Origin of the sequence: Maricaulis sp. (assembly GCF_030149235.1) — a bacterium.
Lineage (GTDB): Bacteria > Pseudomonadota > Alphaproteobacteria > Caulobacterales > Maricaulaceae > Maricaulis.
Genome location: NZ_JASBRW010000024.1, coordinates 53193 through 94452, shown reverse-complemented (window position 1 = coordinate 94452; position 41260 = coordinate 53193). Strand labels below are relative to the sequence as shown.

General features: G+C 62.1%; 38 protein-coding genes and 1 pseudogene (1 of these 39 running past the window's edge). 21 read left to right on the top strand and 18 right to left on the bottom strand.

Going from position 1 to position 41260, the window contains the following annotated elements:
• Nucleotides 1-79 precede the first annotated feature (79 nt).
• Entirely contained in the window at nucleotides 80-2671 is a 2592-nt protein-coding gene (gene infB / locus Q1V51_RS04105; RefSeq protein ID WP_300553235.1) for a translation initiation factor IF-2, read from the top strand.
• 192 nt (nucleotides 2672-2863) lie between these two features.
• Here infB and Q1V51_RS04100 read toward each other — a convergent pair whose 3' ends face one another.
• On the bottom strand, nucleotides 2864-3370 hold the full coding sequence (locus Q1V51_RS04100) for a nuclear transport factor 2 family protein (RefSeq protein ID WP_300553232.1): 507 nt from the start codon (nucleotides 3368-3370) through the stop codon (nucleotides 2864-2866).
• A gap of 186 nt (nucleotides 3371-3556) precedes the next feature.
• Between Q1V51_RS04100 and rbfA the strand changes: the two genes are divergently transcribed.
• The gene (rbfA, locus tag Q1V51_RS04095; RefSeq protein WP_366522697.1) at nucleotides 3557-3961 is read left to right on the top strand and encodes a 30S ribosome-binding factor RbfA; all 405 of its coding nucleotides are present in this window, start codon (nucleotides 3557-3559) and stop codon (nucleotides 3959-3961) included.
• On the opposite strand, the gene Q1V51_RS04090 is transcribed toward rbfA, so the two are convergent.
• A complete protein-coding gene (locus Q1V51_RS04090) occupies nucleotides 3958-5295 on the bottom strand; it encodes a serine hydrolase domain-containing protein (RefSeq protein ID WP_300553228.1) in 1338 nt (445 codons plus the stop codon). The genes rbfA and Q1V51_RS04090 overlap by 4 nt on opposite strands.
• 153 nt (nucleotides 5296-5448) lie before the next feature.
• Here Q1V51_RS04090 and truB point away from each other — a divergent pair, with 153 nt between their 5' ends.
• The 3 genes from truB to pnp are packed head-to-tail and all read left to right on the top strand — an operon-like array spanning nucleotide 5449 to nucleotide 8866.
• Nucleotides 5449-6405 carry a tRNA pseudouridine(55) synthase TruB gene (truB, locus tag Q1V51_RS04085; protein WP_300553226.1) on the top strand — a complete coding sequence of 319 codons (957 nt, stop codon included), beginning with the start codon at nucleotides 5449-5451 and terminating at the stop codon, nucleotides 6403-6405.
• A gap of 29 nt (nucleotides 6406-6434) precedes the next feature.
• The gene (gene rpsO, locus Q1V51_RS04080; protein WP_300530594.1) at nucleotides 6435-6704 is read left to right on the top strand and encodes a 30S ribosomal protein S15; all 270 of its coding nucleotides are present in this window, start codon (nucleotides 6435-6437) and stop codon (nucleotides 6702-6704) included.
• A 29-nt stretch (nucleotides 6705-6733) separates the two neighbouring features.
• Nucleotides 6734-8866: a polyribonucleotide nucleotidyltransferase gene (gene pnp / locus Q1V51_RS04075; protein ID WP_300553224.1), complete on the top strand. Its 2133-nt coding sequence runs from the start codon at nucleotides 6734-6736 to the stop codon at nucleotides 8864-8866.
• 120 nt (nucleotides 8867-8986) lie between these two features.
• Here pnp and Q1V51_RS04070 read toward each other — a convergent pair whose 3' ends face one another.
• Nucleotides 8987-9832 (bottom strand): LytTR family DNA-binding domain-containing protein, encoded by an 846-nt coding sequence (locus Q1V51_RS04070; protein WP_300553221.1) that lies wholly within the window; start codon nucleotides 9830-9832, stop codon nucleotides 8987-8989.
• Nucleotides 9833-10011: 179 nt separating this feature from the next.
• On the opposite strand from Q1V51_RS04070, the gene Q1V51_RS04065 reads away from it, so the two are divergent.
• The 3 genes from Q1V51_RS04065 to Q1V51_RS04055 all read left to right on the top strand — a co-directional run bounded on the left by Q1V51_RS04065 (nucleotide 10012) and on the right by Q1V51_RS04055 (nucleotide 14583).
• Nucleotides 10012-11235, top strand: a complete 1224-nt coding sequence (locus tag Q1V51_RS04065) for an acyltransferase (protein ID WP_300553218.1) — start codon at nucleotides 10012-10014, stop codon at nucleotides 11233-11235.
• Nucleotides 11236-11346: 111 nt separating this feature from the next.
• On the top strand, nucleotides 11347-12060 hold the full coding sequence (locus tag Q1V51_RS04060; RefSeq protein ID WP_300553216.1) for a 2OG-Fe(II) oxygenase family protein: 714 nt from the start codon (nucleotides 11347-11349) through the stop codon (nucleotides 12058-12060).
• 78 nt (nucleotides 12061-12138) lie between these two features.
• The gene (locus tag Q1V51_RS04055) at nucleotides 12139-14583 is read left to right on the top strand and encodes a prolyl oligopeptidase family serine peptidase (protein WP_300553213.1); all 2445 of its coding nucleotides are present in this window, start codon (nucleotides 12139-12141) and stop codon (nucleotides 14581-14583) included.
• 79 nt (nucleotides 14584-14662) lie between these two features.
• Here the strand turns inward: Q1V51_RS04055 and Q1V51_RS04050 are convergent, their stop codons facing one another.
• From Q1V51_RS04050 to Q1V51_RS04030, 5 genes are all read right to left on the bottom strand, one after another.
• Entirely contained in the window at nucleotides 14663-16216 is a 1554-nt protein-coding gene (locus Q1V51_RS04050) for a hypothetical protein (protein ID WP_300553211.1), read from the bottom strand.
• 219 nt (nucleotides 16217-16435) lie between these two features.
• Nucleotides 16436-17251 carry an enoyl-ACP reductase gene (locus Q1V51_RS04045; RefSeq protein WP_300553208.1) on the bottom strand — a complete coding sequence of 272 codons (816 nt, stop codon included), beginning with the start codon at nucleotides 17249-17251 and terminating at the stop codon, nucleotides 16436-16438.
• A gap of 31 nt (nucleotides 17252-17282) precedes the next feature.
• Nucleotides 17283-18497 carry a beta-ketoacyl-ACP synthase I gene (gene fabB, locus Q1V51_RS04040; protein WP_300553205.1) on the bottom strand — a complete coding sequence of 405 codons (1215 nt, stop codon included), beginning with the start codon at nucleotides 18495-18497 and terminating at the stop codon, nucleotides 17283-17285.
• A gap of 15 nt (nucleotides 18498-18512) precedes the next feature.
• Complete coding sequence (fabA, locus tag Q1V51_RS04035; RefSeq protein WP_300553202.1) at nucleotides 18513-19031, bottom strand: bifunctional 3-hydroxydecanoyl-ACP dehydratase/trans-2-decenoyl-ACP isomerase; 519 nt, start codon at nucleotides 19029-19031, stop codon at nucleotides 18513-18515.
• Nucleotides 19032-19117: 86 nt separating this feature from the next.
• Nucleotides 19118-19678, bottom strand: a complete 561-nt coding sequence (locus Q1V51_RS04030; protein ID WP_300553199.1) for an SH3 domain-containing protein — start codon at nucleotides 19676-19678, stop codon at nucleotides 19118-19120.
• Between the two features lie 280 nt (nucleotides 19679-19958).
• On the opposite strand from Q1V51_RS04030, the gene Q1V51_RS04025 reads away from it, so the two are divergent.
• Together Q1V51_RS04025 and Q1V51_RS04020 are read left to right on the top strand one after the other, a co-directional pair.
• Complete coding sequence (locus Q1V51_RS04025) at nucleotides 19959-20858, top strand: MBL fold metallo-hydrolase (RefSeq protein ID WP_300553197.1); 900 nt, start codon at nucleotides 19959-19961, stop codon at nucleotides 20856-20858.
• 73 nt (nucleotides 20859-20931) lie between these two features.
• Nucleotides 20932-21135, top strand: coding sequence for a hypothetical protein (locus tag Q1V51_RS04020; RefSeq protein ID WP_300553194.1), 204 nt, complete (start codon nucleotides 20932-20934; stop codon nucleotides 21133-21135).
• Here the strand turns inward: Q1V51_RS04020 and moeB are convergent.
• Nucleotides 21132-21869 (bottom strand): molybdopterin-synthase adenylyltransferase MoeB, encoded by a 738-nt coding sequence (gene moeB / locus Q1V51_RS04015; protein WP_366522695.1) that lies wholly within the window; start codon nucleotides 21867-21869, stop codon nucleotides 21132-21134. The two genes, Q1V51_RS04020 and moeB, sit on opposite strands and share 4 nt — an antisense overlap.
• Before the next feature lie 95 nt (nucleotides 21870-21964).
• Between moeB and Q1V51_RS04010 the strand changes: the two genes are divergently transcribed.
• Entirely contained in the window at nucleotides 21965-23263 is a 1299-nt protein-coding gene (locus Q1V51_RS04010) for a DEAD/DEAH box helicase (RefSeq protein WP_300553190.1), read from the top strand.
• Here Q1V51_RS04010 and Q1V51_RS04005 read toward each other — a convergent pair.
• From Q1V51_RS04005 to Q1V51_RS03965, 8 genes and pseudogenes are all read right to left on the bottom strand, one after another.
• Nucleotides 23260-24381: a serine hydrolase gene (locus tag Q1V51_RS04005; RefSeq protein ID WP_300553188.1), complete on the bottom strand. Its 1122-nt coding sequence runs from the start codon at nucleotides 24379-24381 to the stop codon at nucleotides 23260-23262. The genes Q1V51_RS04010 and Q1V51_RS04005 overlap by 4 nt on opposite strands.
• 127 nt (nucleotides 24382-24508) lie before the next feature.
• On the bottom strand, nucleotides 24509-25462 hold the full coding sequence (cysK, locus tag Q1V51_RS04000) for a cysteine synthase A (protein WP_300553185.1): 954 nt from the start codon (nucleotides 25460-25462) through the stop codon (nucleotides 24509-24511).
• A 102-nt stretch (nucleotides 25463-25564) separates the two neighbouring features.
• Nucleotides 25565-26020 (bottom strand): dUTP diphosphatase, encoded by a 456-nt coding sequence (gene dut, locus Q1V51_RS03995; RefSeq protein WP_300553183.1) that lies wholly within the window; start codon nucleotides 26018-26020, stop codon nucleotides 25565-25567.
• A gap of 67 nt (nucleotides 26021-26087) precedes the next feature.
• Nucleotides 26088-27282 (bottom strand): annotated as a pseudogene (gene coaBC / locus Q1V51_RS13440) (bifunctional phosphopantothenoylcysteine decarboxylase/phosphopantothenate--cysteine ligase CoaBC).
• A 59-nt stretch (nucleotides 27283-27341) separates the two neighbouring features.
• Complete coding sequence (locus Q1V51_RS03980; protein WP_300553174.1) at nucleotides 27342-27896, bottom strand: protoglobin domain-containing protein; 555 nt, start codon at nucleotides 27894-27896, stop codon at nucleotides 27342-27344.
• Between the two features lie 53 nt (nucleotides 27897-27949).
• Nucleotides 27950-29476 carry a 2-polyprenylphenol 6-hydroxylase gene (ubiB, locus tag Q1V51_RS03975; protein WP_300553172.1) on the bottom strand — a complete coding sequence of 509 codons (1527 nt, stop codon included), beginning with the start codon at nucleotides 29474-29476 and terminating at the stop codon, nucleotides 27950-27952.
• Nucleotides 29477-29592: 116 nt separating this feature from the next.
• Nucleotides 29593-30375, bottom strand: coding sequence for a class I SAM-dependent methyltransferase (locus Q1V51_RS03970; protein WP_300553170.1), 783 nt, complete (start codon nucleotides 30373-30375; stop codon nucleotides 29593-29595).
• A 65-nt stretch (nucleotides 30376-30440) separates the two neighbouring features.
• Nucleotides 30441-31133, bottom strand: a complete 693-nt coding sequence (locus Q1V51_RS03965) for a fatty acid desaturase CarF family protein (protein ID WP_300553168.1) — start codon at nucleotides 31131-31133, stop codon at nucleotides 30441-30443.
• A 91-nt stretch (nucleotides 31134-31224) separates the two neighbouring features.
• On the opposite strand from Q1V51_RS03965, the gene mutM reads away from it, so the two are divergent.
• The 6 genes from mutM to recF all read left to right on the top strand — a co-directional run bounded on the left by mutM (nucleotide 31225) and on the right by recF (nucleotide 37780).
• The gene (gene mutM / locus Q1V51_RS03960; RefSeq protein WP_300553165.1) at nucleotides 31225-32088 is read left to right on the top strand and encodes a bifunctional DNA-formamidopyrimidine glycosylase/DNA-(apurinic or apyrimidinic site) lyase; all 864 of its coding nucleotides are present in this window, start codon (nucleotides 31225-31227) and stop codon (nucleotides 32086-32088) included.
• A gap of 189 nt (nucleotides 32089-32277) precedes the next feature.
• Nucleotides 32278-33054: an enoyl-CoA hydratase gene (locus Q1V51_RS03955; protein ID WP_300553162.1), complete on the top strand. Its 777-nt coding sequence runs from the start codon at nucleotides 32278-32280 to the stop codon at nucleotides 33052-33054.
• 110 nt (nucleotides 33055-33164) lie between these two features.
• Nucleotides 33165-33431 (top strand): 30S ribosomal protein S20, encoded by a 267-nt coding sequence (rpsT, locus tag Q1V51_RS03950; protein ID WP_300553159.1) that lies wholly within the window; start codon nucleotides 33165-33167, stop codon nucleotides 33429-33431.
• A 489-nt stretch (nucleotides 33432-33920) separates the two neighbouring features.
• Nucleotides 33921-35348, top strand: coding sequence for a chromosomal replication initiator protein DnaA (dnaA, locus tag Q1V51_RS03945; protein WP_300553157.1), 1428 nt, complete (start codon nucleotides 33921-33923; stop codon nucleotides 35346-35348).
• A 144-nt stretch (nucleotides 35349-35492) separates the two neighbouring features.
• Nucleotides 35493-36611: a DNA polymerase III subunit beta gene (gene dnaN, locus Q1V51_RS03940; RefSeq protein WP_300553154.1), complete on the top strand. Its 1119-nt coding sequence runs from the start codon at nucleotides 35493-35495 to the stop codon at nucleotides 36609-36611.
• Nucleotides 36612-36628: 17 nt separating this feature from the next.
• On the top strand, nucleotides 36629-37780 hold the full coding sequence (gene recF, locus Q1V51_RS03935) for a DNA replication/repair protein RecF (RefSeq protein WP_300553151.1): 1152 nt from the start codon (nucleotides 36629-36631) through the stop codon (nucleotides 37778-37780).
• Here recF and Q1V51_RS03930 read toward each other — a convergent pair.
• Complete coding sequence (locus Q1V51_RS03930; RefSeq protein ID WP_300553148.1) at nucleotides 37777-38538, bottom strand: CPBP family intramembrane glutamic endopeptidase; 762 nt, start codon at nucleotides 38536-38538, stop codon at nucleotides 37777-37779. The two genes, recF and Q1V51_RS03930, sit on opposite strands and share 4 nt — an antisense overlap.
• A gap of 100 nt (nucleotides 38539-38638) precedes the next feature.
• On the opposite strand from Q1V51_RS03930, the gene Q1V51_RS03925 reads away from it, so the two are divergent.
• The 4 genes from Q1V51_RS03925 to gyrB all read left to right on the top strand — a co-directional run.
• Nucleotides 38639-39277 (top strand): TetR/AcrR family transcriptional regulator, encoded by a 639-nt coding sequence (locus Q1V51_RS03925; protein WP_300553145.1) that lies wholly within the window; start codon nucleotides 38639-38641, stop codon nucleotides 39275-39277.
• A 6-nt stretch (nucleotides 39278-39283) separates the two neighbouring features.
• The gene (locus Q1V51_RS03920) at nucleotides 39284-39907 is read left to right on the top strand and encodes a LysE family translocator (protein WP_300553142.1); all 624 of its coding nucleotides are present in this window, start codon (nucleotides 39284-39286) and stop codon (nucleotides 39905-39907) included.
• A gap of 39 nt (nucleotides 39908-39946) precedes the next feature.
• Nucleotides 39947-40681, top strand: coding sequence for a CPBP family glutamic-type intramembrane protease (locus tag Q1V51_RS03915; protein WP_300553139.1), 735 nt, complete (start codon nucleotides 39947-39949; stop codon nucleotides 40679-40681).
• A gap of 102 nt (nucleotides 40682-40783) precedes the next feature.
• A protein-coding gene (gene gyrB / locus Q1V51_RS03910) for a DNA topoisomerase (ATP-hydrolyzing) subunit B (RefSeq protein WP_300553136.1) crosses the window boundary here: on the top strand, nucleotides 40784-41260 show its beginning. Its footprint extends 1920 nt past the window's final position; only the first 477 of its 2397 coding nucleotides appear in the window; it begins with the start codon at nucleotides 40784-40786; its stop codon lies beyond the right edge, outside the window.

Sequence of the window (41260 nt, the reverse complement as noted above, 5' to 3'; positions counted from 1 at the left end):
CTGCGACTGAAGAGTGCGGCTTCGTGGTGATCGGCTACCGCGGGGAAACGTGAAACGAAAGCCGAATTGGAAGGCTCGTATGAGCGACGCAGACGATAATAAGCCCTCTGGCCGCCGGCCGCTTTCGCTGAACCGTTCCGGCTCTGGAACCGTGCAGCAGAGCTTTGCGCGCGGTCGCTCCAAGGCAGTTGTGGTCGAGACCAAGCGCAAGCGGGTCGCCGCACCTGGCAAGGAGACGGCGCCCGCAGCCAAGGGGAAGGCTCCGGCCGGCAAAGCCAAGGCCGGTGAATCCAGCCTCGCCGCCAAGGCGCGTCAGCTCGGCCTGTCCGAGGAAGAGCTGCTGGCGCGTCAGCGCGCCATCGCACGGGCTCGCGCTGAAGCGGCCGATCGTGATGCGGAAAAGAAAAAGGCGGAAGCCGACCGCGTTCGCCGTGCCGAGGAAGAACAGCGCGCGCTCGAAGAAAAGCGCGAACGCGAGAAGCGTGAAGTTGAAGAGGCTGCGGCCCGCGCTGCTGCTGAGGAAGCGCAGGCGAAGGCTGAAGCTGAAGCGGCTCGCGCTGCCGAAGAAGCGCGCCGTAACAAGCGTGATGACGAGCCGCGCCGCAAATCCTCCGGTGACAAGCCGCAGGCCCGCCGCGACAGCGCGCCGACGCCGCCGGCCGAGCCGGCCAATCCGCTTGAAGCCCTGGGTGGCCGCATCAAGTCGAAGCGCACCGGTGGCGATGCCGCCGGCGCTGCCAAGCAGCCGCAGCGTGCCAAGACCGATACGCGCCGTCGCGGCAAGCTGACGATTCAGAATATTCTCGACGGTGACGAAGAGCGGCAGCGTTCGCTGGCGTCCGTGCGTCGCGCTCGCGAACGCGAGAAGCAGCGCCGCCAGGACACCGGTACGGGCTCTGACAAGATCCAGCGCGAAGTCGTCGTGCCGGAAGCGATTACCGTGTCCGACCTCGCCAACCGTATGGCCGAGCGTGCAATCGACGTGATCAAGCTTTTGATGAAGCAGGGTCAGATGGTGCGCCAGAACGACATGCTCGACGCTGACACGGCCGAGCTGATCGTCGAGGAGTTTGGTCACCTGGTCAAACGCGTCTCCGAGGCTGATGTCGAGGAAGGCTTCATCGCCGAGGATGATGCCGAAGAGAGCAAGGTTTCCCGCGCTCCGGTCGTCGCTGTCATGGGTCATGTCGACCACGGCAAGACCTCGCTGCTTGATGCGCTGCGTTCGACCGACGTTGTGTCCGGCGAGGCGGGCGGCATCACCCAGCATATCGGTGCCTATCAGGTGCAGCTGAAATCCGGCGAGAAGATCACCTTCCTCGATACGCCGGGGCACGCGGCCTTCTCCGCCATGCGTTCGCGCGGTGCGGAAGCGACCGATATCGTTATCCTCGTCGTCGCGGCCGATGACTCCGTCATGCCGCAGACCATTGAGGCGATTAACCACGCCAAGGCGGCCGGTACGCCGATCATTGTTGCGGTGAACAAGTGCGACAAGGAAGACAGCGATCCGAACCGGGTGCTGACCGACCTGCTGCAGCACGAGATCATTGTTGAGGCAATGTCCGGTGAGACCCAGTCCGTCAATGTCTCCGCGCTCAAGCGCATGGGGCTCGACGAGCTGACTGAAGCGATCACGCTGCAGTCTGAACTGCTCGACCTCAAGGCTAATCCGGAACGTGATGCCGAAGGCGTCGTGATCGAGAGCCAGGTCGACAAAGGGCGTGGCCCGGTCGCCACCGTTCTTGTCCGTCGCGGTACGCTGCAGCGGGGCGATATCGTGGTTGCCGGCTCCCAGTGGGGCAAGGTGCGCGCTCTGACCAATGAGCGCGGCCAGCAGCTGACCGAAGCCGGTCCGTCCGTTCCGGCCGAAATTCTCGGCCTTGATGGTGCGCCGGAGCCGGGCGAAGTCTTCGCTGTCGTCGAAAGCGAAGCACGTGCCCGCGAGATCGCCGAATACCGTCAGCGCAAACAGCGTGATGCGAGCGGTGTGGTCTCGGGTCCGGGTGCTTCGCTCGAGCAGATGATGGCGCGCCTGAAGCAGGACCAGGTTCAGGAAATGCCGATCTTGGTGAAATCCGACGTGCAGGGGTCTGCCGAAGCGATCAAGCAGTCGCTTGAGAAGATCGGCAATGACGAAGTCCGTGCTCGTGTCATCCACTCTGCCCCGGGCGGTGTGAATGAGAGTGACGTCCTTCTGGCCCGCTCGTCCGGCGCTCCGATCTTCGCCTTTAACGTCCGTGCCAATAAGCAGGCGCGTGAACTGGCCGAGGCTGAAGGTGTCGAGATCCGCTATTACTCGGTCATCTATGACGTCATTGATGACGTTCGCGGAACGATGGAAGGCATGCTGGCGCCCGAGAAGCGCGAGGACTTCATCGGTTACGCCGAGATCCTCGAGGTCTTCAACATCACCAAGGTGGGCAAGGTCGGCGGTTGCCGCGTCACCGAAGGCGTCGTCAAGCGTGGCTGTGGTGTCCGCCTGCTGCGCGACGATACCGTGATCCACGAAGGCGAGCTGAAAACGCTCAAGCGCTTCAAGGACGAGGTTCCCGAAGTCCGCGCCGGCACCGAATGCGGTATGGCGTTCGAGAACTATGATGACATCCAGAAGGGTGATCTCATCGAGTGCTTCGACGTTGTTGAAGTCGCCCGGAAGCTGGAAGACTAATCCCGGCTCATGATCGAAAAAACAGGGCGGCCCGGTTGACCGGGCCGCCCTTTTTCATGCCTGCGGTATTCTCAAGTCGAAGGCGTCTTGAGGGGGGACACTCCGCGGGCAATGAATGCTTGTGGAAAGGGTTCAGGGCCGCACCCCACCGGAGTGCTCGGGCTGGTATTTGGTCGAATGCGACCCTGTTCCTTATGGAGTGCCGGACGGCAGCTCCAAATCCTCTGATGCGGCGGTCACTTCAATGACATCATTGAGACCGGTGTAATCGCGGTGTTCGATGACCTGTCCGTCCTCGATCGTGATGATGGTGACGATCGGGTAGCGGAAGGTCCGGAAGCCGTCGGGGGTGGCCATACGGGCATCGAATGCGCCATCAAAGATGACCCGCCCGGCGGCTTCGTAGATGCGCTCGATGCGATAGTCCCCGCTATGGATATTCCAGGCCGAGATGCCCGAGATGATCGCATCCGGCCCGGTCCAGTTTGCGGCCTCGCTAACATGCACGAGGTCGAATGAGGTCGGATCAATGAAGACCATCTCATCCGCCATGAAGTCCAGCATGGCGTCGAAGTCCTGAGCCTCGTAGGCATGGATATAGGCTTGAGCCAAGGCAACCGGGTCATCGTCCGCGAGGGTGGGCGGGGTGCTGAGCAGGGTCAGGGCAAGGGTCGCGGATGTCAGAAGTACAGGGCGCATGTCGGGCTCAACCGTTTCAAAGTCTGACCCTCGAATAAGTATCCCAAGCACTGGAAAAAAGAGGTCTCCGGGTGTTTTGTGACGAACGGGATGTGCTGGTGGGACGAAATCGGAGCATGGGGCGGCCTTGCCTCTCGCGCGTGAAGGGCGTACACCCGCGCGCCCTGTTGCATGGAAGGTATCGATATGGGTTCCAAGCGCTTCAATGAGAGCAAAGGTCCCTCGCAGCGGCAATTACGCGCTGGCGAGCTGGTCCGTCATGCCCTGGTCGATATTCTTGCACGGGAGGGGTTCCGCGACCCGGCGCTGGAAAGCGTCATGATCTCGGTAACCGAAGTCCGGCCGAGCCCGGACCTGCGCAGCGCCAAGGTCTATGTCGCCCCGCTCGGCGGCGGTGATGCCAAGGCGCTTGCAGCGGCTTTGAACAAGACGGCAGGCTTTCTGCGAGGGCGTTTGGGTCGCGAGATTGACATGAAGTTCACGCCGGAGCTCCACTTTCATGCCGACAACAGTTTCGACACGGCAAGCCAGGTCGATCAATTGCTGGCCCGGCCCGAGGTCAAGCAGGACCTCGACGGCGAGGACGATTAGTCCGGCGCCGTCGCGTCTGCGGCCTGATCCGGCAGATCGAGGCGCGGAATGTCAAAGCGCTCCTCGCCGCGGGTCAAGGGCCGTCGCGTGGCTGTGAGCCCTGTGACCTGCCCCATTTCATTCTTGTCCAGGGTCAGCTGCGTATTGAACTGACGCCAGAGTAACTGGTCTTCGCCAACCGGTGAAAGGAATTGCCGTTCCCCTGTCGCTTCAATGATAACGGCCATTCCCAGCGTTCCGGCTTCGATCCGTACCGGCCCCAGATCGGGGGAGAGATACTGCCCGGCTGCATCAATCTGGTTGGTCAGGGCTGTTGAGCCTGGCCGCGCGAGCGGTGCAGCTGCCGCTTCGTCGAGCATGGCGGTGGCCAGCAGGGGGAGGATTTCCGCGCTCGGGTAGCTATCGATATTCCCGGCATAGGCGACAACGAGATCCTGGCCCGGAATGATCATGATCAGGTTCAGTCCGGACCCAAGCACATACAGGGGTTCCTCTCCGAAACGCGCCAGGCGGGCGGGCGGACGCAAGGAGCCATCATCATTGAACAGGTCAATCTCGCGCCGGGCCACGGAGCGGCCCAGTGCGAGCATGTCGTCCACGCTGGTCATCAGCCCACCGGAACCCGGCAGCGCCGTGGGTGTCGGGCGACGGACAAGTTCGAGCGGGGCGGGGCCGGGCTGATAGACCGGCGCTGCACCGATGACCTCTCCTCGAGACACAGATGTGCTGGTGAGTCCCGCCGGGCTCAGGACATGAAGCGCTGTGAGTGTCTCGAAGCTGCCGCGTCCGGCGCGCTCGGCGATGGCGACCAGCAAGGCGTGATTGAGGCCGGAGGGCTGCGTGTCATGCGGCCCCGCGGTGAGCGGAGTATGGTCGCGCACCCAGGCGACAATATCGTCCGAGCGCAAGCTTCGCAGCTCTTCCTGGTTGAGCTCTCCGGTCAGCCCTGATTGGTGGCTCAGCAAGGCGCTTATGGGCAGTTCGGCCTGACCATCGAATTCGTGCAGATAGCTCTGGATGGGTGTAGCGGGGTCCAGCACTCCGTCTTCCACCAATTCCTGGATCACCGCGTGCACGAGAAGTCCGGTGACCTCGCCGGCATGGAAGCGAGTGGCCGGGTCAAACGCGACCTGATCCTCCCAGCTGCTGTGGCCGAGCCGCACATAGGCCAGCAATTGATCGCCCCGGCTAACCCCGACAATGCCAGAGAAATCACGACCTTGCGCCAGCGGCCCCAGATGGCGCTCCAGACGGGCTGTGTAGTCCGCGGTCTGGGCGCTGACGGAGGGCGTGAAAACCAGCATCAGGGCCAGAAGGATGTAAGCGTGTCGCATAAGGGCCGGGCTCCGGGGTGGATGGGAATTCAAGTATGGATTCGATGCGCATTCAATAGCGTGTCGAAGCGGACTTGCGCGATCTTCGGCCTTGGCTTAGGACCCCCGCTTTCCCGCGACCGGGTCCGACCCCCGGAGCCAGAGGAGTAGAAAATGGCCCGACGCCGCAAGGGTGAGGACATCCATGGCTGGATAGTTCTCGACAAACCGCTCGACATGACATCAACCCAGGCCGTCTCGGCGGTCCGGCGGGTGTTCAACGCCAAAAAGGCTGGTCATGCCGGCACGCTGGATCCGCTGGCCACGGGTATTCTGCCGATTGCCCTGGGGGAGGCGACCAAGACGGTTCCCTTCGCCATGGACGGGGAGAAGGTCTACCGCTTCACCATCAGCTGGGGCGCGCGGACCGATACGCTGGATCGCGAAGGGGAGGTGGTGGCCACATCCGACCAGCGTCCCAAAGAAGACGAGATCAAGGCCGCACTGGCCGACTTCATCGGAGAAATTGACCAGATTCCGCCAGTTTTCTCGGCGATCAAGGTGGATGGCGAGCGGGCGTATGATCTGGCGCGTGATGGAGAAACCGTCGAGCTGGAAGCCCGTCGCGTCTATGTCGACAGCCTGGAGCTCGTCGGTTGTCCCGATACCGATCATGCGGAGTTTGAGATGCGTTGCGGCAAGGGCGTTTATGTGCGTTCGCTGGCTCGCGATGTCGCTTACGCCTTGGGCACGGAGGGGCATATCGCCGAACTGCGGCGGACCCTCGTTGGTGCGTTTGAGGAATCAGAGTCCACAAAGCTGGACGTCTTGAAAGAAATGGCGCATAAGGGCGCCGCTTCGGAAGCTCTGCTCCCGGTTCAGACCGCACTGGACGACATCCCGGTGCTGGCCGTATCCGAGGAGGAAGCCTTCCAATTGAAGCAGGGTCGCTCGATCGTCCTGCTCCCGCGTCTAGCGCAAGAGCTCAAGGAGCAACGCCGCCCGCTCACCGTAGCGGGTAAGGATTGCACCTTTCTGGTTCTGGCGGAACACAACGGGCAGGCAGTGGCATTGGGCGATGCGAAGGCGGGAAAATTCCAGCCCTCGCGCGTTTTTAACATGACCCCGTAAAGGGGCGATACGACATACAGGAGCATACGATGTCGATTACGCCTGAGCGCAAAAGCGCACTCATTTCCGAGCATGCCCGTGGCAATGCCGATACCGGTTCGCCGGAAGTCCAGGTCGCAATCCTCTCTGAGCGGATTGCCAACCTTACCGAACACTTCAAGACCCACAAGAAGGACAACCACTCCCGTCGCGGCCTTCTTAAAATGGTCTCTCAGCGCCGCCGTCTTCTCGACTATGTGAAGAAGAAGGATGAGGCGCGCTACAAGGCTCTGATCGAGAAACTCGGTCTGCGCCGTTAATCCGCGACACTATCCGTACGAAAGACGATATGTTCGATATCCAGAAAGAAACGATTGAGTGGGCGGGACGCCCGCTTACTCTCGAAACCGGGCGGGTCGCCCGGCAAGCAGACGGCGCGGTCATGGTGACCTATGGCGAGACTACGGTTCTCGCCACCGCCGTCGGCGTCAAGCAGGTCAAGCCGGGTGCTGATTTCTTCCCGCTGACCGTCAACTATCAAGAGAAATACTTCGCCGCCGGTAAGATTCCTGGCGGTTTTTTCAAGCGTGAAGGTCGTCCGACCGAGAAAGAGACGCTGACCTCGCGTCTGATCGACCGTCCGATCCGCCCGCTGTTCGTCAAGGGCTTCAAAAACGAAGTCCAGGTGATGATCACCGTCCTGTCCCACGACATGGAAAATGACCCGGATATCGTCGGCATGGTCGGCGCGTCCGCGGCACTTTGCCTGTCGGGCCTGCCCTTCATGGGCCCGATCGGCGCTGCGCGCGTGGGTTATATCGATGGCGAGTATGTCATCAACCCGCAGGTCGACGAGATGCAGGAAAGCGCTCTGGACCTGGTTGTTGCCGGTACGCAAGACGCCGTGATGATGGTGGAATCGGAAGCCAAAGAGCTGTCCGAGGAGGTCATGCTCGGTGCTGTGGTCGCCGGTCACGAGGCGTTCCAGCCGGTGCTCGACGCCATCATTCGCCTGGCTGAGAAAGCGGCGAAAGAGCCGTGGGACTACCAGCCGGCCGATCATTCTGCTGAAGAAGCCAAGGTTCGCGAGCTCGTCGGTGACGAGATTGCTCAGGCCTACACCATCACCGAGAAGACCGAGCGTTACGCAGCGGTCGGCGCGGCGAAGGAAAAGGCTGTCGCAGCTCTGCTGCAGACCGAGGAAAATCCGGACGGCATCGAAGAGACGGTGCTCAAGGACGTGCTCAAGTCGGTTGAAGCTTCCGTGGTTCGCGGCGGCATCATCAAGACCGGCAAGCGCATTGACGGCCGCTCGCTTGATCAGGTTCGCTCGATCGTCGCCGAGGCTGGCATCCTGCCGCGTACGCACGGTTCGGCCCTGTTCACCCGTGGTGAAACCCAGGGCATGGTCGTGGCCACGCTCGGCACCGGTGAAGACGAGCAGTTCATCGACGATCTGACGGGAACGTACAAGGAGCGCTTCATGCTCCACTACAACTTCCCGCCCTACTCCGTCGGTGAAACCTCCTTCCGCCTGGCTCCGGGCCGCCGCGAAATCGGCCACGGTAAGCTGGCCTGGCGTGCGGTTCGTGCCGTTATCCCGGGTGCGGAAGACTTCCCCTACACCATCCGTCTCGTGTCCGAGATCACCGAGTCCAACGGTTCGTCCTCCATGGCGACGGTTTGCGGTGCATCCCTGGCGATGATGGATGCCGGTGTGCCGATCACCCGCCCGGTGTCCGGTATTGCCATGGGCCTGATCAAGGATCCGGACGGCGTTGCCGTTCTGTCCGACATCCTCGGTGACGAGGATCATCTCGGCGATATGGACTTCAAGGTCGCCGGTACCTCTGAAGGCGTTACCTCGCTGCAGATGGACATCAAGATCGCGGGCATCACCAAGGACATCATGGAAACTGCTCTCGAGCAGGCCAAGGGTGGCCGGATGCACATCCTCGACGAGATGGCCAAGGCGCTCGACACGGCGCGCGATGAACTCGGCGAGTTTGCACCGCGTATCGAGACCATGCAGATCCCGGTCGACAAGATCCGCGACGTGATCGGTTCCGGTGGCAAGGTGATCCGCGAGATCGTTGAAACCACGGGCGCCAAGCTCGACGTCAATGACGATGGCGTGATTAAGATCGCCTCTTCGGATGCCGCGTCGATCAAGGCTGCTCGCGACTGGATCCACGGTCTGACGGCAGAGCCGGAAGAAGGCGTGATCTACAAGGGTAAAGTCGTCAAGGTCATGGACTTCGGTGCCTTCGTGAACTTCTTCGGTCCCAAAGACGGCCTCGTGCACGTCTCTCAGATGAAGAATGAGCGCGTGAAGCATCCGTCTGACGTGGTTGAAGAAGGCCAGGAAGTTTACGTCAAACTCCTCGGCTTCGATGACCGCGGCAAGGTTCGCCTGTCGATGAAAGTCGTCGACCAGGAAACTGGCGAAGAGGTCAAGAAGGAAGAAGAGGCCGAGGCTTAAGTCCCGGGTTCATTCCTGAACGATCAAAGCCCCGCCGGCATGCGCTGGCGGGGCTTTTCTTTGTCCGGAACGGATCGCCTACGACGCGCTATCTGCGAGGGTGAGTATGGGGTATGCCGGTCAGGCCGCCAGCTTCTCACGGTAGCGCCGGCTTCCCGGGATACGGGCGCCCGTCGACAGCGTCAGGGTGACGTCGCCTTCGCCAGTGGGCGTGATCTCGGTAATCAGGCTGCGATTGACCAGCCAGGACCTGTGAACCCGGACCGCATCCACGCCGGCCTCGCGCAATTGCCGTTCCAGTTCCGACAGGGTCATGCGCGCCATTTGCTCGCCGCTGGCAAGGGTCAGCTCGACATAATTGCCGGCGGCCTTGGCGGTCTGGAAGGCGTCGGCCTCCACAAGCAGGGTACGGCCCCCGCATTTGAGCGTGAGGCGGTGGGTCCGGCGGGCTTCCTCGCGGGCCGCCTCCGCATCCATCCGTGCCCATTCCACTATGCGAAAGCCGGACAGGGTGAGGATCTGAACCGAGTAGGTCAGCGCATCCTTGCGCAATTCGTAGAGGAAGACTTCGACCGGGTTGTTGAAGAAGACATAGGGCCGGTCGAACAGGATGGGATGCAGAGTTTCCCGGAGCAACCCCATCATGCCGACATGAAGGATGCTGAAGACCAGCAGCCCGGCCGCGTGGAATGGGAGCGCCGCGGCCCAGTTCCCGGTGACCAGGGGGTAACGCCTTTCCAGCCAGACAAGCGCTGGCATCAACGCCAGGATCAGCGCCATGCTGGTCCCTTCGATGAACCAGGGCTGGAGTGCATCGATCTCGCGTCCCGCTCGCTCGGCTTCCATCTGGATCGAGGTCGAATTGACGATGTAGTTGGCGATCATCAACGTGGCGATCATCACCATTGCACCGCGGGCGATCACGCGTTCGGCCCGGGTTTCTCGATCGATTTGCTGGTGGCTCATGGCCCGATCATGCCCGAGGCTTTTCTGCGCGCAAGTCCCGTCACTGCCGCTCGGCCCCGAGCGCCGCCATTCATCCCTAAAGCGCAGACGGTTATCCCGCCGACCCGCTGGCTAGCCCGTGTCGCTGGGCTCGGTGAAGGCTTCCGTACAGCCTGTGCAGGCCTAGCATGGAGATTGAAATGAGTGGCGGAAGCGAAGTGAATCCCAGCGCTGTTTTTACGCGGCGACATGATCTGGACTGGTTGAGGATCATCGCCTTCGGCCTGCTGATTTTCTATCACATCGGCATGTTCTTCAACACGGAGGACTGGCACGCCAAGAGCATCAACGCCAATGATGCCATGGAGCCGCTGATGTGGCTCTCCAGCCCCTGGCGCCTGCCGCTTCTCTTCTTCGTCTCCGGGGTCGCCATCCGGTTCCTGTCGGACAAGCTGGGTTCTGCCCGCTTCGCCGCTGACCGGAGCTGGCGCCTATTCCCGGTCATCCTGTTCGGCATGTACGTGATCGTGGCGCCGCAAACCTATGTCGAGCTGCGCTCCGGAGGTGAGATCGAAGCCGGTTTAGGCGCCTTCTATCGCAGTTATGCGGGCGAGTGGGGCGGGCCCTGGTCCGTCCATACACCGACCTGGAACCATCTTTGGTATGTGGTCTACCTCTTCGTCTATTCCCTGCTTCTGGCGCCCTTGTTCCCGATCCTGCGCGCCCTGGCTGACAGCCAGTCCATGCTCGGTCTCGGACGCTTCCTGGCGCACAATGCGGCGACGTCCATCGTCTTGCTTCTGCTGCCTTTGGTGCCGTTGCTGGCGATCCGTTTCAGTCTCGTCCCGTCTTTCCCGACCACGCATGACCTGTTCAATGACTGGGCCAATCACGCCCAGTCGCTGAGCATGGTCCTGCTTGGCTATTTCATGGCCAAGAATGAGGGGGTCTGGCGCGCGGTCGACAAGCTCTTGCCTGTCGTCGGAGCGGTGACGCTTGCGTCCTTCGCTTTCCTGCTCTGGTGTTATTCGGATTGGGACCGGATCGCATCGAACGAGGTCCTGGTGTGGATCGCCCGCATCGACCGTATCGTCTACACGTGGGCGATCATCCTGACCCTGGTGGGACTGGCCCGACGCTTTCTCAAGGGCGACGGACCGGTACGCCGTTATCTCACCGAGGCGATCTTCCCGTACTACATCCTGCACCAGACCATTATCGTCGTGGCGGGCTATGCCCTCACCCCTGTCGGTCTGGGTGCGTGGAGCGAGTTCGCCCTGCTGGTCGCCATCACGGTTATTGGCTGTGCCGCCGGATATGAAGGGGTGCGCCGGATACCGGTTCTCAGACCGGTTATGGGATTGAAGCTGGTCAGGACCAGCGTCGGGGCCGCCGCCACGCCTACGAAAGAACCCGCACCGTGAAACCGGACTAGCGAAGCGTCTCAAAGCCCCGCCGGACCTGTCCGCGGGGCTTTATTCTTGCCGGGCTCCAGCCTAGCCTCCCCACAGCATGGCAGCAGGGGGCTCAAGAGCGTGCAGATCGAGATCAATGATGGACTGGATGCCGCCGAGCTGGGTCAGACCCTGGTGGCCAATCGCCGGCTGCAGATCGAGAATATCCTGACCCCAGCCTCGGCTGAGGCCATCCTGGCCGAGATCGCCGCCAATCAGAACTGGTTCCTGGCCTATAATGAAAAAGGGCAGGGCGTCGAGGCGGCCCTGGCGGAAGTCCAGCGCCTGCCGCCCCAGCAACAGCAGGCCCTGTTCGCCCAGATCAATCGCAGCGCCGGAAGCGGGAACTTCCAGTATTGCTTCATGCAATACGCGATCTCGAGCGCCATCAAGCGGGGTGAGAATCCCGGTCATCCGCTGCATGCGTTTCACGAGTTCTGCAATGGGCCGGTCTGGCTCGACTTCATGAAAACATTGACCGGGACGGCGGGACTGACCCATGCGGACGTGTTCTGCACCTCCTACAGCTCCGGGCATTTCCTGACCGAGCATGATGACATTCATGAAAGCCGGCACCGGGTTGCCGCCTATGTGCTCAATCTGAGCAAGGACTGGAAAACCGATTGGGGCGGGCATCTGGCCTTTTTCGATGAGCGGGGCGATGTCGAGCAGGCCTTCCTGCCGCGCTTCAACACGCTCAATGTGTTCCTCGTGCCGCAAGCCCATGCCGTGCAGCAGGTCTCGACCTTCGCCATGGGCCGCCGCCTCAGTCTGACGGGCTGGGTCTATCTTTAACGATTTCTAAGATTTGAACGCTCGACCCGCGTGCCGAAAAAGCTAGTTTGAGCTGATGAGGTACAAGGGGAGTTATTGATGCCGATCCGCAATTCTATCCGGGCTGTGATGCTTGGCGTGACCACAGCTGCTGTCTTCGTGGCAGCGCCGGTCCTGGCGCAGGAAGGCTACCGTCTGCCGCCACAGGATATCGTCGATATTGTGGACGCGGCGCCCTCGCCCTGGACGTCACTCTCTCCGTCGCGGGACACGCTTTTGCTGATGCACCGCGAAAGCCTGCCCCCGGTTGCGGAGATGGCGCGGCCGATGGAACGGCTGGCCGGCATGCGGTTGGATGCGGCCACCAATGGCCGTCACGGCCCCCGGTCGATCATCGGTTTGAGCTTGATGGATCTTGAGAGTGGAGACGAGCGGGACATCCGGTTGCCGGATGGCGGGATTTCCAACGTCTCCTGGTCCGCTAATGGTTCGCATATCGCCTTTGTGATGACGCGTAATGACCAACTCAGCCTTTGGGTGGTCGATGTCGAGCGCGCCCGGGCGCGCGAGCTCGTTGATGAGGGCATCAACGCGGTCTTCACCCCGTTTGAGTGGATGCCGGATGGCGAAAGCCTGCTGGTCACGCTGGTCGACCCGGATCGCGGCTCGATGCCGGAACGCCCGCGCGTACCAGCCGGTCCGGTAATCCAGGAGGCCTCCGGCTATGAGGCTCCGGTGCGGACCTATCAGGACCTACTCAAGGATGAGACCGATGCTGCCCTGTTCAGCTGGCTGGCCAGCTCGCAGTTGGCGGTTGTACCGGTCAATGGCCGCCGCATTCGCGAGATCGGCGGGCCGGGTTTGTATTACTCTGCCGAGCCGGCCCCGGGTGGCGACTACATCCTGATCGGTGAGCTGGTTGAGCCCTTCTCCTATATCGTGCCCTGGTCCCGCTTCCCGGACCGGACGGCTGTACTGGACATGGACGGTAATGAGGTCGCCGAAATCGCGACCCAGCCGCTGGCCGATAATGTACCTATCGGTGGCGTTGTCACCGGCCGCCGCAGTATTGCCTGGCAGGCTTCGCATCCAGCCCGGCTGATCTGGGCTGAGGCGCTTGATGGCGGTGATCCGCGTGCCGAAGCCGATCAGCGCGACAGCGTCTGGTCACTGGACGCGCCGTTCAATGGCGAGCCGGTAGAAGTGCTTCGCACCGAAGATCGCTTTTACGGCGCGGATTTCACCTCCGAGCCGGGTATCGGCATGGCTGTCGAGTATGACCGGGACACCCGTGTCGTGCGCCAGTGGATTGTCGATTTCGATAATCCCGATGCTGAGCCCCGGCTGGCGCAAGAGCGCAATATCCAGAACGCCTATGCCGATCCGGGCACCCCGCTGCGGGTTCGCAACGCGTTCGGGCAATCGGTCATCGGGATTGAGGATGGCCATATCTTTTTCGCGGGCGATGGCGCGACACCCGATGGCGACCGCCCCTTCCTGTCGCGGATGAATTTCGAGACGTTGGAGACGGAAGAGGTCTGGCGCAGTAGTGGCGAGAATTATGAAGAAGTGATCGGCCTGACCTCCTCGGACGGCTCGAGCTTCCTGACTTCCTGGCAGAATCCTGTCACGCCGCCGAATGTGCGCCACCACAGTAATGGCGAGGTCGAGCAGGTCACGGACTTTGCCAATCCACACCCGCAGCTCAATGATATCTCGCGTCAGCTGATTACCTATGAGCGTGAGGACGGGGTGCCGCTTTCTGCTACGCTCTACCTGCCGGCTGATTACGAGGAAGGCGACACACTGCCGGTGCTCGTCTGGGCCTATCCGCGCGAGTTCAACGATGCCGCGACTGCCGGCCAGGTCCGGGGGTCGCCCTACATGTTCACCCGTGTTGCCGGTACCAGCCCGCGCTTCCTGGTGACCCAGGGCTATGCGTTGCTGGAAAACGCCACCATGCCGATTGTCGGTGATGATCCGGAAACGGTGAATGACAGCTTCATCGAACAGCTGGTCCTATCGGCCGAGGCCGCTCGCGATATCTCGGTTGAGATGGGATTTGGTGATGGCGAACGCTTGGCGATTGCCGGCCACTCCTATGGCGCCTTCATGACGGCGCATCTGCTGGCGGCGAGTGATATTTTCCGCGCCGGCATCGCCCGCTCGGGAGCCTATAACCGGACCCTGACCCCGTTTGGCTTCCAGGCCGAACGCCGGACTTTCTGGCAGGCACCCGAAGTGTATTTCGAGCTCTCGCCCTTCATGCATGCTGACAATATCAATGAGCCGATGCTCATGATTCACGGTCAGATCGACAATAATTCGGGGACTTTCCCGATGCAGTCGGAGCGCATGTATGCGGCGGTCAAGGGTAATGCGGGTACCGCTCGGCTGGTCATGCTGCCCTATGAAAGCCACGGTTACCGGGCGCGCGAGAGTGTCCTTCATGTGCTCGCGGAGAGCATTGAATGGCTCGATCGCTGGGTGAAACCGGAAGACGACCCGCGCGTTGATGGAGCAAGTGGAGAGGAGGCAGAGTAGACCTCTCGCCATACTATGAAAAAGAAAACCCCGCCGGAGTTGGCTCCGGCGGGGTTTGTTCTTTGGCTGTGACCGCTTCTTAGAACGCGGCCTGGATGCCGAGGGTAATGACATCGGTCTGGGCATCACGCTCAGACCAGGTCGAACCATCGGGGAAATTGCCGCCGGACAGGAAGTTGAGCGGGGCAAAGCCGTCAGCCCGGATCAGTTCGCCGAAGATATTGACGCTCGGGGTGACGAAATAGGAGCCGCCCAGAACCCACTGATTCTGGCGTTCCCACGGTGCGCCGTCATCACCGGCGACAAAGGTGGAGAACTCTCCGGAGAGGTAGAAGGGCGAGTCCTGCCCAATGTCGAAGGCGTAACGGCCGCCAAAGCCCCAGGACGTGGTTTCGACCGCATCAAAGACGGAAAGCGGGTTGGTTGGGTCCGGAACCGCGGTGCCGGGCCATTCTTCGGTCGTGCGGGCATATTCGCCGATCAAGCGAAGGTTGCCGAGATCGACCCGGCTGTAGACGGAGTATGCCGGGTTGTTGTCGTCGCACGGATTGAAGTGGAAGATCGGGTATTCCTGACAATAGGGGCTGCCGTGCTGATAGCTGGCACCGACCAGGAATTCGCCATCACCGCCGATGTCGCCGGTATAGTTTGCGTCAACGGCGTAATTGTTGACGCGCGATGGAACATTGGTGCCTTCAACCGATGCATTCGCAGCGCGGAACTGAGCCCCACCCTGGATTGCCATGGCCCGGACGTGGAAGCCGTTATCGAAGTATCCAACCGTGCCGCCGTAAGCGAGGCCGGCGAAGGAGTGCCAGACGGTAGAGTTGGTGAACGGGCTGACCGTGTCATTGAGGCCGAACGGCGTATCCATCTTACCGATCGCACCATACCAGGGGCTCTCGTCAAGATTGCCCCAGAGCACATAGGCCCGGCGCACCTGGACCTGATTCCGGTTGAGATCGGTAATCGTTCCGGACCCGAAGCTCTGCTCCGGATTATACAACAGCTCCATGAAGCCGGTGATGTTGTCCGTGAAGCGCGCCGTGGTCTGCAGCTGGGCCGAATGCACGACCAGCTCTGAAACCTCATCTCCGATCTGATTGGCGGAGGTCGGATTGCGTGTCAGCCAGCTGAACTTGGAGTCCGAATTACTGGTCTGATAATTGGCCAGGGCCGTGATCGCACCACCGAAGGTAACGCGGTTGTTGAGCTCGCCGTCCTGAATGGCGCGCAGCTGCGTCAGCTGACGGGTGTTTGAGCCCTCGGCGTGATCGAGAATGGCATAGGTGTACTCCGAATTGAGACCCACCAGGCCGTCAGATCCGGCATTGTCGATGACGTGGACCTGGGTCGCGCCAGACGCGTCACCATCCCGGTCGATCGCGACGACGACATGGCGTTCCTCGCGGACGTGACCATCATGCATTTCCGTCTCGACTTCGTGCTCAACGACAATGCCGTTCTCAGCGGTCAGTGCTTCAAGATAGTGCAGCAGCTGGGCGTTGGTTTGCTCGAGTTGTTCGATGCGGGCTTCCAGTGCCGTGATGCGATCATCATCGGCGAAAGCCGGCATTGCGGCAGCCGCCAGCACCATGGCGCTGGCCGTACTCGCAAGTAGCATATGTTTCATGATTGTGTTCCTGTTCCCAAATTGGTCGCCTGAAGCGACCCCCGACACTTCCACCGCTAGCGAGTTTTCCCGGAAGCGGCAACGCTAAAACCTGAAGAATGTTCTGGTTGGGATTATTCAGAGGCGGTGTGTGCTTTTATGGAGACGAACAGGTCCTAGGGCATAAAAAAGCCCCGCTGGAGCAGACTCCAGCGGGGCTTCTGAAAACTCTTGTATTCGCTAGTCCTCGTCCATCGACGGGACCGCCACCGCGTGGAAGCCCGCGTCGACGTGCAGGGTCTCGCCCGTGCAGGAGTGACCGAGGTCCGACAGAAGGTAGAGCGCAGCGCCGGCAACGCCTTCCATGCGTGTGTCTTCCTTCATCATCGACCAGTCCCGGCCGGTCTTCATCAGCGATTTGCCGCCGGAAATGCCCGCCATGGCCAGGGTCCGCATCGGGCCGGCGGACAACGCGTTGACGCGGATGCCTTGCGGACCGAGGTCGCGGGCCATATAGCGCGTGGAGGCCTCCAGGGCCGCCTTGGCCACGCCCATAACATTGTAGGACGGCACAACACGCTCGGAGCCGAGATAGGTCAGCGTCACCATGGAGCCGCCCTCATTCATCAGATGGCTGGCCCGCTTGCCGGCATCGACAAAGGAGAAGGCCGAGATTTCCATCGCCCGGCGCCAGCCCTCACGGGTGGTGTTCTCGGTGAAGGAGCCGACCAGTTCGTCCTTGCCGGCGAAAGCGATGGCGTGGACGAGGAAGTCCATCTTGCCCCACTTCTCTTCGATCTGCTTGAAGCAGGCGTCCATGGACTCGTCATTGGTCACATCGGCCTGGATCATGAACGTATCGCCGCCCAGTCCCTCGACCAGCGGACGCACCCGGCGCTCCAGCGCCTCGTCCTGGTAGGAGAAGGCCAGCTCAGCGCCCTGCGCCGCCAATTGCTGGGCGATCCCCCAGGCAATGGAATTCTTGTTTGCGACGCCCATGACAAGCCCGCGCTTGCCCTTCATCAGCTCGCCTGCTGGAAATACCGTGTCCGCCATGGGTGTTCCCCCTCGTTTGACGTTTGTGGTGTTAGACTTTCTGGAAAACGACAGTGCCGTTGGTGCCGCCGAAGCCGAAGGAGTTCGACATCGCCGTCTTGATCTCGGCCTCACGCGTTTCGGTAACGATCGGCAAGTTCAGCGCGGCGATATCCGGGTCCATGTCGAAGACGTTGATCGACGGGGCCACGAAGCCGTTCTTCATCATCAACAGCGTGTAGATCGCCTCGTGAACGCCAGCGGCGCCGAGAGCGTGGCCGCTCATAGACTTGGTGCCGGAGATCATCGGGGCCTTGTCGCCGAAGACTTCCTTGACCGCTTCCATCTCCTTGATGTCGCCGACCGGCGTCGCGGTGGCGTGCGGGTTGAGATAGTCGATGTCCGAACCGGCCGTTTCCATCGCCAGCTTCATAGAGCGTACGGCACCCTCGCCGGACGGGGCGACCATGTCGTAACCGTCCGAGGTGGCGCCATAGCCGGTGATCTCGGCATAGATCGGTGCGCCGCGCTTCTTGGCGCGCTCGTATTCTTCCAGGATCACAACGCCCGCGCCGGCACCGCCGACGAAACCGTCACGGTCCTTGTCGAAGGCGCGCGACGCCTGCTCCGGCGTGTCGTTATACTTGGTCGACATCGCGCCCATGGCGTCGAACAGGTTCGAAAGAGCCCAGTGGATCTCCTCACAGCCGCCGGCAAACATGACGTCCTGTTTGCCCCACTGGATCTGCTCGGCAGCCGCGCCGATACAATGCAGCGAGGTCGTGCAGGCGGAAGTGATGGAATAATTCACGCCGAGAATCTTGAACGGCGTGGCCAGCGTTGCCGAAGCGGTCGAGCTCATCGCCTTGGGAACGGCAAACGGTCCGATACGGCGCGGGCCCTTTTCGCGGGTGACGTCAGCGGCGTTGACAATAGTGCCAGCGGACGGACCGCCGGAGCCCATGATGATGCCGGTGCGGATATTCGAGATGTCGTCTTCCGGCAGGCCGGCATCGGCAATGGCTTGCTCCATCGCCATGTAATTCCAGCCGGCCCCTTCCGACATGAAGCGGTAGACGCGCTTGTCGACATGCTCGGCCGGATCGACGGTCGGCTTGCCGCCAACCTGACATTTGAAGCCATATTTGGCGAAGTCATCCATGCGGCCAATACCGCTCTTGCCCTCGCGCAGGGACTGGGTGACTTCCTCGGCATTATTGCCAATCGCAGAGATCACACCGAGACCGGTGATAACGACACGACGCATGATAGAACTCCTCGATCAGGCCATTTCGCCGGGCTGGAACAGGCCCACGCGCAGATCTTTCGCGGTATAGATGATTTTGCCGTCGACTTCGACATGACCGTCGCCGATGGCCATGATCAGTTTTCGTTGGATGACACGCTTGAGATCGATGACATAGCGCACGACCTTGGAGTCCGGGGTGATCTGGCCGGTAAACTTCACCTCGCCAACACCGAGTGCACGCCCCAGGCCCGGATTGCCCTTCCAACACAGGAAGAAACCAACCAGCTGCCACATCGCGTCGAGGCCAAGACAACCCGGCATCACCGGGTCACCCTTGAAGTGACAATCGAAGAACCAGAGGTCTTTCTTGATGTCGAGTTCGGCCACGATGTGGCCCTTGCCGTATTCGCCGCCCTCATCATCGATGTGCAGGATACGATCCATCATCAGCATCGGCGGAGCAGGCAGTTTGGAGCGGCCTTCGCCCCACATGCGGCCGTCGGAGGAGGCGATCAGGTCTTCATAGCTGAAAGAGCTTTGGCGTTCGGTCATGTAGCCGGTCGGTTGCGCCACAGCGGCCGGCCTATGCGACCGCGGGGCTGGGTATCGATGGCCGTCCGGAGAGCCGTGACGGCGGGTCAGCGCAGAGCGGTATCACGCGTGAGGGAGGCGCTCAAGGCGGGGCTGCCGTCGGCGTCGGCCTGACCCGCGGGACTGCGCTCTTCCGGATAGACGCCCCAGAGGCCTTCCGTGCTCACCCAGCCTCGATATCCGCCCGCTTCTGCGCGGCACCAGCCGGTGCGGCAGCGGTCGAGCTCAAGAATGACCCCGGCCTCGGCGACCGCTTCGATGGGCGCATCATTTTCAGCCCGAGCGCGCAAAACGGTCTCCTCGATGGTCATCGCCGCGCGACGGCCTGAGAGGATGGAGCGATGCATCCAGGTGACTTCACCCTCCGGGTCCCGCACGCGACGCCAGTTCTCGGTCTCGGCTATGACCTGCATGGGAATGCCGGCGCGGCGATAAACCCAGGCGATCGGGTGCGCCATGCTGGGGCCGGTTCGGCCGTGTGAGGCGTCGAATTTGAGGCTGACATAACGCGGAACCGGTTGTCCGGAAGGCGTATCATCGACGCGCGTCTGAGCCTGTGCAGTAGATGCGATCAACGCAAGTGTAAGGCTGGACACGATACGCAACATGGAACTCTCCCTGACCTGTTCCCTGTGGAGCATCATAGTGAACGGGGAGTAAATCAGGCTTTAAATGAAGGCCTCATGGCGAGAAAACTGATCAAGGGCGGTGCGGCGATCGGCACTGGACAGCCTTGCACTTGAAATCGCTCTGCGTACCGCCTTTGGTGCCGCACTCACTGTAACCCACAGGGTCTCATCAGATCGTGATGATGAAAACTCGGACAAAGCCCCTATATCCTGTGAGAAAGACGGCGGTTCGGCGCCGCACTGAACAAAGGGGACATCCATGAGTTTTCGTCTCGCCATCACCGGCATGGCCGCTGCCTTGGCCGCCGCTGGCGCCCATAGCGCAACCGCATTCGCCGCTCAACAGGACGAAGGTCCGAGCGTTGAGACGACAGATCTGGGCAATGGGCTCTACATGCTCTCGACCGGTATCGCCGGCAATCTCGGCCTGCTGATCGGTAAGGACGGGGCCGTGCTGATCGATGACCAGCTGCCCAATACCGGCAGCCTGATCGAAGGCGCCATTGTCGAAATCGCCGGCGCCGGCGTGCCGCGCTTTATCGTCAATACGCACTGGCATGGTGATCACACCGGCGGCAATGCGCATTTCGCCGAGCAGGGCTCGACCGTCGCTGCTCACCACAATATCCGTCGTCGCCTGGAAGACAGCGATGCCGACTGGATCCAGCCTGCAACGCTGCCGGTGCTGACTTTCGGGGATGACCTGACCTTCCATATGAATGGTCAGACCATCGAGGTCACCCACCTGCCGACGGCGCACACCGATGGCGATGCGATCGTCTATTTCCGCGAAGCCAACGTCCTGCACATGGGTGACATCCTGTTTTCCGGACTCTTCCCCTATATCGATCTGGGCAGTGGCGGCACGGTCGATGGCTTCATCGCCGCGCTCGAATACGCCTACGAAATGGCGGATGACGATACGGTGGTGATCGCCGGACATGGCCCGCTGTCCACGCGGGCCGATATCCAGGCGTCGATCGACATGCTGAAGGAGACCTCCTTCCGGGTCCGCTCGCTGGTGGAGGGCGGCGCCGATCTCGCCGCTGTGCGGGCTGCCGCGCCTCTGGCTGACTACCATGATGATTGGAACTGGCGCTTCATCACCACCCAGCGGATGGTGGAAACGCTCTATGACGATGCGGTCGCTCGCCAGTAGGTCTCCGCTTTCTGTCGAAGATTTAAATCCTTACCCAGATTGCGGGAAGGATTGAGGGTCTAGAACGGGTGTCATGAAGACACCCTTCGATCCGACCGACCCCAAACCTCCGGCCCTGCGCTCACGCCCGCTTGGTTTCGCCGCCGGCCTGGGCGCAGGACTGGTGCTATGGGGCATTATCTCTGCCGCCACGGCCAATATCTGGCTCGGGGCCCTGTTTGGCCTGGTGCCGGGGATCGCGATCGGCCTTGGGTTGCGGGCAACAGCGCGGCGTTAGTCGCCACATCCGGCACACGCCGGGTCCTTTGGCAGGCTGACTGTGCGGCTGTTCATCGTCAGCCCGTCAAAAAGCAGGATCCGCCCGTCCAGGGTCTCACCGGCCTGACAGACCCATTTGATCGCCTCCAGCGCCATGATTGACCCGATGACGCCGGTCAATGCGCCGACGATACCGACCCGCGAACAGGTTTCGGCATCTGGCGGTGCCTGCGGCACCCAGCAGCGATAGCAGGGCGAGGCAGGGGTGGCATTGAACAGGGCCACCTGCCCGTCCCAGCGCCCGACAGCACCGGAAACCAATGGCTTGCCGAGGACCCGGCACGCCGCGTTTACGGCAAACCGGGTTTCAAAATTATCGCAGCCATCAATTACGAGATCGGCCTCCGCGAGGAGCGAGGCGGCATTGCTCTCATCCACGGCGAGGGGCTGGCTGACGATCTCGATCGCCGGGTTCAGGGCCTTCAGCGCCGCCGCGCCGGTCGTGACCTTGGGGGTGCCGACATCATCGCTGGTGAACAGGATCTGGCGCTGCAGATTGTCCAGGCTCACCGTGTCGGGATCGATCAGGGTCAGCTTGCCGACACCGGCCGCAGCCAGATACAGCGCCGCGGGCGCGCCAAGCCCACCGGCGCCAACCAGCGCGATATGGGCCTTTGAAAGCGCCTGCTGCCCCGGACCGCCGACCTCCTTGAGGACGATGTGCCGGGCATAGCGTTCGATATCGATGCTCATAGGCCAAGAGGTGGCTGAGGCGGGCGGCAGGATCAAGCTCTTATCTCTGCGGCTTGCGCCTTCCTTCCGGGTCCGAACGCGCTCAAAGTGAATAGATGTCTTCCTTGCCCACACCCCAGCTCTCTGACCACCAGTCCCGCCTGCTTGACTGGCTGGCCACGGACAAGCCGCATGTCTTCCTGACCGGCCGGGCCGGGACGGGCAAGACGACGCTGATGCGCGAGTTTCTGCGCCGGGCGGGGAATCGGGCTGTGGTCCTGGCTCCGACCGGCGTTGCCGCGATGCAGGCCGGCGGGCAGACGATCCACTCCTTTTTCCACTTTCCGCCGCGCCTGATCGAGGCGCGCGACATCCGCCGCGTGCGCCATCGCCGGGTGGTGCAGGCGCTGGAGACGCTGGTGATCGACGAGATCTCAATGGTTCGCGCTGACATGATGTGGGCGATCGACAAATCCCTGCGTCTGAACCGTGAGATCGACGAACCCTTTGGCGGGGTCCAGGTCGTTCTGGTTGGTGATCTGGCGCAATTGCCGCCCGTGGTTCAGGGCGCGGAGGCGGAATATCTGGAAGCCAAATATGGCGGGCCCTTCTTCTTCCACCCGCCGCCCTTCCGCGATGCCGGTTTCACCCTGGTCGAGCTGGAACAGGTCTTCCGCCAGACCGACGAGTATTTCATTAACATCCTCAATGCCGTACGCGATGGTGACCTGAACTCCGAAGAGGCGGCAGACCTGAATGAGCGCGTCACCGGCCGGTCCGGGCTGGAAGCCAGCCTGTCCCATGTCGTGCTGACTTCGACCAATGAAGCTGCCTTCCGCATCAATCAGGCCCGGATCCAGGGGCTGCAGACGCCCGAGCGGGCTTATGAGGGCAAGGTGGAGGGCCAGTTCGATCCACGCCTCTTCCCGGCCGAAGAGCCGCTGGTGCTCAAGATTGGCGCCCGGGTCATGCTGACCCGTAACGACCCGTCAGGCCGTTGGGTCAACGGGACGCTGGGGGAGGTCGAGGGTTTTGACGAAAAGGCCGTCCGGGTCCGTATCGGCGATCAGGTGTATGCCGTCGAGCCAGCCAAATGGGAGCGCAATGCCTATGCCTTCGATCCCGCCGCCCAGGCCCTGACCAAGACGACGGCGGGCAGTTTCACCCAATATCCGCTGCGCCTGGCCTGGGCGATGACGATCCACAAGGCTCAGGGCCTGACGCTGGACCGGGTCTATCTCGATCTTGCCCGGCGCCTGTTTGCCCACGGGCAGGCCTATGTGGCCCTGTCCCGGGCCCGTTCGCTGGAGGGGTTGGAGCTGTCACGCCCCCTGACGCCGGGTGACATCATCTCTGATCCCCGCATTTTCGACGTGAAGAGCTTTTGCGACCCGGCACCGATGAGCGTGGCTTAGTCGGCCTCGGAAATCGCCCGTAATAATTGCCCGCCGGACCGGTCGACGGCCCGGTTCATGACAACAATCGCGCCAAAATCCTGCTGCGGTACCACGGCGGTGTGCATGATCCACATTGTGTTGGAGCCGGAATGCTGGAGCTCGTCGGACCCCAGGCCCCAGCCCATGGCATAGGTCGTGTCGAAGGGTTGGGTAAGGAGAATGTCCCAGCTCTCCGCCGTCAGGAAATCGCTTTCCACGCCCCGGCCGCCATCGATATGGGCCTGCAGGTAAAGGGCATAATCGGGCAGGGAGATGTGGAGCGTGCCGGCCGGTCCGAGCACGGGTGGGTTATCGCCTTCCGCGCCAGTTTGGGAGGTGAGGCCGCCGAACAGACCACCGCGGTGGCCGCGAGGCTGGTCCACGATGTCGGTCGATCCGGGCGCACCGAAGCCGAAATCGTCGATGCCCAGGGGTTCGAACACGTCCCGGGCGATCAGGGTTTCCCAGGCCTCGCCGGTCGCTTGTTCCAGCATGGCACCGGCAATGACATAGCCGGCATTGGAGTAGAGAAAGCTGGTGCCCGGTTCTGATTGAGGCGCTTGCGACAGGATATGACCCGCATAGTCAAGGCGCTGTTCCGGCATTGGGCGGCCATCGCTGCCTTCGATCAGGAAGCGCATCATGTGGAACATACCGATATTCGCCTTGGCGCCGGAATAATGGCTCAGTAGGTGACGGAAGGTCACGCCAGTAAAGCCGGGATCAATATTGTCGATGGCCTCGCCGAGATGCTGCTCGACCGTATCGTCCCAGCTGATCACGCCCTGTTCGGCCAGGCGGGCGACGAGGGTGGCGGTCATCGATTTGGTATTGGAGCCGATATGCCAGAGATCGTCCGGGGTCACCTCGACGCTGTCATCGATATCGCGCAGACCGGCAACGCCGATCCGGACTTCACCTTCATGCATTCGCATCATGGCTGCGGCCGGAGCGTCTGCCTCCTGGCGCGCTGTTTCGGCCAGTTCCGCCAGCACCGGATCATTGGGTGTCTGAGACAGCGCTGCTGGCGTGAAAATCAGCGCTGCACCGGTCAGGCAGCTGGCGAAGAGTGTCTTTCGACTTGAAACGAATGGCATTTTGTCCTCCTGGATATGCGCGGAATGACCCCGGCCCGCGAGCATGAGACACGCAAGGGGGTACAAAGCCAACCGGGACAGTTGCAGGGTTTGTTCCCTCTCTGGAAAGCGCTCCTAGGAAGTGGGATTAGTCCTCTGAAAACAATGCTGTAGACAGGTAGCGTTCGGCGCAGCTGGCGAGGATGACGACGATGGTCTTGCCAGCCATGTCGTCGCGCTGGGCCAGTTCGGCGGCGGCCTTGAGGGCGGCGCCGGAGGAGATGCCGCCGGGCACGCCTTCCAGTCGGGATGCCTCGCGGGCGGTCTCGAAAGCGTCGTCATTTGAAACGGTTATCACTTCGTCAATGAGGCCGGTGTCGAGGATTTCCGGGACAAATCCGGCGCCGATGCCCTGGATCTTGTGCGGGCCCGGATCACCACCGGACAGGACCGGGCTGTCGGTTGGTTCCACGGCGACGATGTGAACGCCGGGCTTTTTCTCTTTCAAAACAGAGGCAATGCCGGTGATCGTACCGCCCGTGCCGACGCCGGACACCAGTGCGTCGACGCCGCCATCGGTGTCGTTCCAGATCTCGATCGCGGTGGTATTGCGGTGGATTTCGGGGTTGGCCGGGTTGGCAAATTGACTGGGCATGACCGCGTTCGGGGTGTCTTCCAGAAGGGACTCGGCCATAGCGATGGCGCCCTTCATGCCGTTGGCGGCTTCGGTCAGGACCAGTTCGGCACCTAAGTATTGCAAGAGCTTGCGGCGTTCGATCGACATAGATTCCGGCATGGTCAGGATCAAGCGATGGCCGCGGGCGGCGGCGACGAAGGCCAGGCCGATGCCGGTATTGCCGGATGTGGGCTCGATCATCACCGCGTCCGGGCCGAGTTTCCCAGCTTTTTCAAGCGCATCAATCATGGCCACGCCAATGCGGTCCTTGACACTGGCGAGCGGGTTGAAGAATTCCAGCTTGGCCAGGATGCGCGCCTTGGCGCCGTGGGCTTCGGCGAATTTCGACATTTCCACCAGCGGGGTGTCGCCGATCGTATCGGCAATCGAGGAATAGATGCGGCCGCGGCCTTCGGTGGTGATCATGTCGGACTCCTGTGTGCTTCGAGCGGAGATTTAGTGTTTCCGCGGCGCGTTGTCAGTGTGTTTTCTGCCCGATTTTTTCCTGTTCTTCGGGATTTTACCGGTTCAGACCCCCGTCGAGCCGAACCCGCCCGTCCCGCGTTCGGTCTCGTCGAGCTCTTCCGCGACCTCCCAGGTCGCCTGGATGACCGGGGCGATGATCATCTGGGCGATTCGGTCGCCGCGTTTGACGTTGAAATCGGCCTGGCCGTGATTGATCAGATTGACGTGGATCTCGCCGCGATAATCCGCGTCGATCGTGCCCGGCGTGTTGACGCAGGAAATACCGTGGCGGGCAGCAAGGCCGGAGCGCGGGCGGACCTGGGCCTCATAGCCTTCCGGCAGGGCGATGGCGATGCCGACCGGGATCAGGCGCCATTCGCCTGGCGGGATGGTGACGGGCGCGTCTTCGGCGACCGCGGCGCGCAAATCCATACCGGCGGACTGGGCGGTCTCATAGGCCGGCAATTGCAGGCCCTCATAATGCTCCAGCGGCTTGATGCGGACGGTGACGGTGTTCATGGCGCGCTCCCCTCTTGGCATGCGGGGCGCATTTGAACGGGCTTTGCGCGTCAGCGCCAGTCCCCGCTCAGGCGTTTTGCATCAGCGCGTCGGCGATGCGCCCGGCGAGCTCGGCGGCGATGGCGGATTTGGGGCCGGAGGGCCAGTGTTCGACGCCATCGGTAGTGACGAGTGAGACCTCGTTATGGCTGCCCCCCATGACATCGCCGGAAACGTCATTGGCGACGATCCAGTCGCAGCCCTTGCGGGCGCGTTTGGCGATGGCGAGATTTTCCACGTCATGGGTCTCGGCGGCAAAACCGATCACCAGGCCCGGACGGTTTTCATTCCGGTTGGCGATGGTCTTGAGGATGTCGGGGTTTTCCACCAGTTCCAGCCCGGTGAAGCCGGACTTGTCGACCTTGAGCTTCTTCTCGGCCCGGTTGGCCGGGCGCCAGTCGGCGACCGCAGCGACGGCGATGAAGACGTCGGCCGGAAGCGCCGTTTCAACCGCGTCCAGCATCTCCAGGGCGGTCTCGATGCGCACGGTTTTGAGGCCGAGCGGATCCGGCAGGGCGGTCGGGCCGGAGACCAGGGTCACATCGGCGCCGAGATGGGCGCAGGCCTGGGCGATCGCATAGCCTTGCTGACCCGAGGACCGGTTGGAGATGAAGCGGACCGGATCAATCGGCTCCAGTGTCGGGCCGGCGGTGATGATGATGCGGCGGCCCGTGAGCGTGTCAGCCATTCACCGCCGCCTCGATGGCTTCGGCAATCACGGCCGGTTCCGCCATGCGGCCAGGCCCGAACTCACCGCAGGCCATCTCGCCCTCATCCGGACCGACAAAGCTGACACCATCGCCTTTGAGCGTGGTCAGATTGCGCTGGGTGGCGGGGTGTTCCCACATCCGCACATTCATCGCCGGGGCCATCAGCACCGGCTTGTTGGTCGCCAGAAGTGTCGTGGAGGCCAGGTCATTGGCCAGGCCGTTGGCCGCCTTGGCCATCAGGTCTGCAGTGGCAGGAGCCACCACGACCAGGTCGGCAGAGCGGGAGAGTTCAATATGGCCCATCTCGGCTTCATCGGTCAGGTTGAACAGCTCCCCATAGACCTTGTCGCCAGACAGGGCCGAGACCGAGAGCGGGGTGACGAATTCAGCGCCGGCCTTGGTCAGGATGCAGCGCGAGCCGATGGAGCGGCGCGCCAGCTCGCGGATGAGTTCCAGACTCTTATAGGCCGCGATACCGCCGCCAATGATGAGAAGAATGCGTTTATCCGCCACGGACCGCTCCTTGGATGCTGAGCGGTTTTTAGCCCTTTAGCGGCAAAAGCCCAAGGCTTTCAGGCGGCGCTCGGTCGATCGATCAGGTGCTGCACCTTGGCCATATCGGCATCGAGCGACCGGACTTTCTCGATCTGGTGCTGGAAAAAGGCAGCCTGGGCCAGTTCGACATCGTAAAGCGCGACACGGTTGAGGGCTGCGGCATCGTCTTCGGAAAAGCGCTGCCTGTCCCTGGCGGCCTGCTGCTGCATCGAGGTCAGCATGTTGGAATAGGCGGCAGTGTAGACAAAGGACGGGTAGTCCAGCTTGGAATGACGCAGGCCCATCTGGCTGACGGCTTCATAATAGTCCGCATCAAAGCGGGCCGAGAGCACGCGGTCGCAATGGGCCAGCATGCCGCTGGTCAGGAAGGCCAGATTGTCCTCATCGGCGAAATAGTCCGCAACGATGGGATTGGTCTTGAGGTGATCGAAAACCGTGTCCAGCGCCTGTTTGGCATATTCCATCAAACGTGGCTTCAGTTTGCGAATGCGGCACACAACATCGTCATCGATGCGGAAAAACTCCCGCTCGAGCGCTCGCAACTCGGCGTAGGGATCCTGGGTGCTTGCCATGCAGGGACACAACCACAACTTCGTTACGAAGCAGTTTTTGTTTTAGGTTTAGCTCAGGTAAACGCCCAGTAGGTGGCAGCGGCGCCCGCTGCCGCGGCGGCTCCAAGCCAGGCGAGGCGAGCCGCCCAAGGGCGCAGCTTCAATCCGCCCCCGAGTTTCAGCTCGCCGGATTTCAGTTTCTCACCGATATCGGCCCAGTCCTCGATGGCCTGCGGCAGGCGCCGGGCCGCATCGCGCAAGCGGGTCAGGTCATCGCCCAGATCCCGCAATTGCCCTTCCGGTCCAAGTTCGCGCCGCATCCATTCTTCGACGACCGGGGCGGAAGCTGCCCACATGTCGTGCTTGGCGTCGAGCATGCGCGAGACGCCCTCACACTGCACCATGGTTTTCTGCAGCATGACGAGTTCGGGCCGTAGGCGCATATCGAACAGGTCGGTGATCTCGAACAATTGCAGCAGCACGCGTGACATCGGCACTTCATCGGCCTGCTTGCCGAAGATTGGTTCGCCGACAGCGCGCAGGGCGCTGGCAAAGTCATCGACCGAGTGCGAGGCGGGGACGTAACCGGCCATGAAATGGGCTTCTGCCGCGGCCTTGTAATTGCGCGTCAGGAAGCCGTGCAGGATGAGGGCGAGAAAGCGGCGCTCGGCCCGGCCAATACGGCCCATAATGCCGAAATCGACCGCCCAGAGTGTGCCGTCTTCTGCAGCAAACAGATTGCCGGCATGCATGTCGGCATGGAAGACGCCGCGATGCAGGGCGGTGCCGAGAAAGGCGCGCGTCATGGTCGTAGCCAGCGAGGTGCGGTCAATGCCGGCGGCGTCGATCGCGTCCATGTCGGACAAGGCAATGCCGTCAATCCATTGTGTTGTCAGCACCCGCTTGGAGGACAGGGGCCAGTCGACGGCGGGAATACGATAGCCTTCAACCGCAGCGCTGGCTTCCGCCAGCTCCGAGCCTGCGGCGGCTTCCAGGCGCAGATCGGTTTCCAGCACCAGGGAGCGGGCAACTGTCTCGACGAATTTCTTCGGCTCAAGCCGGCGGCTGGCCGGTGCGAGGCGTTCCGCCAGCCGCGCGCCAAGCGACAGGGCGCGGATATCGCGGGCAATCCGGGCCTCAATATCGGGGCGGACAATCTTCACGGCGACATCGCGACCATCATGGGTGCGGGCCTTGTGGACCTGGGCAATGGAGGCGGCGGCGATGGCCGGTCCGAATTCGGAAAAAATCTCATCCGCCGGTGCGCCGAGTTCCTCTTCGAGGATGGCGCGGGCTTCGCCCTCGTCGAAGGCCGGCATCTTGTCCTGCAGCCGGGCCAGGCCACGAGCAAAGCGCTCCCCGATGACGTCACCGCGCGTGGCCAGGACCTGGCCGAATTTCACATAGGACGGCCCCAGCTTCTCCAGCGCCCGCGCCAGGCGTTCACCAGGATTGCTTGCATTGTCCTTGCGCGCGAACAGGCGCGTCACGCGCCCTGCCCAGCGCGCTGCCGCCGGATAAAGCGACTGATACTCGGCCGGCAGGATGGCGTCGTGCCGGGCCAGGGTGATCAGGGCCCTGAAAAGGCGGGCCAAAGACATCAAGGTCGAGAACATGGGTCAGGGGTTTAGAGCGCCCGGACCCGCTTGGCGAGGGCGGCGTGAAGTCGCGGGCCGCAAGGGGCGCCAATGAGCCGCCCTCGCCAAGCGGGCCGGACTCAGGCCCAGCCTGTGTGCAGTGCTGCGATGCCGCCCGAGAAATTGGTGTAGCTGACATTGCGGAAACCAGCCGTTTCGATCTCGGCCTTGAAGCTTTCCTGGTCGGGGAAGCGGCGGATCGATTCCACCAGGTATTGATAGCTCTCGCGGTCCTTGGCGACGTAATGCCCGAGTTCGGGCATCACATTGAAGGACCAGGCGTCGTATAGCTTCTCCCAGCCGCGGCTGGTCGGTTTGGTGAATTCCAGGCACAGGAAGCGCCCGCCCGGTTTGAGTACGCGGCGCATTTCCTTCAGGGCGCTGGCGCGGTCCGTGACATTGCGGATGCCGGTCGAGATGGTGATACAGTCGGCATAGCGATCGGGCAGGGGTAGGCATTCAGAATTGCCGGTAACCCAGTCGATGCGGCCGTTATGGGCCGGTTTCAGGCCGCGCTTCACCCCGGCGCGCAGCATCTGCTCATTGATGTCGAGCACGACCGCCTTCGCCTTGGTTGTCGAACTGCGACGCGCGCCTGCCCGATCAGCCTTGTCGAGGAAGCTGCGGGCCAGGTCGCCAGTGCCGCCGGCGACGTCGATCAGGATCTCACCGGGCTGCGGGTTGGCGCGGGTGATGACCATGTCCTTCCAGACCCGGTGAACGCCGAGCGACATGAGATCATTCATCAGGTCATAGCGGCGAGCCGAGCGGTCGAAAACGCCGCGTACAAGGCCGGCTTTCTCGCCCGTTTTGACGTCGCGAAAGCCGAAGGAAACTGTGTCGTTGGATGCAGGACCGGTCATGGCGCGGACCATAGGGCAAGCCCGCTCCGGCGCAAAGCGGCCGGAGCGGTGCCAAATGACGCAGGTCAGGCTGCCATCGCGGCGTGGCCGGCCTGGCCGAGATTGCGGCGAATGGCCCAGCCCATCGCGGCGACGAAACGGCGAGCCCGCGACAGAGCACGGCGACCCTGGGCTATCGGGGCGATTCCCGTCTCTTCATCGCGCGGACGGCGGCGGTGCCAGCCCTCGACCCAGCCCTCGACAATGCGAAAGACCCGCAACTTGTCGAGCACCGGATTGACCAGGTTGGTGATGGTGCAATAGCGCTTGTTGAAGGCGCCGGAATGGTGCGCCCAGTGTTCTTGCGGGGTCAGCAGGACGTGTTTGTCCTGCAGCCAGCGCACCAGGGCCGGGCGCTTGCGCCGGGCGATGTGCGACCAGACATGGATCTCGTTGGCGTGGGTCCCGGCGATCAGCATGGTTACGGTCAGCGGGTTTATCCAACCAGCGGCCCAGAAGGCGAGGCCGAACAGGGCCGCGATGATGAAGACGATACGGTTGCGCCGCCAATAGCCCGATCGGGTAAAGGCGAGCGGCTCGGAATGGTGCAGGATGTTCGGCGCGATGATGGCAGGGCCGATCACCGGCCATTTGGGGTCGCCATAGGTGTCTTCCCACCAGTGCAGGACGCCGCTGATCAGGTCGGCAAGGAGAATGCCGGCCGCGACCTGGAGAAGAAACAGGCCTGCATCGGGCAGATTTGCTGCAATCACGTCCATGGTTTACCTCTTGGTCCGTTAGCGTGACGGGGCGGAGGTAATCGCGCCGAAATGGCAAAAATGTGTTCAAAATCAAGTAAATAATATTTACATGCCTGAGCTTCCCGAAGTCGAAACCGTGCGCCGTGGTCTCATTCCCGCCCTTGAAGGGCGACGGCTGACCTCCGTTCGCCTCAATCGCGCCGATCTGCGCTTCCCGTTTCCCGAGCGCATGCCGGAGCGCTTGCAGGGCGCGACCGTCGAGCGTCTCGACCGGCGTGCGAAATACCTTCTGGCCCGGTTGTCGAGCGGTGAGACCTTGCTGGTCCATCTGGGAATGACCGGCCGGTTCTCTATCGAGGTCGATGACGCGCACCAGCAGCCCGGCGATTTTGTCTACGCGCCGGTTGCCGATCCCAAGCATGATCATGTTGTGCTCGAGGTCGAGGGCGGGGTCACGGTGCGCTATAACGACCCCAGGCGTTTCGGTTTCATGGACCTGTTCGCCACTGATGCTGAAGATACGGTAGCCTTCCTCGCGGGCTTGGGACCGGAGCCCAACTCCAATCATTTTTCGGCCGCCCATCTCGATGCCGTGCTGGCGGGCAAGAAGACACCAATCAAGGCCGCCCTCCTGGATCAGCGCGTGGTGGCGGGGCTGGGCAATATCTATGTCTGTGAGGCCTTGCACCGGGCCCGCATCAGTCCGCGCCGGGAGGCTCGTAGCATTCCGGGCGTGCGTTCCGGCCGGTTGGCCGTGACCGTGCGGGACGTCATCAATGAAGCTATTGATGCAGGCGGGTCGACCTTGCGCGATTTCGCTGGTGCCGATGGCGCGCTGGGGTATTTCCAGCACCGTTTCCGGGCCTATGGCCAGGAGGGAGAGCCCTGTCCGACGGAGGGTTGCGATGGCAGGATTTCACGCATCGTCCAGTCCGGGCGTTCGACCTTCTTCTGTGGCCGCTGTCAGCGCTGATGCGTTTTGGTAACGGCCGGCGCTTCTTGCGCTGATTGCGCGGGGTTGTGCTTGTCCGTTGCCGAACGAGCGAATAGCGTCAGCTGCGACCGAGAGTCTCGCCCCTATCGACCCATGGGGTTGGCTGCGCTATAGCAGCCGCCGATTTTCCGGCGGGCCAAGGCCCGCGCCGTCAAATGGAGTGCCTGAATGGCCTACAAGACGATCCAGGTTAAAACCGAAGGCCGCGTGGGCGTCATCACGCTGGACCGCCCGTCTGCCCTCAACGCGCTGTGCGACGAGCTCACCACCGAGCTGACTGATGCACTGGCCGGCTTTGAGCGCGATGGCGAAATCGGTTGCGTGGTTCTCACCGGTTCCAAGAAGGCCTTTGCTGCCGGCGCCGATATCAAGGAATTGCAGGACCGCGACTTTGTCGGTCTGTACGAGCATGACCCGTTTGCCGAGACCTGGGAGTCTGTTGCCCGTTTCCGCAAGCCGATTATCGCCGCCGTGTCCGGCTATGCGCTCGGCGGTGGTTGCGAGATCGCCATGATGTGCGATTTCATCATCGCCTCCGATACCGCCAAGTTCGGCCAGCCGGAAATCAATCTCGGCGTCATGCCGGGCGCGGGTGGCACGCAGCGCCTGCCGCGCGCGGTGGGCAAGGCCAAGGCCATGGATATGTGCCTGACCGGTCGCATGATGGACGCCGAGGAAGCCGAGCGCGCTGGCCTGGTGTCGCGCATCGTGCCGGCTGACGACCTTCTCGATGTCGCCATGGAAGCGGCCGAGACCATTGCCTCGAAATCCCTGCCGGTGGCGATGATGACCAAGGAGACGGTCAATCGTGCCTTCGAAATGAGCCTCACCGAGGGCATTCGTTTCGAGCGTCGCGTGTTCCAGTCCCAGTTCGCACTCGAGGATCAGGCCGAGGGCATGGCTGCTTTCGCGGAGAAGCGGGCTGCACATTTCAAGCACCGCTAGGGCATTCTAGCGGATAGAGTGGTTGACGCCCGGGCTCACAAGGCCTATACGCCGCCGCTCACGGTTTTTGCCGGGGTTTATCGCTCCGGCCGCACAAGAGGTTTGCACTCATGGCCAACACTTCTTCGGCCAAGAAAATGGTCCGCAAGATCGCGCGTCGTACGGCTGTCAACAAGGCCCGCCGTTCGCGTGTGCGCACCTTCGTCAAAAAAGTCGAGCTCGCGATCGCGTCCGGCGACCAGGCGGCTGCCAAGGCAGCACTCGTTTCCGCCGAGTCCGAGATGATGCGCGCTGTCGGCAAGGGCGTGGTTCACAAGAATACGGGTTCGCGCAAGGTTTCCCGCCTGGCGGCTCGCGTGAAGTCGATGAGCGCCTAAACAGCGACTGACTTCCAGAGAATTTGGAAACACCCGCAACGCGAGTTGCGGGTGTTTTTCTTTGTGCGCTGCAGCGGCTGCAATTTCGAAATTTCAGACCGTATTGAAGTGAAGAATATAATATTTATTCGTCTGCGTACGGACGGCTTGCTTTTCCTGAAAAGCCTGCTCTCGCAGGTCCTCTCGGAGGCGAATCTCGTTCCAGGAAATCACTTGATGCGTTGTCGCAAAATTGTAACAAACCGCAAGCGCCCATCCGTCCACGGATTTCCCGTGTCAAGCGAAGAATCTCCAAAACGAGGCGCGAAATCCTGTTGACCGAAATTAGGGAAAGCGTAACCTTTGGACACCTGAGGGCGATCTATCCCATGCGGAACATTTTCCGGCAGCGCTGCGCAAAAGCGCGCGCTGGGCGAGGGGAGATTATGCCATAAAAACAAACACCTGAAGCCTGCCTCGATGCAGGATACACGAGAAGTGTGGCTAACAATGGCGTTGAATAAATTTGCTGTTTCCGATGCTGCGGCATCCGGTTTCGATACGTCCGGGGCGGACGTCATTTCGAGTGTTTGGCGTACGGTCCGCGCCCGTCTGCGCGATGAGCTTGGTGGGGCTCTTTACTCGCAAGAAATCGCACGTTTGCGCGTGCGTCTGTCCGAGAGCGGCGCGGTGATTATTGTCGCCCCGAGCACGTTCAACCGGGACTGGGTTGAGGACCATGCAGGCGCCCGAATTCGCGGAATCTGGGCGGAAACCGATCCGGCTTTGCGCGAGATCTATCTGCTAGCCGAAGGGCAGGAAGAGCCGCAACCGGCGGTAGCGCCGCGTGCGAAGACGGTCGAGCCGCGCGAAGCCGTCATGGTGGAGGCCGAGGCCAAGCCGTCCCGCGAGGAACCGCGCTTCACCTTCGATACCTTCCGTGTCGGGCCGGCCAATGAAGTGGCAGCCGCGGCGGCGCGGACCATGGTCAGCGCCTCCACGCCGCCGTTTAACCCGGTCTTCTTCTATGGCGATTACGGTGTCGGCAAGACTCACCTGATGCATGCCGTCGCCTCTGCTGTCGAGCAGAACCAGCCCGGCCGCAAGGCGCTGTATCTAACGGCCGAGGAATTCCTCTCCGGTTTTGTCACCGCCATGAAGGCCCGCGACACAATGGCTTTCAAGGAAGCGACCCGGAATGTCGATTATCTGCTGATTGATGATGTGCACTTCATCGCCGGCAAGCCGAAGACCGAGGATGAGTTCCTGCACACGATCGCGGCACTGATTGCCGAGAACAAGCAGGTCGTCCTGGCCTCGCACCGTCCGCCGGCGGAATTGCCGATGGGTGATGAGCGCCTGCGCTCACTGCTGACCGGCGGCTTGTCCTGCCCGCTGTCCAAGCCGGACCTCGATCTGCGCCGACAGATCCTCGACTGCAAGATTGCGCAGGCGAAATGCCACTACCCGGTTCTCGACGTACCGGAGTCCGTGCGCGACTTCCTGGCGGCCCGTATCACCTCTTCTGCGCGTGAGCTGGAAGGTGTGCTGAACAATGTCATCTGCCGCACCGCACTGCTCGGCCTGCCGGTGACCATGGATGCCGTGACCTCGGCTCTGCGCGACTTGTCGCTGAGCTCGGAAAAGCGTCTGACCGTGGATGAGATCCAGAAGGCGGTCGCCAATCATTTCGGCGTCACGGCGGCGGATATCTGTTCCAAGCGCCGGACCCAGTCCGTTGTACGTCCGCGCCATGTCGCCATGTATCTGTCCAAGACGCTCACGACCCGGTCGCTGCCGGATATCGGACGCCGTTTTGGCGGGCGTGACCACTCCACCGTCATTCACGCGGTCAACAAGGTCACCTCGATGATCGAGGCCGGTGATCCGTTGGCCCAGGACGTGGATGCACTGGTTCGCGGGCTCCGCGGTCTTTAAAATTCCAACAGGAAAACCCGCAGCCGCTGGATAAAGTTCTTGCGGTTGCCGGTTTTCATGTATCCTCTTTCACCCACCTGATTTGCCGCCGGCAGGCCAACGGGCCCGCCGTATCTGGCCGACGCTGAAAGCGGAACACGAAACATGAAGCTGACGATCGAGCGCGCCACGCTCCTTAAGGCTCTGGGCCACGTGCAGGCCGTCGTTGAAAAACGCAATACGATTCCGATCCTGTCCAATGTGCTGATCACGGCCGGACCGGATGGTGTGAGTTTCACGGCTACGGATCTGGATATCGAAATCCTCGAGACGACCGAGGCGACCAGTGATGGCGAAGGTCTCGTGACCGCGCCGGCGCACACGCTCTACGACATTGCCCGCAAACTCCCGGACGGCTCCGATGTGACCCTGGAGATGAACGGGTCCGACCCGCGTCTGACGCTGAAGGCCGGCCGGTCCAATTTCTCGCTTCCGTCCCTGCCGCCGGGTGATTTCCCGGTCATGCCGACCGAGGCTCTGGAGCACCGCTTCACGGTCGAGGCGCGTGACCTGATGCGTCTCATCGACAAGACGCGTTTCGCCATTTCGACGGAAGAGACGCGCTACTACCTCAACGGTATCCACCTGCACGCCGCCGATACCGATGGCCGCAAGACGCTGCGCGCGGTGGCGACCGATGGTGTTCGCCTGGCCCTGGCCGAGATTGATCTGCCGCAAGGCGCCGATGGTATGCCGGGTGTGATCGTGCCCCGCAAGACGGTGCAGGAAGTCCGCCGCCTGCTGGAAGACGCCGAGGAAGAGGTCGAGGTATCGGTCTCGGAAGGCAAGATCCGCTTCCGCCTGGGTAATGCAGTCCTGACGTCCAAGCTCATCGATGGCGCTTTCCCGGATTATGAGCGCGTTATCCCGCGCGGCAATTCGCGCATGATGTCGGTCGAGAACAAACGCTTTGCCGAGGCTGTCGATCGTGTCGCCACGATCTCGGTCGAGAAATCACGCTCGGTGAAGCTGTCGCTGGCCCCGGAAACCCTGACCCTGGCGGTCAATAACCCGGAAAGCGGCCAGGCCGAGGAAGAGCTCGCCGTGTCTTATGACGATGAGAGCTTCGCGATCGGTTTCAACGCTCGCTACATGCTCGATGTCGCCGGGCAGATCGAAGGCGATCAGGCGCAATTCCATTTCGCCGACAGCGCCTCGCCGGCCCTGGTCACCGATAGCGGCGACAATGATGCGCTTTACGTGCTGATGCCGCTGCGGGTGTGACGGGCGGACAATCCGACATGAATGACACGCAACCGCCGCCGGCCCCGCCTGCGGCGGTTCGTCGTTTACAGCTCACTGACTTTCGCTGTTACGCCGCGCTCGGCCTCGACCTCGATGCCCGCCCGGTCGCGCTCTACGGCGAGAATGGCGCCGGCAAGACCAATCTCTTGGAAGCCATTTCCTTCTTTGCTCCGGGCAAGGGCATGCGCTCGGCCGGCAGCGATGCCGTGGCGCGCAAGCATGACGGGTTGCAGGCGCCGGGCTGGGCCGTGTTCGCTGAACTCGAGCATGGTGAGGAGCAATATCGCGTTGGCGTGGGTGTGCAGGCGGGTGGCCGCCGCGAAACCCGTGTCGACGGCGAGAATGTGTCCCAGGCCACCCTGGCGCGTCTCGCCCCCATGATCTGGCTGACGCCGGCCCAGGATCGGCTTTTTGCCGGGCCCCGGGCCGACCGGCTGAAATTCTTCGACCGTCTGGTCTATGCCGCCGATCCTGCTCATGCCGAAGCGGCCATCGCGTATGAAAAGACCCGGACCCGCCGCCAGCGCCTTCTGGATGAGGGCCGGGCCGACCCGGCCTGGCTGGATGCGATCGAGCGTGAAATGGCCGGACACGGTGTCGCCATGGCTGCCGCACGGCTCGATGCGCTGATCCGTTTGCAGACGGCAATCGATGATCGCCCGGACGGCGCCTTTCCGCGCGCGGATCTCGGGCTTGATGGTGATGTCGAGCAGGATCTGGCCGAAGGCATGCCGGTGGGCGACGTCGAAGACCGTTTCCTGGAGGCGCTGAAGTCTGGCCGGGCGCGGGATGGGGCGGCGGGCCGGACTTTGACCCGGGGGCCGCACCGAACCGAATTGGTCGCCCACCACCGGGATAAGCTGCAATTGGCGGCGGATTGTTCGACCGGTGAACAGAAGGCGCTGATCCTGACCCTGACCCTGGCCCAGGCCCGTGTCCTCGCCGCGAACTGGGGTGTCGCGCCTTTGCTCTTGTTTGACGAAGCCTGCGCCCACCTCGATGCGCAACGGCGCGAGGGTCTGGCGCAGGAAATCATCGCCACCGGATCACAAGCCTGGCTGACCGGGGTGGAGCGGGTCTTGTTCGAGCCGTTTGGCACCGAGGCCCAGTTCCTGCGGGTCGACCAGGCCGTAATTGAGCCGGGTTAGGCCTCGGCGGGCTCGGCCTCGCGATCGGCGGCGTCGAATTTCGCTGTGATCTGGAACAGGCCGCCCCCGGCGAGGTCGACAAAGGCGTGCAGGATGATGCCGGGCCAGAGTGATCCGGACAGGACATAGGTCATGGTCAGGATAATACTGATGGGCAGGATGCGCAGCATGCCTGCGGGCCCCTGGTAGGAATGTCCCAGAACAAACAGCGCGAGTGCCGCGATGGCTGCGGCCCAGAGCGGCAGGAAGAGTGCAAAGATCGCAATCAGGAAGCCGCGGAACAGGATTTCCTCGGTCACGCCGGCGGTGACGGCCACCCAGTTGAAGCGGCGAAACTCGGCTGCGCTTTCCGGGCGGATCATGTCGAGATCGCCGCTCTCAGCAATCTGGCGCCGCAGGTCAATCCGGGATTTGCGCGACAGGCTGGCGCTCACCAGAGAGAAGATCAGATATGCGATACCCGCGGCGGTGATGCCCCAGGCCAGCCAGCCCGGCCAGCCGCCCGGCCCTGCCTGAAGGCCAATGTCTGCAAGGTTTCGGCCCGACAGCAGCCAGAGCGCGAGAACCAGCCCGCTGAGGGCCCACAAATGCAGCATGACCGAGTTATAGACGGGAAGGCGGGCATCCTCTCCGCCAGCACGGATCCGGGCCTTGATCCGGGGTTCGCGCCACCAGCCGAGGACTAAGAAGACCGCCATGCCGACAAGGGCGGCCGCGAGATAGGGTTCAGTCGGGATCCAGTCGTAAATGGCGCTCATTGGCCAATCTCCTGTGATGTTGGTCTTGCCGCCATTGAGCGGTTCATGCGACACTATATGTGAATGCGTATTCGCATTCACATATGCGGAGTGAAGAACGGTGAGTCAAGGTGCCCGCCCGGCATTGCAATCAAGATCGCGTGCTACACGCGACAAGCTGTTGAAAGCACTGGAGTGCCTATTGCGCGAGCGGTCCTTTGCCGAGGTCACCGTGGCGGATATCGCCCGCGAAGCCGGTCTGGCTGTCGGCACGGTCTACCGGCGGTTTGAAAACAAGGACGCTTTTATTCCGGTCCTGTTCGAAATCTACAAACAGCGGCTGGATGCCTTTATGGGCTCGGCTGGCGGTGTGGTGGTCGAGCCGGAGGGCGGGCTGAAAACTGTTCTGCGCCAGCTGACGGAGCAATCCTGGACCTTCCTCACGAGCGAACGCGGTGTCGCCCGCGAGGCCCATCTTTATGCCCGGCTGCGGCCTGACCTGGTGGGGGAGGAATGGGACGCGCTTCTCGCTGCGAGCCAGGACAGCTACGGCACTTTGATCGATGCCTTCTCCGACGAGATCAAGCGGCCCCGTCAGGAGGCGGCGGAAATGCTGTCCTATCATTTCAACACGGCCCTGACCGAGCGAGCCCTCTACCCGGAAGATGGCGTCGGATCGCAAATGACAGTAAGCGATCTGGACTTCGTCCGGGCAATCGCCGATTTCGCCTATGGCTATCTCGTCACCGAGGCGGACTGACGCGGCATGACGCTTGAAAACCTGCTTCTCTTTGCCGGCGCGCTGGTCATTCTCTTCCTGACGCCCGGCCCCGGCATTGCCGCCATGATCGCGCGCACGCTCGATACCGGGCCCTGGCATGCCGGCATGTACGGCGTGGGCATTCTCACCGGTGATATCTTCTGGTTCACCCTGGCGGTGACCGGCCTGTCCGCATTGGCAGAAACTCTCGGCCCGTTCTGGCTCGCGGCCAAGATCATCGGGGCCAGCTATCTCGGCTGGCTGGCTTTCAAGGCTTTCTGGAGCGCCTGGACGGGGGCGCGGCCCAAACCGGTCTTTCCCACCGGGTCCAAGCGCGGCTGGGCGGCGACCTATGTTGCGGGCGTGGCCATGCCACTCTCCAATCCCAAGCCGATCGTCTTCTACCTGACCCTGGTTCCGGCTTTTGTGCCGCTCGACCAGATCACCCCGATCACCTATGCGCTGATGGTGGCGATCATGATCGCCCTCGCTGTGCCGGCGGCCGCGCTCTACATCATCGGGGCGCACCGGGCCCGAGACTGGCTGGAAAAGCCATCGGTTCGGCGTGGTGCTGATATCGTGACGGGACTGGTGATGGTCACAATCTCCCTTGTTCTTCTCACGCGGTAAGCGCCTATAGTGCCTAAAACGGGACAACCGGGGGACATAATGAGTTTTGGAATTTACAATCAGGTCATCGCCGAGGCGGTGGTCTTGCTGGTGTTGTGTGTTGCCGCGGCCGTGCTGTTGCGCGGGCGCGTGCAATGGAGCTGGCTGATCGGTGCGGTGGCCTTCTTCGGTGTCACCAAGCTGGTGCTCTTTCTTGGCGTCGCCGGGGATATCTACCCAGATATTCTGGGCGGCCGCTATAACTGGGAGGGCAAGATCGCTGCCGTGGCCACGACGCTGGCTGTGGCTGCCCTGATCTTCCGCGGAAAATGGGCTGAATGGGGTTTCACCTGGAAGCAAAACGGCCCCGCCGTCGGGCTGGGCTATGTGGTCACGGTGGTCTTCATTCTTGCCAATGCGGCTTTCGTCTACTGGTACTGGCCGGGCGTGAAGGTCGAGCCGGTCATTGACATGGCCTACCAGATGACCATGCCGAGCCTAGACGAAGAGCTCGTTTATCGTGGCGTGCTCCTTTTGATGCTGGACCGGGCGTTCAAGCCGCAGATCCACATTCTCGGTGCCCCCTTCGGCTTCGGCGCCCTGATTTCGGTTGCTCTGTTCTACGTTACCCACGCCTTGCGCGTGGATGCGGACTGGGGCGTGGTCTTCATCGCCTTTGAAATCCTGCCGCTGATCTATGCCGTGTTCTGGACCTATATCCGGGCGGCGACGGGTAGTCTTCTGCTGCCGGTTCTGATGCATAGCTGGGCCAATGCGGCAGGCTACTGGATCTGACGGGGCTGGCTTGCCGGTGATCGTTTGAGGCGACCGTCCGCGCGCGCACGTACGCGTGCGCGCGCGTATGGCCAGAGTCAAGCGAACAGGGTACAAAACCCTATGACTGATCAGCCGAATCAAGAATATGGCGCGGATAGCATCAAGGTCCTCAAAGGCCTCGACGCGGTTCGCAAACGTCCGGGCATGTATATCGGGGATACCGATGACGGATCCGGGCTCCATCACATGGTCTATGAGGTCGTCGATAACGCCATCGACGAAGCCTTGGCCGGCCATTGTACCGCCGTCACGGTGACGCTGCATGCGGACGGGTCCGCCAGCGTGCGCGATGACGGACGCGGTATCCCGACCGACATTCACGCCGAAGAGGGCGTGTCTGCGGCCCAGGTGATCATGACCCAGCTGCACGCGGGCGGGAAGTTCGACCAGAACTCCTACAAGGTGTCCGGCGGTCTGCACGGTGTCGGCGTCTCGGTTGTCAACGCGCTGTCGGACTGGATGGATCTGACCATCTGGCGCAATGGCCAGAAGCATTACATGCGTTTCCGCCGCGGCGAGGCCGAGGAAGATCTCAAG

Coding starts and splice junctions, on each gene's coding strand:
- infB (WP_300553235.1), top strand. CDS start 80: ATGAGCGACGCAGACGATAATAAGCCCTCTGGCCGCCGGCCGCTTTCG.
- Q1V51_RS04100 (WP_300553232.1), bottom strand. CDS start 3,370: ATGCGCCCTGTACTTCTGACATCCGCGACCCTTGCCCTGACCCTGCTC.
- rbfA (WP_366522697.1), top strand. CDS start 3,557: ATGGGTTCCAAGCGCTTCAATGAGAGCAAAGGTCCCTCGCAGCGGCAA.
- Q1V51_RS04090 (WP_300553228.1), bottom strand. CDS start 5,295: ATGCGACACGCTTACATCCTTCTGGCCCTGATGCTGGTTTTCACGCCC.
- truB (WP_300553226.1), top strand. CDS start 5,449: ATGGCCCGACGCCGCAAGGGTGAGGACATCCATGGCTGGATAGTTCTC.
- rpsO (WP_300530594.1), top strand. CDS start 6,435: ATGTCGATTACGCCTGAGCGCAAAAGCGCACTCATTTCCGAGCATGCC.
- pnp (WP_300553224.1), top strand. CDS start 6,734: ATGTTCGATATCCAGAAAGAAACGATTGAGTGGGCGGGACGCCCGCTT.
- Q1V51_RS04070 (WP_300553221.1), bottom strand. CDS start 9,832: ATGAGCCACCAGCAAATCGATCGAGAAACCCGGGCCGAACGCGTGATC.
- Q1V51_RS04065 (WP_300553218.1), top strand. CDS start 10,012: ATGAGTGGCGGAAGCGAAGTGAATCCCAGCGCTGTTTTTACGCGGCGA.
- Q1V51_RS04055 (WP_300553213.1), top strand. CDS start 12,139: ATGCCGATCCGCAATTCTATCCGGGCTGTGATGCTTGGCGTGACCACA.
- Q1V51_RS04050 (WP_300553211.1), bottom strand. CDS start 16,216: ATGAAACATATGCTACTTGCGAGTACGGCCAGCGCCATGGTGCTGGCG.
- Q1V51_RS04045 (WP_300553208.1), bottom strand. CDS start 17,251: ATGGCGGACACGGTATTTCCAGCAGGCGAGCTGATGAAGGGCAAGCGC.
- fabB (WP_300553205.1), bottom strand. CDS start 18,497: ATGCGTCGTGTCGTTATCACCGGTCTCGGTGTGATCTCTGCGATTGGC.
- fabA (WP_300553202.1), bottom strand. CDS start 19,031: ATGACCGAACGCCAAAGCTCTTTCAGCTATGAAGACCTGATCGCCTCC.
- Q1V51_RS04030 (WP_300553199.1), bottom strand. CDS start 19,678: ATGTTGCGTATCGTGTCCAGCCTTACACTTGCGTTGATCGCATCTACT.
- Q1V51_RS04025 (WP_300553197.1), top strand. CDS start 19,959: ATGAGTTTTCGTCTCGCCATCACCGGCATGGCCGCTGCCTTGGCCGCC.
- Q1V51_RS04020 (WP_300553194.1), top strand. CDS start 20,932: ATGAAGACACCCTTCGATCCGACCGACCCCAAACCTCCGGCCCTGCGC.
- moeB (WP_366522695.1), bottom strand. CDS start 21,869: ATGAGCATCGATATCGAACGCTATGCCCGGCACATCGTCCTCAAGGAG.
- Q1V51_RS04010 (WP_300553190.1), top strand. CDS start 21,965: ATGTCTTCCTTGCCCACACCCCAGCTCTCTGACCACCAGTCCCGCCTG.
- Q1V51_RS04005 (WP_300553188.1), bottom strand. CDS start 24,381: ATGCCATTCGTTTCAAGTCGAAAGACACTCTTCGCCAGCTGCCTGACC.
- cysK (WP_300553185.1), bottom strand. CDS start 25,462: ATGATCACCACCGAAGGCCGCGGCCGCATCTATTCCTCGATTGCCGAT.
- dut (WP_300553183.1), bottom strand. CDS start 26,020: ATGAACACCGTCACCGTCCGCATCAAGCCGCTGGAGCATTATGAGGGC.
- Q1V51_RS03980 (WP_300553174.1), bottom strand. CDS start 27,896: ATGGCAAGCACCCAGGATCCCTACGCCGAGTTGCGAGCGCTCGAGCGG.
- ubiB (WP_300553172.1), bottom strand. CDS start 29,476: ATGTCTTTGGCCCGCCTTTTCAGGGCCCTGATCACCCTGGCCCGGCAC.
- Q1V51_RS03970 (WP_300553170.1), bottom strand. CDS start 30,375: ATGACCGGTCCTGCATCCAACGACACAGTTTCCTTCGGCTTTCGCGAC.
- Q1V51_RS03965 (WP_300553168.1), bottom strand. CDS start 31,133: ATGGACGTGATTGCAGCAAATCTGCCCGATGCAGGCCTGTTTCTTCTC.
- mutM (WP_300553165.1), top strand. CDS start 31,225: ATGCCTGAGCTTCCCGAAGTCGAAACCGTGCGCCGTGGTCTCATTCCC.
- Q1V51_RS03955 (WP_300553162.1), top strand. CDS start 32,278: ATGGCCTACAAGACGATCCAGGTTAAAACCGAAGGCCGCGTGGGCGTC.
- rpsT (WP_300553159.1), top strand. CDS start 33,165: ATGGCCAACACTTCTTCGGCCAAGAAAATGGTCCGCAAGATCGCGCGT.
- dnaA (WP_300553157.1), top strand. CDS start 33,921: ATGGCGTTGAATAAATTTGCTGTTTCCGATGCTGCGGCATCCGGTTTC.
- dnaN (WP_300553154.1), top strand. CDS start 35,493: ATGAAGCTGACGATCGAGCGCGCCACGCTCCTTAAGGCTCTGGGCCAC.
- recF (WP_300553151.1), top strand. CDS start 36,629: ATGAATGACACGCAACCGCCGCCGGCCCCGCCTGCGGCGGTTCGTCGT.
- Q1V51_RS03930 (WP_300553148.1), bottom strand. CDS start 38,538: ATGAGCGCCATTTACGACTGGATCCCGACTGAACCCTATCTCGCGGCC.
- Q1V51_RS03920 (WP_300553142.1), top strand. CDS start 39,284: ATGACGCTTGAAAACCTGCTTCTCTTTGCCGGCGCGCTGGTCATTCTC.
- Q1V51_RS03915 (WP_300553139.1), top strand. CDS start 39,947: ATGAGTTTTGGAATTTACAATCAGGTCATCGCCGAGGCGGTGGTCTTG.